The 57,671-nt window shown below is 56.1% G+C and carries 47 protein-coding genes and 5 tRNA genes (2 of these 52 cut by a window edge); 32 read left to right on the top strand and 20 right to left on the bottom strand.

Annotated features, from left to right (window positions below; genetic code table 11):
- From JO972_RS03580 to JO972_RS03570, 3 genes are all read right to left on the bottom strand, one after another.
- Nucleotides 1-636 carry the 5' portion of a vWA domain-containing protein gene (locus JO972_RS03580; RefSeq protein ID WP_309488629.1) on the bottom strand. It extends 423 nt beyond the left edge of the window, so 636 of the gene's 1,059 nt are visible here — the first part of the coding sequence; the start codon lies at nt 634-636; its stop codon lies beyond the left edge, outside the window.
- 111 nt (nt 637-747) lie between these two features.
- A complete protein-coding gene (locus tag JO972_RS03575; RefSeq protein ID WP_309488628.1) occupies nt 748-1,449 on the bottom strand; it encodes a hypothetical protein in 702 nt (233 codons plus the stop codon).
- A gap of 72 nt (nt 1,450-1,521) precedes the next feature.
- Entirely contained in the window at nt 1,522-2,589 is a 1,068-nt protein-coding gene (locus JO972_RS03570) for an AraC family transcriptional regulator (protein ID WP_309488627.1), read from the bottom strand.
- A gap of 278 nt (nt 2,590-2,867) precedes the next feature.
- On the opposite strand from JO972_RS03570, the gene JO972_RS03565 reads away from it, so the two are divergent.
- The 8 genes from JO972_RS03565 to JO972_RS03530 all read left to right on the top strand — a co-directional run bounded on the left by JO972_RS03565 (nt 2,868) and on the right by JO972_RS03530 (nt 12,895).
- On the top strand, nt 2,868-3,935 hold the full coding sequence (locus JO972_RS03565) for an Ldh family oxidoreductase (protein WP_309488626.1): 1,068 nt from the start codon (nt 2,868-2,870) through the stop codon (nt 3,933-3,935).
- Nucleotides 3,936-3,954: 19 nt separating this feature from the next.
- Nucleotides 3,955-5,373 (top strand): glucuronate isomerase, encoded by a 1,419-nt coding sequence (gene uxaC / locus JO972_RS03560; RefSeq protein WP_309488625.1) that lies wholly within the window; start codon nt 3,955-3,957, stop codon nt 5,371-5,373.
- Between the two features lie 12 nt (nt 5,374-5,385).
- Nucleotides 5,386-6,165, top strand: coding sequence for an SDR family oxidoreductase (locus JO972_RS03555; protein ID WP_309488624.1), 780 nt, complete (start codon nt 5,386-5,388; stop codon nt 6,163-6,165).
- Between the two features lie 36 nt (nt 6,166-6,201).
- A complete protein-coding gene (locus tag JO972_RS03550; protein WP_309488623.1) occupies nt 6,202-7,815 on the top strand; it encodes a divalent metal cation transporter in 1,614 nt (537 codons plus the stop codon).
- Between the two features lie 21 nt (nt 7,816-7,836).
- A complete protein-coding gene (locus JO972_RS03545) occupies nt 7,837-8,880 on the top strand; it encodes a Gfo/Idh/MocA family protein (protein WP_309488622.1) in 1,044 nt (347 codons plus the stop codon).
- Between the two features lie 58 nt (nt 8,881-8,938).
- On the top strand, nt 8,939-9,805 hold the full coding sequence (locus JO972_RS03540; RefSeq protein WP_309488621.1) for a sugar phosphate isomerase/epimerase family protein: 867 nt from the start codon (nt 8,939-8,941) through the stop codon (nt 9,803-9,805).
- Nucleotides 9,806-9,881: 76 nt separating this feature from the next.
- Nucleotides 9,882-10,580, top strand: a complete 699-nt coding sequence (locus tag JO972_RS03535) for a 3-keto-disaccharide hydrolase (RefSeq protein WP_309488620.1) — start codon at nt 9,882-9,884, stop codon at nt 10,578-10,580.
- A 26-nt stretch (nt 10,581-10,606) separates the two neighbouring features.
- Entirely contained in the window at nt 10,607-12,895 is a 2,289-nt protein-coding gene (locus tag JO972_RS03530) for a DUF7133 domain-containing protein (RefSeq protein ID WP_309488619.1), read from the top strand.
- A 97-nt stretch (nt 12,896-12,992) separates the two neighbouring features.
- Here JO972_RS03530 and JO972_RS03525 read toward each other — a convergent pair whose 3' ends face one another.
- Nucleotides 12,993-14,801, bottom strand: a complete 1,809-nt coding sequence (locus JO972_RS03525) for a serine/threonine protein kinase (protein ID WP_309488618.1) — start codon at nt 14,799-14,801, stop codon at nt 12,993-12,995.
- A gap of 248 nt (nt 14,802-15,049) precedes the next feature.
- Here JO972_RS03525 and JO972_RS03520 point away from each other — a divergent pair, with 248 nt between their 5' ends.
- A complete protein-coding gene (locus JO972_RS03520) occupies nt 15,050-15,793 on the top strand; it encodes a MauE/DoxX family redox-associated membrane protein (RefSeq protein WP_309488617.1) in 744 nt (247 codons plus the stop codon).
- A gap of 34 nt (nt 15,794-15,827) precedes the next feature.
- Here the strand turns inward: JO972_RS03520 and JO972_RS03515 are convergent, their stop codons facing one another.
- The 3 genes from JO972_RS03515 to JO972_RS03505 all read right to left on the bottom strand — a co-directional run bounded on the left by JO972_RS03515 (nt 15,828) and on the right by JO972_RS03505 (nt 18,534).
- The gene (locus JO972_RS03515) at nt 15,828-16,856 is read right to left on the bottom strand and encodes an aldose epimerase family protein (RefSeq protein ID WP_309488616.1); all 1,029 of its coding nucleotides are present in this window, start codon (nt 16,854-16,856) and stop codon (nt 15,828-15,830) included.
- Nucleotides 16,857-16,958: 102 nt separating this feature from the next.
- Nucleotides 16,959-17,033 (bottom strand) — tRNA-Val (locus JO972_RS03510).
- Nucleotides 17,034-17,133: 100 nt separating this feature from the next.
- A complete protein-coding gene (locus JO972_RS03505; RefSeq protein WP_309488615.1) occupies nt 17,134-18,534 on the bottom strand; it encodes an MBL fold metallo-hydrolase RNA specificity domain-containing protein in 1,401 nt (466 codons plus the stop codon).
- 118 nt (nt 18,535-18,652) lie between these two features.
- On the opposite strand from JO972_RS03505, the gene JO972_RS03500 reads away from it, so the two are divergent.
- A complete protein-coding gene (locus tag JO972_RS03500; RefSeq protein WP_309488614.1) occupies nt 18,653-19,288 on the top strand; it encodes a L,D-transpeptidase family protein in 636 nt (211 codons plus the stop codon).
- A 10-nt stretch (nt 19,289-19,298) separates the two neighbouring features.
- Here the strand turns inward: JO972_RS03500 and ftsA are convergent, their stop codons facing one another.
- The 5 genes from ftsA to murG are packed head-to-tail and all read right to left on the bottom strand — an operon-like array spanning nt 19,299 to nt 25,897.
- A complete protein-coding gene (ftsA, locus tag JO972_RS03495; RefSeq protein WP_309488613.1) occupies nt 19,299-20,513 on the bottom strand; it encodes a cell division protein FtsA in 1,215 nt (404 codons plus the stop codon).
- A 27-nt stretch (nt 20,514-20,540) separates the two neighbouring features.
- Nucleotides 20,541-21,527 (bottom strand): cell division protein FtsQ/DivIB, encoded by a 987-nt coding sequence (locus JO972_RS03490; RefSeq protein ID WP_309488612.1) that lies wholly within the window; start codon nt 21,525-21,527, stop codon nt 20,541-20,543.
- 6 nt (nt 21,528-21,533) lie between these two features.
- The gene (locus JO972_RS03485) at nt 21,534-22,451 is read right to left on the bottom strand and encodes a D-alanine--D-alanine ligase (protein WP_309488611.1); all 918 of its coding nucleotides are present in this window, start codon (nt 22,449-22,451) and stop codon (nt 21,534-21,536) included.
- A 12-nt stretch (nt 22,452-22,463) separates the two neighbouring features.
- On the bottom strand, nt 22,464-24,767 hold the full coding sequence (gene murC / locus JO972_RS03480) for a UDP-N-acetylmuramate--L-alanine ligase (protein WP_309488610.1): 2,304 nt from the start codon (nt 24,765-24,767) through the stop codon (nt 22,464-22,466).
- A 47-nt stretch (nt 24,768-24,814) separates the two neighbouring features.
- Nucleotides 24,815-25,897 carry an undecaprenyldiphospho-muramoylpentapeptide beta-N-acetylglucosaminyltransferase gene (murG, locus tag JO972_RS03475; protein WP_309488609.1) on the bottom strand — a complete coding sequence of 361 codons (1,083 nt, stop codon included), beginning with the start codon at nt 25,895-25,897 and terminating at the stop codon, nt 24,815-24,817.
- Nucleotides 25,898-26,083: 186 nt separating this feature from the next.
- Here murG and JO972_RS03470 point away from each other — a divergent pair, with 186 nt between their 5' ends.
- The 5 genes from JO972_RS03470 (at nt 26,084) to JO972_RS03450 (ending at nt 34,469) form a co-directional block, all read left to right on the top strand.
- Nucleotides 26,084-28,747, top strand: a complete 2,664-nt coding sequence (locus JO972_RS03470; protein ID WP_309488608.1) for a DEAD/DEAH box helicase — start codon at nt 26,084-26,086, stop codon at nt 28,745-28,747.
- Between the two features lie 44 nt (nt 28,748-28,791).
- A complete protein-coding gene (locus tag JO972_RS03465) occupies nt 28,792-29,343 on the top strand; it encodes a TFIIB-type zinc ribbon-containing protein (protein ID WP_309488607.1) in 552 nt (183 codons plus the stop codon).
- A 234-nt stretch (nt 29,344-29,577) separates the two neighbouring features.
- Complete coding sequence (locus JO972_RS03460; protein WP_309488606.1) at nt 29,578-31,638, top strand: DUF1549 domain-containing protein; 2,061 nt, start codon at nt 29,578-29,580, stop codon at nt 31,636-31,638.
- A gap of 28 nt (nt 31,639-31,666) precedes the next feature.
- Nucleotides 31,667-32,995: a DUF1501 domain-containing protein gene (locus JO972_RS03455; RefSeq protein ID WP_309488605.1), complete on the top strand. Its 1,329-nt coding sequence runs from the start codon at nt 31,667-31,669 to the stop codon at nt 32,993-32,995.
- 85 nt (nt 32,996-33,080) lie between these two features.
- Nucleotides 33,081-34,469 (top strand): sulfatase family protein, encoded by a 1,389-nt coding sequence (locus JO972_RS03450; RefSeq protein ID WP_309488604.1) that lies wholly within the window; start codon nt 33,081-33,083, stop codon nt 34,467-34,469.
- Nucleotides 34,470-34,546: 77 nt separating this feature from the next.
- Here JO972_RS03450 and JO972_RS03445 read toward each other — a convergent pair whose 3' ends face one another.
- Nucleotides 34,547-35,026 (bottom strand): DUF4870 domain-containing protein, encoded by a 480-nt coding sequence (locus JO972_RS03445; protein ID WP_309488603.1) that lies wholly within the window; start codon nt 35,024-35,026, stop codon nt 34,547-34,549.
- Nucleotides 35,027-35,043: 17 nt separating this feature from the next.
- Nucleotides 35,044-36,558, bottom strand: coding sequence for a S10 family peptidase (locus JO972_RS03440; RefSeq protein WP_309488602.1), 1,515 nt, complete (start codon nt 36,556-36,558; stop codon nt 35,044-35,046).
- Nucleotides 36,559-36,717: 159 nt separating this feature from the next.
- Here JO972_RS03440 and JO972_RS03435 point away from each other — a divergent pair, with 159 nt between their 5' ends.
- The gene (locus JO972_RS03435; protein WP_309488601.1) at nt 36,718-37,635 is read left to right on the top strand and encodes a histone deacetylase family protein; all 918 of its coding nucleotides are present in this window, start codon (nt 36,718-36,720) and stop codon (nt 37,633-37,635) included.
- On the opposite strand, the gene JO972_RS03430 is transcribed toward JO972_RS03435, so the two are convergent.
- Nucleotides 37,632-38,726 carry a hypothetical protein gene (locus tag JO972_RS03430; RefSeq protein ID WP_309488600.1) on the bottom strand — a complete coding sequence of 365 codons (1,095 nt, stop codon included), beginning with the start codon at nt 38,724-38,726 and terminating at the stop codon, nt 37,632-37,634. The genes JO972_RS03435 and JO972_RS03430 overlap by 4 nt on opposite strands.
- Nucleotides 38,727-39,052: 326 nt before the next feature.
- Here JO972_RS03430 and JO972_RS03425 point away from each other — a divergent pair, with 326 nt between their 5' ends.
- The 5 genes from JO972_RS03425 to JO972_RS03405 all read left to right on the top strand — a co-directional run bounded on the left by JO972_RS03425 (nt 39,053) and on the right by JO972_RS03405 (nt 41,729).
- Nucleotides 39,053-39,733 carry an SDR family oxidoreductase gene (locus tag JO972_RS03425; protein ID WP_309488599.1) on the top strand — a complete coding sequence of 227 codons (681 nt, stop codon included), beginning with the start codon at nt 39,053-39,055 and terminating at the stop codon, nt 39,731-39,733.
- A complete protein-coding gene (locus JO972_RS03420) occupies nt 39,730-40,284 on the top strand; it encodes a DUF1439 domain-containing protein (RefSeq protein ID WP_309488598.1) in 555 nt (184 codons plus the stop codon). The genes JO972_RS03425 and JO972_RS03420 overlap by 4 nt, the downstream gene beginning before the upstream one ends.
- Before the next feature lie 1,096 nt (nt 40,285-41,380).
- A tRNA-OTHER gene (locus JO972_RS03415) sits at nt 41,381-41,454 on the top strand.
- 7 nt (nt 41,455-41,461) lie between these two features.
- Nucleotides 41,462-41,535, top strand: a tRNA-Gly gene (locus JO972_RS03410).
- Nucleotides 41,536-41,655: 120 nt separating this feature from the next.
- Nucleotides 41,656-41,729: transfer RNA gene (locus tag JO972_RS03405), tRNA-Lys, on the top strand.
- A gap of 20 nt (nt 41,730-41,749) precedes the next feature.
- Here the strand turns inward: JO972_RS03405 and JO972_RS03400 are convergent.
- Nucleotides 41,750-44,356, bottom strand: coding sequence for an ABC transporter permease (locus JO972_RS03400; RefSeq protein ID WP_309488597.1), 2,607 nt, complete (start codon nt 44,354-44,356; stop codon nt 41,750-41,752).
- A gap of 19 nt (nt 44,357-44,375) precedes the next feature.
- On the bottom strand, nt 44,376-45,065 hold the full coding sequence (locus tag JO972_RS03395; RefSeq protein ID WP_309488596.1) for an ABC transporter ATP-binding protein: 690 nt from the start codon (nt 45,063-45,065) through the stop codon (nt 44,376-44,378).
- A gap of 59 nt (nt 45,066-45,124) precedes the next feature.
- On the opposite strand from JO972_RS03395, the gene JO972_RS03390 reads away from it, so the two are divergent.
- The 3 genes from JO972_RS03390 (at nt 45,125) to JO972_RS03380 (ending at nt 48,020) form a co-directional block, all read left to right on the top strand.
- Nucleotides 45,125-45,784: an arylesterase gene (locus JO972_RS03390; RefSeq protein ID WP_309488595.1), complete on the top strand. Its 660-nt coding sequence runs from the start codon at nt 45,125-45,127 to the stop codon at nt 45,782-45,784.
- A 188-nt stretch (nt 45,785-45,972) separates the two neighbouring features.
- Nucleotides 45,973-46,044, top strand: a tRNA-Gln gene (locus tag JO972_RS03385).
- Between the two features lie 263 nt (nt 46,045-46,307).
- Nucleotides 46,308-48,020, top strand: a complete 1,713-nt coding sequence (locus JO972_RS03380) for a hypothetical protein (protein ID WP_309488594.1) — start codon at nt 46,308-46,310, stop codon at nt 48,018-48,020.
- A 104-nt stretch (nt 48,021-48,124) separates the two neighbouring features.
- Here the strand turns inward: JO972_RS03380 and JO972_RS03375 are convergent, their stop codons facing one another.
- Nucleotides 48,125-49,243, bottom strand: coding sequence for a hypothetical protein (locus tag JO972_RS03375; RefSeq protein ID WP_309488593.1), 1,119 nt, complete (start codon nt 49,241-49,243; stop codon nt 48,125-48,127).
- A 454-nt stretch (nt 49,244-49,697) separates the two neighbouring features.
- Here JO972_RS03375 and JO972_RS03370 point away from each other — a divergent pair, with 454 nt between their 5' ends.
- The 4 genes from JO972_RS03370 (at nt 49,698) to JO972_RS03355 (ending at nt 54,155) form a co-directional block, all read left to right on the top strand.
- Nucleotides 49,698-50,288, top strand: a complete 591-nt coding sequence (locus JO972_RS03370) for an HNH endonuclease (RefSeq protein WP_309488592.1) — start codon at nt 49,698-49,700, stop codon at nt 50,286-50,288.
- An 82-nt stretch (nt 50,289-50,370) separates the two neighbouring features.
- Entirely contained in the window at nt 50,371-51,930 is a 1,560-nt protein-coding gene (locus tag JO972_RS03365) for an RtcB family protein (protein ID WP_309488591.1), read from the top strand.
- Nucleotides 51,931-52,262: 332 nt separating this feature from the next.
- Entirely contained in the window at nt 52,263-52,937 is a 675-nt protein-coding gene (locus JO972_RS03360; protein WP_309488590.1) for an NYN domain-containing protein, read from the top strand.
- Between the two features lie 6 nt (nt 52,938-52,943).
- On the top strand, nt 52,944-54,155 hold the full coding sequence (locus tag JO972_RS03355) for an SIR2 family protein (protein ID WP_309488589.1): 1,212 nt from the start codon (nt 52,944-52,946) through the stop codon (nt 54,153-54,155).
- A gap of 55 nt (nt 54,156-54,210) precedes the next feature.
- On the opposite strand, the gene JO972_RS03350 is transcribed toward JO972_RS03355, so the two are convergent.
- The gene (locus tag JO972_RS03350; protein ID WP_309488588.1) at nt 54,211-54,732 is read right to left on the bottom strand and encodes a hypothetical protein; all 522 of its coding nucleotides are present in this window, start codon (nt 54,730-54,732) and stop codon (nt 54,211-54,213) included.
- 232 nt (nt 54,733-54,964) lie between these two features.
- Here JO972_RS03350 and rplU point away from each other — a divergent pair, with 232 nt between their 5' ends.
- The 3 genes from rplU to JO972_RS03335 all read left to right on the top strand — a co-directional run bounded on the left by rplU (nt 54,965) and on the right by JO972_RS03335 (nt 56,322).
- The gene (gene rplU / locus JO972_RS03345) at nt 54,965-55,276 is read left to right on the top strand and encodes a 50S ribosomal protein L21 (protein ID WP_309488587.1); all 312 of its coding nucleotides are present in this window, start codon (nt 54,965-54,967) and stop codon (nt 55,274-55,276) included.
- Nucleotides 55,277-55,304: 28 nt separating this feature from the next.
- Nucleotides 55,305-55,559, top strand: coding sequence for a 50S ribosomal protein L27 (gene rpmA, locus JO972_RS03340; RefSeq protein ID WP_309488586.1), 255 nt, complete (start codon nt 55,305-55,307; stop codon nt 55,557-55,559).
- Between the two features lie 172 nt (nt 55,560-55,731).
- Entirely contained in the window at nt 55,732-56,322 is a 591-nt protein-coding gene (locus tag JO972_RS03335; protein WP_309488585.1) for a GNAT family N-acetyltransferase, read from the top strand.
- Between the two features lie 162 nt (nt 56,323-56,484).
- On the opposite strand, the gene JO972_RS03330 is transcribed toward JO972_RS03335, so the two are convergent.
- Nucleotides 56,485-57,387 (bottom strand): DUF6268 family outer membrane beta-barrel protein, encoded by a 903-nt coding sequence (locus JO972_RS03330; protein ID WP_309488584.1) that lies wholly within the window; start codon nt 57,385-57,387, stop codon nt 56,485-56,487.
- A gap of 112 nt (nt 57,388-57,499) precedes the next feature.
- On the opposite strand from JO972_RS03330, the gene JO972_RS03325 reads away from it, so the two are divergent.
- Nucleotides 57,500-57,671: the 5' portion of a hypothetical protein gene (locus JO972_RS03325; RefSeq protein WP_309488583.1), read on the top strand. The gene runs 593 nt beyond the window's last position; the window shows 172 of its 765 coding nt (coding positions 1-172); the start codon lies at nt 57,500-57,502; its stop codon lies beyond the right edge, outside the window.

Raw genomic sequence — 57,671 nt, 5'->3', positions numbered from 1 at the left:
CTCGGCTGATTTCCGATCGCCAGCCATGGTCACCTGATCGCCCGCCAACCACGCTGGCCCGGCAAAAAAGATCAGCTGATACTGGGTGCCGTCCGGGAGTTGATTCACAGACTTCATCAGCTCCTTTTTCAGCAAACGAATGCGTTTTCCATTCATCGAACGCGAGTAATCGATCACATATACCACCCGCTCGGCCTTCACATCCTGGCCAAAAAACGTGGTTCCGGGTCCTCCCTCACCCCACTCTTCACCATTTCCCCAGCCGTCCCCCAGACCGTCGCCATTACCCAAGTCCAGCGAGATTTCCGCGTGTGTGTCAGGGACGGGCATGGAGAGCTGGGAAACCACGTTCGCCGCCATCACCTTCGCCATGGAAAACGATGGGGATGATGGTTTCGGCTGCACTTTCCGCTGCATTTGCTTTTCAGGCGTCTTCGTCACCTCCGCCTCCTCGCCGCGGCGGGTGACAATTTCAGGAGTGACTTCCTCGATGCTCGGCAGCAGGAAAAACATCAGCAACAGCCCGACCAAGACCACCGTGAGAATGGAAATCAACAGACTGCTCAAGGTGGAGGTGCGCAGCTGGGACTGCAGCCGCAGTTGAGCTTCGGGGGACAAGTTTGCGTGTATAGCCATACCCATGGAACGGGCAGGGGGAAATTTTTCTTAGAAGCGCTATGCGAAAAAAAGCCACCGGAAGGGAGTTCCGGTGGCTCTGGGTGATGTTTTGCGCCGCTTGGCGATCGCTTAGTTATGCAGCGCCCGTGTCAGGTCGCGCTGGAGCTCGACCACTTCCTTCATCAGTCGCTCCCGCTCGTTGCTGGAGAGCTTTTGCCCCGCCTTGAGGCGTTCTTCCAAGGCTTCCAGCTTGGCCACTTTCCGACGTAAGCTCGATGCCTCAAGAGTGCTGAGCCGACCCGACTTCACTCCGAACTCAATGCGTTCTTCGAAGCGATGCTGGGCGCGGTTGACGATCGGTGTGCGCTCCTTGCCCTTCTCCACCTCCGTCACGGCGGCGTTGATGGCATCGTTGAGCTGGTTCAGCTGGGTGCGGATGCTTTGCTTCTCGCTAGCGTCCAGACCATCGCTGTTGGCGGCCTTTGCCGCGGCCACGATCTCGGCATGACGGCTTTTGAACTTGGTGCCATCCGCCTCTTCCAGTCCTCCGAGCGTGAGTAGGCGGACAATGCGGCGATAGCTATGGTTGCTGTAGGCGCGCAGGTCTTCGGGTCGTTGATCCAGCGCTTCCGGGTCTTTTCTCCAGACGTGGGCGTCTTGCTTGAAAAGGATTTCTTCTTCCTTGCTGGCAATGCGCTCGGCGATGTTGGCGCTGCGGTCTCGGTGGATCAGTTTCCCCTTCCCGGCAACTCCTCGAGGAGCGGCGTGGGCGGGTAAACTAGCGACGCAAAAAGCGGCGAGGAGGGATAGGGTTATTTGTGTTTGTTTCATGGCAATGTTGTGAGGTTGCTCAATGAAACAAACGTTTCGGTCGCGAGTTGCATAAAAACAACTCCCTGACCATCAATGATCTTGGCGGAATGCGCCCGGCGGCTTGCCGGTCATGCGCTTGATGAAGTTGGACAGGCCAGCCGGATCAGAGAACCCAGTCTGCTGAGCGAGATGCTCCAGGTTCAGGGGCTGACTTTTCAACAAATGCAGGATCGCGGCCAAGCGCTGCTGCCGGATCACTCCCGCGGGAGTCTCACTGGAGTATTTTTCAAAGGCCCGCTCTACCCCGCGGCGCGAAACCCCACAGCTCAATGCCACCTCCGCCACCGAAATGCCGCTGACCGCCTTGCTGGCAATGAAGTCCATCGCTTTCTGATAGGTCAGCAAGTAGCGGTCGATCTCGTGACTCGACTCCCTCACCACGATGGACGACTGGCTGATATGCACGCTTTCGACCTCTTCATGACCTAACAAACTACGCAACTGCATCGCTGCGGCCTTACCGACATCGCCAGCTTGCAGGTCGATGCTGCTCAGCGGCGGCACGGCGGACTCACAGAGGAGTCGATCGTTGTCCACCCCAATCACCGCCACCTGGTCCGGCACACTCAGCTCGGCGAGCTGACAGGCGTGCAAGACATCCACCCCGGCTTCATCATTGCAGGCCAAAATCCCGCAGGGCTTCGGCAGCTCGAGAAGCCAGTCGCGGATCTTGGTCACCCCGTCCCAAACTTGGCGCTCGCTGGCATCCAGCGAAAGGATGCTGTTGGTCGCACCACGGAAATCGGCGTAGGCCTGGAATGATTTCAACCGCGCCTCCGACCACGCCACGCCCTGCCAGTGCACAAACCCCCAGTAGTCGAGATTGAGGTGCTCGAATTCCGCCCCCGCCTTGCCGCCGATCGCTTCATCATCGACGTGCAGGCCATTGGAAACATCCTCATCGCTGGAGTCCGATCCTCGAATGGCCACCAAGGGAACTTCCAGCTCCACGAGGAAATCTTGGAGCTCTTTATTGAGCCCGCGAGCGATCACGCCTGCAATGGTCCGCCCCTCGAGGCAGGCCGCTAACTGTCGTTTTTCGTGAATCATCGGCATCACCCAGACTTCCCAGTCGCAGCCATCCGAGCGCATCGACATGATCCCTCGGAGGACCTCTCGAGAAAAGTATCCCTGACGGTTACCTAGAAATAGGACAATTGGTTTTCTTGATTTCATATGGTGAGATGGGCTAGTTCAGCAGCTTAACTGTGTCGCGTTTTATAAATTCTTATTACGCAGGTCAATATTGTATTGCGTGCTGTCAGTCTCTACGTTTCCCGCGTGGGAAATCCGGGGCCCAAGGAAGGCTTCGGCCGTGCCCAGACAGCCACCGGACCACCCTAACATTTCCAGACCACTACCATCCTTCATACATCATGAACATCATTTCTGTCGAAGAACATAACGCCCTGGTGCAAGCCGCCTACGAGGCCCGTGGGTTTAAATCCGATGAGGCGCTCGATGCCGCCGAGATGTGCGCCGCAGCCACCTGGCACGGCAACCGCACCCACAACGCCCTCAAGGCCCTGCACCTCGACGATCTCTTCGGTTCGAAAAACGGAGGCTGTGTGCCAGGAGCGGATATCGACGTGGTGGAGAACCGCTTTTCCGCCGCCGAGGTTTGGAACTCGAACAAGAAGCTCGGCCAATCGGTCGCCAAACGTGCCTTCGATCGCGCGATCGAACTCGCCGAGCAACACGGCATCGGCATGGTCAGCGTGGACAACTGCTTCCACTACCTCTGGGGCGGCGGCTACGTCATCGAGGCCGCCAAGCGCGGCTACATCGCCTACACCAACTGCACCTCCACCCTCGCCGAGGTGGTTCCCTTCGGCGGCAAAACCCCGACACTCGGCACCAACCCCCACAGCTGGGGATTCCCCACCACCGAGGCACTGGGCTACCCGATTTGTATCGACTGGGCCACGTCCACCTGCGCCATGGGCCGGGTGCAGCAGCTCAAGCGCGAGGGTAAGGAATTGCCGCCAATGGCTGCCGTGGATGCCGATGGCAACCCGACCACCGACCCGAACCAAGTCGCCGCCCTGCTCCCCTTCGGCGCACACAAGGGCTACGGCCTCTCCCTGATCAACGAAATCACCGGTGCCTTCATCGGAGGCTCGCTGCCCGCGCACCGTGGCCGCACTTCTCCAAGTGCCGATGAGAAAAACAGCACCTCGTTCTTCTTCCAGATCATCCACCCGGACGCCATGTCCGGTGGTGCCTTTGCCGCGGGTCGCGATCAGGCAGGCAACGTCAAGGCAGTGATAGAAAACATCCTCGGACCAGGTAATGAAAACTGCCTGCTGCCCGGTCAGTTAGAAGCACAAGCCGCCCAAGAGTCTGAAAAAGCAGGCGGTCTCCTCTTCAGCGATGCCGAGCTGGCGGAGCTCAACGAGATCGCCGAGGCACTTGGCCGCCCCGCCCTGACCGTCATTTCCTAACTCCCGCCCAGCCACGATCATGTATTTGAACAAGGACGTCTTTCTCGATACCGAAACCGCGCGCCACCTCTACCATGAGGTCGCCGCCGATCTTCCGGTGATCGATTTCCACACCCACTTGAACCAGCAAGAGATCCTCGACGATCATCGCTTCGCTGACCTCTGGGAGCTTTGGCTGAAACATGATCACTACAAATGGCGCCTGATGCGCGGCTGTGGTGTGGAGGAAAAGTTTATCACCGGAGACGCCAGCCCCTGGGAGAAATTCGAAGCCTTTGCGAAGATCATGCCGATGGCCGTGGGCAATCCGGTGCACCACTGGGCGCACTTGGAACTGCAGCGAGTCTTCAGCATCCACACTGTGCTCTCCGCCGATACCGCCGAGACGATTTGGAACAATGCCAACCAACAACTCGCCGATGATCCATCGCTGAGCGTGCGTGGCTTGTTAGAAAAATTCAAGGTCAAGCTCGTCTGCACCACCGATGATCCGGCAGCCGATCTCTCGGTGCACGGAAAACTGGGCAGTGAAGACACGGTGGTCACCCTCCCCACCTTCCGGCCCGACCTCGCCATGGCGGTCGATCGCCCCGAAGTCTTCACCGAGTGGATTCAGAAGCTGCAAGCATGCGTCGGCCAGCCGATCTCCGATTTCCAAAGCCTGATCGATGCACTGAAAAAGCGCCACGCCGACTTCCACGCCGTCGGTTGTCGACTCTCCGATCACGGCCTGCCCTTCTGCCCGAACGGCTACGATGACAACACCGACCGCGATGAGTTGGACAACATCTTCACCCAGGCCACCTGCGGCAGAACTGCGGCAAACAAGGACGAGCAGGAGCTTTTCGCCTCCGCCATCATGAGTCACGTCGCCGCCTGGAACGCGGAGAAAGACTGGACCATGCAGCTGCACCTCGGTCCACTGCGCAATGTGAACCCGACCATGTTCGAGCGCACCGGACCGGACTCCGGCTTCGATACCATGGGTGCCTGGCCACAGACCGAAGCCCTCGTCGATTTCCTCGGTGCTCTGCAAAAGCAGGCCGCCCTGCCACGCACCATCGTCTACAATCTCAACCCAAACGAAAGTGCCGCCATCTGCTGCGCGGCCCAGAATTTCCAGGACGCCAGCTGCCCGGGCAAAGTGCAATACGGCCCAGCCTGGTGGCACCTCGACCACAAACGCGGCATCATCGAGCAGCTCGATCTGCTGATGTCGCTCGGCGCGATCGGCACCTCCGTCGGCATGCTCACCGACTCCCGCTCGTTCACCTCATACGTCCGTCACGAATACTTCCGCCGGCTTCTCTGTCAGCTCATCGGCCAAGCCGTGGAAGCTGGAGAAATACCAGACGACAGCGCCCAGCTGAATGCCCTCATCACCCATATTTGCTACGAGAATGCCAGCCGGTATTTCAACTGGCCCACCGCACTCTAACCAACCAACATCATGAATTATCTCGATTCTCTCTTCGACCTCAAAGGCAAAGTCGCCGTCATCATCGGCGGCACCGGCGAACTCTGCGGACACATGGCCAACGGCCTCGCCCAAGCCGGCGTGGAGGTGGTTCTCGCCGGCCGTGACGCCAGCAAGGCGGACGCCAAACTCGACGCCATCTCAGAAGCAGGAGGCAAAGGTTATTTCGTCGCCACCGATCTCAGCAAGAAGGACTCGCTGGAGTCGCTGCTTGAACAAGTGGTGGTCAAATCCGGTCGCATCGACATCCTGATCAATGGTGCCGGAGTCAACTCGCCGACCCCATTTTTGGAAATCACCGACGAGGAGCTCGAAAACATCATGAGCATCAACTTCGGCGCCACCGTGCAAGCCTGCCAGGTGTTCGGCAGATACTTCCTCGAGCAAGGCGCGCCCGCTTCCATCATCAATCTCGGCTCCATTTCCGGACTGAATCCGCTCTCGCGTGTGTTCACCTACTCGGCCTCAAAAGCCGCCGTGCACAACCTCAGCAAAAACCTCGCCAGAGAGTGGGCCGACAAGGATATCCGCGTGAACACGCTGGTGCCAGGCTTCTTCCCCGCCGAACAAAACCGCAAGGTGCTCGATGAATCCCGCGTTTTGGAAATCCTGCGCAACACGCCGATGTCGCGCTTTGGAAATCCGGACGAGCTCATTGGCGCTGTGCTGCTGTTAGCTTCCTGCAAGGCCGGCAGCTTCATCACCGGCACAGAAATGATCGTCGATGGCGGATTCGACGCCATGAGCATCTAACAACACCCCTTTCCAGACAACCAACCCATCAGCAATATGTCAGACCCTCTCACTCGCGCCCAGAACGGCGGATTCCTCACCAAACTCGGCATTTACGCCAAACTCAGCGGCCCGGGCTGGATCCAGGCGGCGGTCACCCTCGGCGGAGGTTCACTCGTCGGTGCGCTCTACCTCGGCGTAATCGGCGGCTATGAGTTCCTCTGGCTGCAACCACTGGCCATGCTGTGCGGTATCGTCATGCTGGCGGCCATTTCCTACGTCACCCTCTCCACCGATGAGCGACCCTTCCGCACCGTGGAGAAAAAAATCTCCCCCGCACTCGCCTGGGGCTGGCTGATTGCCACCGTGATTGCCGACACCGTTTTCTGCGCCGCCCAGTTTGCGCTGGGAACCGGGGCGATCACCGGCAACTTGGGCTTCGATGTGAACCCCTATGTCATCACCGTTTCCTTCTTCATCATCTCGCTGTCACTGATTGCAATCTCCCAAAAGGAAGGCAAGGCGTCACGCATCATCGATAATGTGCTGAAGGGTCTGGTCGCCATCATCGTGCTCGCGTTCATGGGAGTGGTTGTCACGCTTGCGGCTAAGGGAGCCATCAACTGGGGCCACCTCTTCGGCGGTCTCATTCCTGACTTCACTGCCCTTTTCCGACCCACCGATCAGATCAACACCGCCATCCAAGCCACTGGAGAACAATCGGCTTATTGGACCGAATACGTCACCACCCAGCAGCGTTCTAAAATCATCGCCGCCTTCGGCACCGCCGTAGGGATCAACATGACCTTCCTGCTGCCTTACTCTCTGAAGAAAAAAGGCTGGGGCAAAGAGCACCGCGAGCTCTCACGCTTCGATCTCGGTCTGGGTCTGTTCATCCCCTTTATCCTCGGAGCCTCGGCGCTGGTGATCTCATCAGCTGCCAGTTTCCACGCGAAACATGCCGACGTCATCGACGCTCAGGGCAAACCGCTCGCCGGAATGGAGGGCATCTACAACGAGGTGTTAGACAAACGCATTGCCAGCACCAACAAGGAATTCGCCAATCTCAACGACGAGGACAAAGCCGCAGCGCGCCTCACCGTTCCCCTTCCGGAAAAACAACTCGCCGCGATGCTCTCCAACCGCAAGGCCTCCAACCTCGCCAAGTCGCTGGAGCCATTCCTCGGCAAAGGTGCCCAGATCATTTTCGGCATCGGCGTTCTCGCCATGGCAATTTCCACCATGCTGGTGCACATGATGATGAACGGCTACGCCATCTCGGAAGCTGTGAACAAGGTTGGCAGCGCCAAGGTCTTCTTGATCGGTGCCGCCATGCCTGCCATCGCCGGCCTGTTTTCCCCCCACCTTTGGTCGGGCGAATCGAAGGCCGCCATGGCCGTGCCAGCCTCCGTCATCGCCACCACCCTTTTACCCATCGCCTACCTCGCCTTTATCCTCCTGATGAACTCGAAGTCAGCCCTCGGAAATGAAATCCCCAAGAAGCGCGCATTGATCAACATCCTGATGATCATCTCGGCAGGGGTTGCCAGCTTTGCCTCGATCTGGGCACTGAGCGGCAAAGGTCTGCCCGGTCAACTCGGCATGGGAGCCCTCGCCATCCTGGCCATCGTCGGTATCATCGGCTTCGTCAAAAACAACAAAATCGCCTAACCTCAACAACCTACTTATCTTATGAAATTCGGAATTATTGGAGCCGGTATGATCGGCCGTTTTCACGCCAAGGCCATCACCGACATGGACGGCGGATCGCTTCACTCGGTCTTTGATCTCAACCAGGAGCGCGCCGAGACATTGGCCAGCGACTTTGGGGCGAAGGCTTACTCGGACATGGATGCTTTCCTCGCGGACAGTGACTTGGAAATTGTCACCGTCGGCACTCCCAGCGGCGCCCACCTCGATCCCACACTTGCTGCCCTCAATGCAGGAAAACACGCGATCGTTGAGAAGCCCTTAGAAGTCACTCTCGAGCGCATCGATCAACTCATCGCCGCGGCGAAAGAAAACGGCAAGACGCTCGCCGCTGTGCTGAACCGCCGTTTCCACCCGGGCATGAAGGCATTTAAAAAAGCCGCAGATGAAGGACGCTTCGGCACCCTCGCTTCGGCATCCGCCTACATCAAATGGTATCGCGATCAGGCTTACTACGATTCCGCAGGCTGGCGCGGCACATGGGCGCTCGACGGCGGTGGTGCGCTGATGAACCAATCGATCCATACGGTCGACGCCCTGATCCACCTCGCCGGACCCGTGAAAAGTGTGCAGGCGAATACCGTCTGCCTCGCCCACGAACGCATCGAGGTCGAAGACCATTGCGTAGCGGTGTTGGAATTTGAAAATGGCGCCCGCGGCGTGATTGAGGCATCCACCTGCTGCTGGTCGAAAGACGGCCACCCGGCCCGTGTGCAGCTGTCAGGAACGGAAGGTTCGGTATTTCTTGCCGATGAATCCTTCGAGAGCTGGGACTTCATGGAGGAAAAACCGGAAGACGCTGAGATCAAGGAAACGCTGATGAAAGGCCAGGAAGCAGGACTCGGCGCCAACGATCCCACCGCGATCAATACCTACCAGCACCAGCGCAACTTCGAGGAGGTGGTGCAAGCCATTGCCGAAGGCCGCGAACCGACCACTTCGTCCGCCGAAGCCAGAAAACCGGTCGCCGTCATCACCGCGATCTACGAGTCCGCGCAAAACGACGGCAAAAAGATCCTCCTCTAAGCTGCGCCCCGACGCAGTGCCCCATCTCGAAATTCCTATTCCCGATTTCCCAACCAGCATGAAACTCACCGGATTCGCCGACGAAGCGGCGCTCGACCTCGCCACCCAGATCAAAGCTACTAAGGAGCTCGGCTGGGATTACATCTCCGCCCGCGGCATCGATGGCAAGAACATCCACGACCTGAGCGACAAGGCATTCGACACCGCCTGCGGCCAGCTCGAGGACGCCGGGATCAAGATCGCCGAGTTCGGATCGTTGATCGGTAGTTGGTCGAAAAAAATCGACAGCGACTTCACCCTCACCATGGATGAAGTCGAGCGCTGCATTCCCCGGATGCAACGGCTCGGCACCGAGATCGTCCGCGTCATGTCCTACGCCCAAGAACCATGGGGCGAGGACCAGCGGGAGCACGAACGCTTCCGTCGCCTGCGCGCCGTCACCGCCCGCTTCAGCGAGGCCGGCATCACCGTGGCGCATGAGAACTGCATGAACTACGGCGGCTTTTCCAGCGGCCACACCCTGCGCCTCATCGAGGAAGTCCCCGGCCTGCGCCTGATCTTCGACACCGGCAATCCGGTCTTCCAACGCGACCGCTCCCAGGAGGAACCTCAGCCGTGGCAGGACGCATGGCAATTTTACCAAGACGTGCGCGAGCACATCATCCACATCCACATCAAAGACTGTCGGAATCCGAAAAGTGACGACGTCGAGCCGGAGTATGTTTTCCCGGGCGATGGTCAGGCCTATGTGCCGGCGATCATCGATGACCTCAAGGCGAACGATTACGACGGCTTCATCGCCATCGAGCCCCATGTGGCAACGGTTTTCCACGCCAAGTCGGATGAGGTGGATTGGCAACAGTGCTACGACAGCTACGTCAAATACGGCAAGGCAATGGAAGGAATCATCGCTGGCTCGGATTAGAAAAATGTCGCATCCTGAATAAAACTGATACGCATTTTTTGATAGTGAGATGGGTATTAGGAACGTATAAGTAGGCATGCACCTAGCTCGATTAACCACCTTCATTGCGGCCGCTGCCGTATTCACCTCCGCAACTCTCCATGCCGAACCTGCAGCCGCAGAGGCCAAGGATAGCAAGACCATCGCCCTGTTCGATGGCAAAACCCTCGATGGTTGGAAAATCGTTGGCGGCAACGGCCAGTTCAAGGTTGAGGACGGCTGCATCGTGGGTCACGGCGAGAACGTGAAGGGCAACACCTTCCTGCGCACCGAGAAGACCTACGGCGACTTCGAACTCACCTTTGAGTTCAAGTTTGACGATCGCAGTGGCAACTCCGGCCTAATGTTCCGCGCCCTGCAAAAACCATCCAAAGATGGCAATGGTCGCGTCTACGGCTACCAGTGCGAAGGCGACAATGGCCACGCCCGCTCATGGACGGCAGGCCTGTTCGATGAGAAACGCCGCGGCTGGCTTTTCCCCGATAAGAAAAACAAAGAACAGTGCGCCAAGTTCACAGCTCAAGGTCAAAAACTCTTCAAATGGGACGACTGGAACACCATCGTGATCCGCTGCGAAGGCAACCACATCCAGACCTGGCTCAATGGCGAACAACGCGTCGATTTCACAGACACCGATAAGAAAGACGACACCCGCGAGGGCTTCTTCGGCCTCCAGGTGCACAGTGGAAAATCCTGCCATGTTCGCTGGCGCAACTTGCAGCTGAAGCAACTCTAAGCCAGATTCCCCCCATCCAGCCGATTATGAAGCTCTCATCGCACACACGCATCCTCCTCACCGCATCGCTGAGTCTGGTCTGCCTTCCTGGTTTCGCCCAGCAAGGGAACCGCAAAGGGCATGATATGACCGATCCGATACCGATCGATTCCATCCCGCCTTCGCCCTACCTCGATCTCGACGATGCGCTGAAATCCTTTAAAATGGCACCTGGTTTTGTCATCGAACCGGTAGCCGCTGGCGAAGATGTCGACATGTCGGTGGCACTGTCGTTTGATGCCAACGGCCGTGCCTGGTCGTGTGAAATGCGAAGCTACATGCCGGATCTCGATGGCAATGGTGAACAAAAACCCAACGGTCGCATCCGCGTTCTGGAAGATACCAATGGCGATGGCAAAATCGACCGAACCACCACCTTCCTCGATGGTCTGGTGCTGCCGCGTGCCGTGGCCGTCACCAGCGACGGTTGCCTCTACACCAGCAAGGACGTTCTGTATTTCATCAAACGCGATGGTCTGAAGCCCGTGGGCGAACCGGTCGTGGTCGATGCCGAATACGCCATTGGCGGCAACCCGGAGCACAAGGCGAACGGCCTGCTGCTGGGTCATGACAACTGGTATTACAACGCCAAATCTAACAAACGCTACCGCCGCGTCAAAGGCCAATGGCAGATTGAGAAAACCAACAACCGCGGCCAATGGGGCGTGGCCAAGGACAATGCCGGTAACCTTTACCACAATAGCAACAGCGTCCTGCTCGTCGGCGATGTGTTCCCTCCGATGTTCATGCGCGGAAACTCCCACTACACGCCGAAGGCTAGGATTTCCGAGCGTGTGGGAACGAACAAAACCAACCCCATCCACATGACCCCAGGTGTCAACCGCGCCTACATGAAGGATATTTTGGATAAGGATGGCAAGCTGGCCAATGCCACCGCTGCAGCCGGCATGACCATCTACCGGGGCGACAACTTCCCAGCCTCCGCCGTGGGCATGGGCTTCACCACCGAACCAGCTGGTGACTTAATCAAGGCAATCCAGATCGAACGCGACCAGTGGAACAAACCCAAAGGATCCCACCCTTATGGCGACAAGGAATTCCTCGCCAGCGACGATGAGTGGTTCCTGCCCTGCAACATCTACACCGCCCCGGACGGCACGCTGTGGATCGTCGATATGTATTTCGGCCTGTTGCAGCACAAAACCTACATGACCAGCTACCTGCGCCGCCAGTATGTGCACCGCAAGCTCGACCAGCCAAAGCCGTCGACCGGTCGCATCTACCGCGTGCGTTACGAGAAAAATAAAGTCTCCGAGGTGCCGAAACTCGAGGGCCTAACGCCTGCTCAATGGATCCCATACCTCAGCCACGCCAATGGCACCATCCGCGACACCGCCCAGCGCCTGCTCGTGGAGTCCGGCGATCTTAGCATCGTCGATGCGCTGGTAAAGGTGGTGGCCGATCGCACCAATCCCCTCGCTCAGATCCACGCCATGTGGACCTTGGAAGGGCTCGACAGCATCACCGCCCCAGCCCTCATCCCGGCTCTGAAAAGCGATCACACGGATGTCGTCAACAACGCTCTCAACCTCGTCGCCACCCTGCGACTCAAGGACGAAACGCTGCAAAAGGCGATCGTCTCCCTGCCCGAGAACACCCGCACACTGCATGCCCAAATCAAGGCACTGGCCGCCACAGGATCCAGCGATGAGGCACTGAAATTGACCGAAAGCCATCTCAAGGCCCCCTGGGTCCGTGAAACATTGATCAGCGGACTCGGCGCCGAGGTGGTGAGCTTCCGCAAGGAGCACAGCAAACTCTCCGATGGCAAACTCGACAAGCTCGTCAGCGCCGCGACCAAAGCTACCCAGCAGGCAGATGTGGTGAAAAAAGCCCCCGGATCGCATCTCAAGGGGAAAGCCCTGGAATCGTTCAACCGCGGTAAAAACGTCTACATTAACAAGGCCGCCTGTTTCGCCTGCCACGGCCAAGAAGGCGAAGGCATGGACAACATGGGGCCTCCCCTGGACAAGTCAGAGTGGGTCACCGGAGACATCACACGCTTCACCAAAATCTTGCTGCACGGCATGACCGGGCCGATCACCGTGGCTGGCAAAAAATACAGTCCCCCACTGGCCATGCCCGGCCTGAAGGACAACCACGCCATCTCCGATCAAGACCTTGCGGACGTCATCACCTTCACACGGAACAGCTGGAGCAACAAAGCCTCGGCTGGCGACGTCAATGAAGTCCGCAAAGTCAGAGCATCCACCCAGGATCAAGCCACCCCCTATCAGGCAAAAGACCTCCAGTAGCGAGCACTGTCACGGCGACGAGGTCGCCCATCTTTTCCAAAGGACGCTGATGCATTTCAGCGTCCTTTTTTCGTCATCGCAGTCGACAATCCTGCCGCTACTCCTTCGACTCAATCGACACCCCACATAAGCCAATGGAAAAGGCACCACTTACAGACGAGGAGGTTGAAAGTAGGCGAATGGTGTAGAAGTCGCCCGGCTTAGGATGATTGATCTCGATAGGTAGGCAGAGCACCCCGGCATCGGTCGCAGGTATCAATTTCACCTCTGCGGATTCACTCTCAGGGGTATCGATTTCCACACGGACATCACAGTAACGTTGAAGGAAATAGAGATTCGCAGTGAACGATTCTGTGGCCTCAGCAGGGATCCGCAGAAGCAACTCGTAGCCAGCGCCCGGCTTACTGCCCGTGTGATTCCCAGTCGCAGCTCTCGGAAGTAACTTTTTCCCTCCGGATTTAAAATTCACCGATGGTTGGGTGTAACGGTATTCGCTCTTTACGTCACTCAGTTGAAAACTCTGAATATACGAGCCATCGATCTTCGATGTGTAGTTTTCAGGGGAAGGTAGAGTGGTAGTCACGAGCCAATCCAAGGAGTTTGCCGTATCGAGATTAACCACCACCGGATCTTCCCGTTCCGCGTTAGTATTGACCATCATCGCTTGGGAAATCTGCACCGAAGGAAGAGCTTCGCTTTCAGCGGCATCAGAACTTGCCTGTTGCTCGCTTTGCCGTTGGTTCAACATGATGAACAGCCCCCCGACCACTAATACCGCCAAGATGCCAGACAAGGTGAGCTTGAGAGTTTTCTTCTTGGCTTCCGCCACGATATCTTGATGCAGAGCTCCAGCGCTCTGGGCTGACGTGCCCAAGCCAAGCCCCAAGCCCTGGGCTTTTGCAGCGCTGTTAGCCGCCGCTGCGTGCACTGCTGAGTTGGCAGGTTGACGCTGAGGAGTTGGATTGCCAAATGTGCTCACCGGCGTTGCGGGAGTGGCTGCCACAGGGCCAGTGCTGGCACGTAACTGTGGCATCTCCGCCAATTCCACAGCATGGGTTTCACCCGGCACGTTAGGGGCTACCTCATCCAGGGTGATGGTATGCAGTGACACCATCGCCTCTGCCGTGTCCATAGGTCTTGCTAGCGGATCATGAGACACCAGCCGCATCACCCATTCAGCGAAACTAGGGTCCACATTTTCTACATAATCTGACAGGGGAGGCATGCCCTTACTTTGGTAGGCTGCCACGCACTCGTCTGCGTCCATCCCCGAAAAAGGATGCCCGCCTACCAAGGCCGTGTAGCACAGCTGCCCCAGCATGAACAAATCCGCTCGGGCATCCGGCTCGACATCTCGATCATGTAATTCCGGAGCAAGCAAAACAGGATCAGCCACGCTGACTTGCTCACCTTTCACCATGGATACCAACTGATTCAAACCAAGATCTACCAGCAGATAGCGATGACCTCCCGCAGCCCGATGCACTCGGCTGACCGATGCGGTATGAAGGGCTCCATGATAGACACCCGACTGATGAGCCGCATGCAAGGCTTCTAACATATCTGCCGCCATCCGATGAACCCCCACCTGACCGAGCGCCCCCTTTTCCAAACGTTCAGCCAATGAGTCACCCTCAATGTACTGAGTCACCACAAAGGCGCCATCGTCTTCCGTGGAAATATCATAAATAGTCAGCAAGTTCGGGTGCTGCATGTTGCAAAGTTTCCCTGCAAATTTGCTAAAATCTTTGCGCCAAGAATCACTCCTGCTCTCCACGACTTTACGGTCCGCCTGTTCAATGTGCCTGAACATCACCCGGCGCTGAAGCATGGTATCATCTGCGAGGTATACCGCCCCGAGGAGATCTTCACCCAGCTGGCTAACTATTTCATAACGATCGATCATTGTAATTTATTTGTTAGTTTAGGGTCGTGGATATTCAAGCAATCCTTCTAAAGCATCTCTATCAGCATGATGAGCAGTGCGACAAGATCGAGTAAAGCCTCAAATCCGCTCATCTGAACTCTCATCTACGCCAAAAAGAAACGTCTTTAAAGGTGCCCCAAATTGCTCAAGCCCACCTCCATAGCACCTCTCTCCTATTCAAGCTCACTTGATTGATCTCTCGACTGCCTTATGTTGATCAACCCGTTATGAGTCAAAAAGCAAAAATAGTCCGCATCGTTTCGACTGATCACTTCTGCCCGTGGGGGCTCAAGGCACTCGATCTGTTACGGCGGCGTGGTTACGACATCGACGACCAGCACCTCGAGAGCTCCGAGGAAAACAAACGATACAAAGAGGAAAACGGCTACGACGAGACACCGCAAATCTGGATTGAGGACAAACACATCGGCACCTACGACGATTTGCGCGAGCACTTTGATCTCGGCCCGGATCCGAAACAAGGTGATACCTACCAGCCGGTGATTGCCGTGTTTGCCGTCGCCTTGGTTATGGCCTTCACCTCCTGTTGGGCACAGCAGGGAGCGTTGGACCTCATCCGCATCACCGAGCTGTTCATCGCGATCAGCATGTGTGTGCTGGGTATTCTCAAGCTGCAGGATCTGAAATCCTTTGCCACCGGATTTGTCCAGTATGACCTCGTCGCCCAGCGCTACGTCCCCTACTCCAATGTCTACCCGGTCATCGAAGCCGGTGCAGGTGCGATGATGATTGCCGGGCTATTCACCTGGGTCGTGGCGCCCCTCGCCCTGATCGTCAGCAGTATTGGTGCGGTCTCCGTTTTCAAAGCGGTCTACATCGAGAAACGAGACCTCAAGTGCGCCTGCGTCGGCGGTGGCAGCAGCGTGCCGCTGGGCTTCATCTCACTGACTGAAAACTTGCTGATGATGGCGATGTCGATCTGGATGATGACCAAGCAAATTTGGTTCTAACACCCAAGCGACCAGTCAGCCGCTGGTGCATGGATCACGCCTCGAGGTCACAGCCGAATCTCCACACGATGCGATGCAGGTATCGTTGACCGGGACGGAGCTCGGCACTCGGAAAATCCGGACGGTTCGGCGCATCGGGGAAATTTTCCGACTCCAATGCCACGCCGGCATGGGGCGCGGTGACCCCACCCGCCTTGCCGGGCACTTCGTCGGATAGAAAGCCACCCGTGTAAAGATGCACCGCCGGCTGATCGGTCTGCATTTCCAGCCACCGACCACTCACCGGGTGTTCCAGTCGCAGGGCCGACCGCAGCCCTTCGCCCTCGATCACCATGGCATGGTCGATGCCACGCATCTCGGCAATCTGAGGATCCGGGTGATCGAGCCGATCTCCCAAGCTGGCGCCCCGCCGAAAATCAAAGGGTGTGTTATCGACCGGAAGCCGCTCTCCCAGCGCGAGGTAGTTGGAATCAATCGGTAAAAATTCAGCCGCCCTCATCTGCAGCACATGATCCCTGATGTTGGAGCTCGGCACGCCGCTGAGGTTCCAATACACGTGATTGGTGAGGTTCACCACCGTGGCGGCATCCGTGGTGGCGAAATACGTTAGGCTCAGCTGGCCGTCGGTCGACAATTGGTAGTGGGCACTGACCTGCAGAGCTCCCGGGTAGCCCCCGTCTCCGTCCGGGCTACTGAGTTCAAAACGCACCCCGCACTGCCGACCCTCGGCGTCCCTGTCGACCTCGGCCACTGACCAGTCGCGCTGATGAAAGGCGGCATCGCCACCGTGCAAGGAGTTCGGACCATCGTTGCATGCCACTTGATAGTCTCGGCCGTCCAAGCGGAAGCGGCCTTTGGCAATGCGATTGGCGAAACGACCACAACTCGCGCCGAATGCTGCGCTGTTCCGGTAAAAATCGTCTAAGCTCTCACAGCCCACGGTGATCTCGGCCGGCTGGCCGTGACGGTCCAGTGTCTCGATCCCAAAAATCGCCGCACCGCGCGCCACTAAACGGACTTTGACGGTAGCCGATTCCAATTCGATGATCTCTGCAGCAGGCATGTATTAAACAGAGCGCAAAGAGATTGCATCACAAGCATGTTAGAAACGGTAAACTTCTCTCACAATGCCCAAGACGAGCTTCCGAAGGGTGTGGAGAAAAAATGGTGCGCGATGCAGGATTTGAACCTGCGACATCATGCGTGTGAAGCATGCGCTCTACCCCTGAGCTAATCGCGCTTAGTTAAAATAACCATTCTGCCGGAGGCAGGGCGGATTTGTTACCGCAGCGCCTCGCTGGATGCAAGCTGTTTTTTTCTCTTCGTCCCGTCGGAGTCGATCAAAACGTCTGCTCCATCCCCAGCTCAGCCACCTGGATATCGCCTTGGTGGATTTCCGCCAAAGATTCCGCCAGCGCCGCTGAGCGTGTGGGCTCGCCGTGCACTAGCCAGACCTTCTTTTTCGGTCCGGTGATCCCCTTGAAGTAATCGAGCAGCTCCGAATGATCGGCATGACCGGAAAAGGAATCCATGATCTCGACTTGAGCCCGGAGCTTGTAGGGCTCGCCAAAAATGTTCACCTCCGGTTGCTTGTGGCGGATTTTCCAGCCCAGTGTGTTCTCGGCGCAGTAGCCCACGAAGAGAATCGTGTTATTCGGGTTGCCGATGCCATTGCGCAGGTGGTGGAGGATGCGACCCGCCTCGCACATGCCCGAGGCCGAGATGATGATCGCTTGCTTTTTACTGTCGTTCAGCTCCTTCGATTTGCTCACAGCACGGATCAGAGTGAGTCCCTCGAAGCCGAAGGGATTGCGCTTGTTATACAGAAACTGATGCACCTCCTCGTTGAAACATTCCGGGTGTAGGCGGAAGATTTCCGTCGCATTCACCGCCAGCGGGCTATCGACGTAGACCGGGACTTCAGGAATCCGGCCGTCCTCGAACAGCTGATGCAGCACATACAGCACCTGCTGGGTGCGCTCCACGGCAAAGCAGGGAATGATGATCTTGCCGCCCCGTTCGATAGCTTTCTTCAGCACATCGGCAATGCGGTCGTCCGCCTTGGTTCCCAGCTCGTGCTCACGCCCGCCGTAGGTGCTTTCCATCAAGACATAGTCGATGTTTTCCGCCGACACCGGGTCGGAGAGGATGTCGTTGCCGCCGCGCCCCACATCGCCGGAGAACAGGAAGCGCTTGGTTTGACCGTCATCCTCGTCTTCAACTTCCAGCACCACCTGGGCGCTACCGAGGATGTGACCGGCATCGATGAAGCGCAGGGTGACTCCGTTGGCCACATGCATGGGCCGATTGTAGCCGACGTTGACAAACTGCTTCATGCATTGGTTCACATCCTCCTTGGTGTAGATCACATCCACCGGCTGCTCACCGCGTTTTTTGCGCTTTTTGTTGAGCCATTTGGCATCGCTTTCCTGAATGTGCGCGCAGTCGGCGAGCATGATCTGGCAAAGATCGCGGGTGGCAAAGGTGGCAAAGATGTTGCCGGTGAAGCCATGCTTGGTCAGGTTCGGCAGGTTCCCCGAGTGATCGATGTGCGCGTGGGAAAGGATCACCGCATCGATCGTTTTCGGATCGAAATGCGGGAAGCAGCAGTTCACCTCGTAGGCATCCTTGCGGTGCCCCTGATAGAGGCCGCAATCGAGAAGGATTTTTTTGCCATTGATTTCAAGGAGATGCTGAGAACCAGTGGTCGTGCCTGCCGCGCCGCAAAATTTAATCTTCATCTAACTATGTAACGGCAGATTTCCCACACTGGCAAGCTGGCAGATGCTGATTTCGGTCATTTTTGGAAAAATGCACATGGAAAGATGCAAAGGGTGAAGGCAGTGCTATGCTGCCGCAATGAAAGTATCGATTCTACTGAGTTTCGCCCTGGCGCTTCTAATCAGCAGCTGCGCCACGCCTCCGCCAGCCCCTCCGACGCAGGCCGCAAAGCCCGTCTTTAAAAACCCGCACCCTCCCGGCACCTATGCCCATTTCAAGGCCGAGCCAAGCTACCCGAAAACTTCGAACAGCTACCGCAACCACGAAGTACTGGCCCGAACCAATGCCGAGAACTCTCGCATCGTGATCTCCCTGCCGCTGCAGCGCGCCTTCCTGATGAATGGCGATGAAGTGGCGATCGATTACGCGGTATCCACTGGCACCTCGACCCACCCAACGCCTCCGGGCAATTACAAGATCTTGGAAAAGATCGTCGATAAACGCTCGAACCTTTACGGCAAAATCTACGATGCCGATGGAAATGTCCACAAAAGCGATGCCAGCTCGCGCAAGGACACGGTGCCGGAGGGTGGTAAATTTGTCGGCGCAGCCATGCCCTACTGGATGCGTCTGACCTGGAGTGGCATTGGCATGCACGTCGGCCGAGTGCCACGTTACCCCGCGTCACACGCCTGCATCCGTGGACAGTCGCACATCGTGCCGATCATCTACTCCAAGGTGAAAATTGGCACGCCTGTGACTATCCAAGGATAGGCCCCGTTGCCTATCGACTGAACGGCCAGATCGATTTCAAAGCGCGGGTCACCGGACCTCCACTGTTCGATTCGCGCTCGGCATCGAGAATTTGCGCATAGCGGATCAGGCCGACAGCGGTGGAATACTGAGGATCGCGGAAGTTGGCGTGCACGCCACTGATGTTGGATTGCTCGGACTGGTAGATCGGCAGGTCGAACACTTTGTTCGCCAGCTCACTAAAGCCACGCATGCTGCTGGTGCCTCCGGTGAGAAACACGCCGGTGCCAATTTCCTTGATCGCATTTTCCGGTAAGCGATCGAGGATGAGATACAGCGTTTCTTCCAAACGGCCGTTGATGATGTCGTTCAGCAGCGAGCGCTTCATTTCACCTTCCTCGAGGCCGTGGTCATCGATGATTTTCACCATCCCTATGCCTCTCGCCGGGTCACCTGAGGCGTCCCCTTCGGTTCGTTTCAGCTCCTCGGCGCGGGAAAATGGAATGTGTGTGACCAGGTGGATGTCGTTGGTGATGTGATCGCCCCCGACGGGAATACAGCCGGACGCAGCAATCGCTCCTTTGAGATAGAGCACGTAATCGGTGGTGCCGCCGCCGATATCAATGACCAGTGCGCCGGCATCCTTATGTTCACGATCGAGCGCGACCTGTGCGGCGGCGATGGGTGCAAAAACGACGTCGTCCACCTCCAGCGGAATCTCACGAACACATTTGATGCTGTTCTGAATCCTTGTGCGAATGCCGTGCACGATGTGAAAATCAACATCGAGGGATCGACCTAACAGACCCACCGGGCTGACGCTGTGCTCCTGGCCGTCGAGGTGGTAGTGGCGGATGAAATTGTGCAGATACACGTGGTCGCCGGGAATCGCCAGGTCTCGGGCGATCTCGGTAGCCTCATCGAGGTGGTTTTCATGCACTTCCTCCTCGTCATCAGGAAGACGGAAGGTGCCACGGTTATTGACTCCTGCGATATGGGATCCGGTCACGGCTAACAGCACGCTGCTAATATCGACATCACAGATGTCCTCGGCCTTGAGCAGGGCGTGTTTCAGCCCGGCTTTCGCCTGTGGATAATCGGTGATTTCACCTTTCCGAACTCCCGCACTACGGGTCTCACCGACCCCCAGAATTTTCACCGAGCCATCCGGCTTCACCTCACCTACAACCATGCAGGTTTTGGTGGTGCCGATTTCGACGCCTACGTGAATTTTGGATTTGGACATGATGCTAGTAAAAAATGGGAACATGGTTTAATCGCGGTCGAGGATCGACTCGATCTCCTGCACGTCTGGACTGACTGTCACCGGTTTGCGGCGTGGTTTGATCAAGACTGGGTCCCCGGCGAATTTAACGGGGATATTTTTCTGAGGAATTAGGTTCACGTGCTGGATGCTGCGTTGCGTTTTCAGCGAGTGCTCGCAAATGGTGATGAAATCGGCGATTTGCCGCGAGTGATCATACATGCCAAAAATGGCGCGGGTGCCATCGTTGCAGACCGCTTCCATGGAGTAATCGTTCACCAGCACCACCCGTTCAGCCTGCCACTGGGCGCGGACTTTGGCGCTGTCGAACTCCTGGATCAATCGCAACGCACGCATCACCTCGGGGTGATTCATCTTACGACCGTGGACAAAAGCATTTTCCGCCGCATGCGCAACCACAATCACGGGGAGATCTCTCGACGATTCCCAGAGATATCCTTCGCAGGGAAAGGTGATTCCGTCCTTGTCGGCCAGTACGCCGCCATTTTGCCGACCCGGCAGACCCAGCTCCTCGCACTCGATCCACACCGCCGGCACCCGCTCGGTGATATCCACTTTCAAGGTGCCGGGGAGGCGGTAGGCGACTTCGCAGTCGATCACCTCCGGCAGCTCCCGCAGGCGCTCGCTGATCTCGGCGGTATCGATGGCAAAGATGCTCGATTCCGGATCGATGGAGGTGATGGACATCAAGCGTTGGACATTGAAGTGCCCGTTGGTCTGCAGGTCGATTTCCTGCAGCTTGTATTTTTCATTGCCGAGGAACAGGTGCTGCACCCCGCGCCAGCCGCCCCAGACGACCAGACCAAGCATTGCCAGGATCATGATCACCTTGGCCGACGCACCCAAACCACGCATCACCTGAATCATCACGATCCGCGGCGAGCTGACCTTGATGTGCAGTTGTTGCAGATCACCATTACGCCGCGCTACACGGGGCGAGCGGGTGGTCTTTTTGCGTGGTTTGAACAGGGACATGGTGGTTTAGCTCCTTTCTGCGAGCGAGAGTTCGGCAATTTTCTGACACAGGGGACCAAATTCATATCCGGCGACCTTGGCCGCTTTCGGCAGCAGGCTACTGGCGGTCATGCCGGGTATGGTGTTGGCTTCTAACACGAACGGGTTTCCATCGTCATCGAGCAAGACATCGACCCGGGAGTAAATTTCACAGCCGAGGGCGCGGTGCGCGGCAAGGGCGGCGTCCTGAACTTTCTTGGTGGTCGCCTCGTCGAGATCGGCAGGGCAGTAGTAATCGGTGCCGCCATCGTCATTGAGCCACGGATATTTGTTGTTCATGTCGTAGAACCCACTGCGCGGCGCGATGTGCACGATCGGTAAAACCTCATCATCGAGCACCCCGACGGTGAGCTCCTTGCCTTGGACAAACTGCTCGACCAGCACTTCGTCACCATACTTGGCGGCATCTTCCATCGCCGCCATGGCTTCGTCTTCGGTCTGCACGATGTGCACGCCCACGCTCGACCCTTCACGCGGTGGTTTCACCACATAGGGCAGCGCCATGTCCGGCAACTTGGCACCGGAAGAGCAATCGACAATCTCGGATGCGGGAGTCGGCACGCCATGATCGACAAAGGCGACCTTGCTGGCCACTTTATCGAATGCCAGACGGCTGCTTTCCACACCTGCGCCGGTGTAGGGCATGCCCATGTCTTCCAACAATTGCTGCATCTCACCATCTTCACCGAAGGTGCCGTGGATGACATTGAAACAAAGCCGGGTGCCCTCCGGAACATCGAGGGCGTGGTCGGTGACGTCCACACCCACAGCATTGAGTCCTTCCCCCTGAAGCGCCTCCAGCACCGCATTTCCAGATGCCAGCGAAACCTTCCGTTCAGAGCCCGGGCCACCCATGAGGACGGCGATGAGTAATTGTTTGTCCATGATTGTTTTCAGTTAGAATGTGTAGTCGTCTTCACCGATGATTTGCACCTCGGTTTCCATTGTGATCCCGCGTTGTGATTTGGCTTTCGCCCGGATGTCATCGATCAGTCCCAGCACATCGGCGGATTTCGCTTTGCCGGTGTTGACGATGAAGTTGCCGTGGGCACGAGAGACCATGGCCTTGCCGAACGAGACCTCCTTCATCCCAAGCTCGTCGACTAACATGCCAGCCGGAACTTGCTCCGGATTTTTGAAAATGCAACCCGCACTGGCAGCGATCGGTTGGGAGCTGCGGCGTTTGTTTTTGGATTCTTCCATGCGCGCGGCGATGGCGTCGGCATCGGCCTGTTCGCCTTCGAAGGTGGCGGCTAAAGCGTAGTTCTGGCGTAGCTCCGGCACGCTGCGGTAGTGCGCGGTGATCTCGGCTCGTGGACGCTCGCGGATTTCCCCGTCCTCATCGAGGAAGGTCACGCTGAGCACCTGATCGAAGGTTTCCGTTCCCATGGCGCCGGCATTCATCCGCAATCCGCCACCGACGTTACCGGGGATGCCTTCCATCCACTCGAAGCCTGTTAGCCCGTGAGTGGCGGCGACACTGGCGACCTTTTTAAATCGGGCCCCAGCACCGGCGGTGATGACATTGCCGGACACCGTCACTTCGGAAAAGACACCACCTGTGGGGTGGATCACCGCACCGCGGATGCCGCCGTCGCGGACCAGCAGGTTCGATCCACGACCAATCACCCGCTGGGGCAGACCACGTTCGCGGCAGTAGGAAACCAGATCGGCAAAGGCAGCGTGGCTTTGCGGTTCGAGCCAAAACTGGGCTGGGCCGCCACAGAGGATGGTGGTGTGCCGACGCATCGGTTCATACAGCTTGGCGCTGACTTGACCGTCTTCCACCTGCCGCAGCATTTCTTCTAACACCGTCATGTCGCGCGCAATTTTTGCGCCGGCTTCGTGCACGTTTCCGGCACCAAGCGTCAGTAGCAGATCACCGTCATCAAGCGCATTGCCAACGACATGGTGGGCGGTGCGCACAGGTCCAACGACTTCCGCGCGGGTGTCGCCATTCGCCTTGATCGCATCCACGATCGTCTGCGCGGTGACGCCCTCGATCGGCAGCTCACTGGCCGGGTAGATATCGGTGACGAACACGCGGTCGGCCGCTTGCAGCGCCTTGCCAAAGTCATCCGCCAGCTTCTGGGTGCGACTGTATCGGTGCGGCTGGAAAACAACGACGAGTCGCTCCGGGTTCAGCGAGCGCGCCGTCTGCAGCGTGGCGGCCACCTCGGTAGGGTGATGGCCGTAGTCATCGATGATGCGTAGCTTCTTGGTCAGGTATTTGGTCTCGAACCTGCGGCGCGCACCGGCGAAGGTGGCGAGGGCGCGGGCGACCAGTTGAAAATCGACGCCCGCGGCATCGGACACCACAATGGCGGCCAGGGCATTCAGCACATTGTGCCGACCGGGAATCCCCAGCTCGACCCGACCTAACAACTCACCGCGCTTGGTGACGTCGAAGGTGACCGTGCCTCCGGTTTCGTGAATATCGGACGCTTGGAAATCGGCATGTTCCCAGCCGTAGGACACGGCGCCATCGCGCTCGGCGCACAGCTCGGTGGCGACCGGGCAGCCGGAGAAGTAAATTTTCTTCCCGCGCGTTTGATCGAGCAGGGTGCTGAACACCTCCTTGATGTGGTCGATGCCGGAATAGAAATCGAGGTGCTCTTCCTCGACGTTCAGCACCACGCTGTGCTCCGGCTGATAGAGTGCCAGGGTGCCGTCGCTTTCATCGCCTTCGGCCACCATCAGTTCGCCATTTTCCTCCCAGTGGGCATTGCTTCCCAGCACGGGGATCTCGGCGCCGACGTAGTGGCAGGGTTTGATCCCACCCCGGCGCAAGACGTGCGCGCACATCGCGGAGGTGGTGGTTTTTCCATGCGTTCCGGAGATCACCACGCCATTGCGCGTGTGCAGAATCGCAGCCAAACACTCGGCACGACGGATGCAGGGGATGTTCACCGCCCGCGCTTCGGTCCGCGCGACATTGTCCTCGCGGATGGCGGAGGAATACACCACCACGTCCGCACCGTGGACTTCATCGGCGTGGTGTGGACTGGAAAAGACCAGGCCCAAGCCTTGCATCCGATGGGTCTCGCCACTGGTAACACGATCCGAGCCGCTCACCTTGTGCCCCATACCTAACAACAACGAAGCCAAGCCACTCATGCCCGAGCCAGCCACGCCAATCAGGTGCACGTGGATCGGGTTCTCACGGTCAGTGAGGCGTTGGCTGAGTTCTTCGATATTCATGGAGATGCGTGAGAGAGTGGGGGAAAATAGGTGATCGGAAAATTGTGTTAGGAGGTCGTGATGACCTTGCAGATTCGGCTGGCCGCATCTTTCACGGCGAGCTGGTCTGCGCGGTTTTTCATTTCCTCGCAGACGGCAGGCTCCTCGGTGATGCGGATGATATCGGCCACCAGCGATCCGGCGTCCATCTCAGATTCTTGACGCAGCACGGCAGCACCGGCGCTTTCGAACACCTCGGCGTTGACCGTCTGGTGGTCATCGGCGGCGTAGGGGTAAGGCACGAGGACCGAGGGCAAAGCGACGTAGGCCAGCTCTGTCATGCTGGACGCACCGGAGCGGCACACCGCCATGTCCGCCGCGGCGTAGGCAGAGGCCATGTCATCGCAGAACAACAGCACGTGGTAACCTTTCAGATCCTTGGTAAGCTCCATCACGCGATCGTGGTCCGCGGCGCCGGTGATGTGGAGAAATTGCACACCGGGCATGGCCTTGGCCGCCTCCACCACCAGGGTGTTGAGGTGCTTGGCGCCCTGGCTACCACCCATCACCATCACGGTCTTGGCATCCTGAGCCAGTCCGTATTTCGCGCGAGCGTCCGCTTGGCTGGGTAGCTGTTCCAGCTCCTTGCGCACGGGAGTGCCGGTGACCTCGGTGTCGGAGTTGGGGAAATATTTCTTGGTCACGTCGAACCCTAACAGAACCTTCCGACACCAGCGTGCGGTCAGTCGGTTCGCCTTGCCGGGCACCGCATTCGAATCGTGCACGTAGGTCGCGAGCCCCATCTTCTTGCCTGCCATGACGGGCGGTAGTGAGGTGAAGCCCCCCATACCCAGCACCACATCCGCCTGCTCCTCCTTGAGGATGGCGCGGCACTGCTTGACGGTGCTCCAAAGACGGAACAGGAAGGGAATCATCTTCGGCGAGAGGGTGGCTGGCTTGGCGATGGCCGGAACCGTCTTGAAACGCAGATCGCCGTATTTGCTCGACGCCTGGGCATCGACTTTTTTCTCGGAAATCAACAACAGCACCTCGTGCCCCTGACGCTCAAGTTCCTCGGCCACTGCAATTCCCGGGAACAAATGCCCCCCAGTGCCTCCGCAGGCGATGATGACCTTCTTTTTTTCAGACATGTTCAGTAGTAATTGGGGGGGAATGAGGGGAAATTCGGGGGACCTCTGCGTCCGCCGACAGTATGAGGAAAAGGGTATTATTCAGCAATCCTTAAATACCTCTCCGAAGCCTGTTTTTCCCATAAAATCACCGATTTTACAGAAAACATCCGTGCCAACGCCACATTCCTCCGTTATGAGGGGGCTGTGACCCATCCTCCAGGCATTGATGACCTCCGTGAATTCCTCGCCTCAGGCGATTGGAAAAGCCTCTTCTCCGACAGCGTTCTCGCCGCCGGATTCAAAGCCGCCAGAGCGAAACGTGTCACCGGAACACGCGCTGAATTGCTGGATACCGGAGACATCGAAGTGGTCGGCACGGTGATCGATCCGGAGGGACATCAGGACGAGAGCACCCTGGCATTTTGGCTGGAGGAAGGGCGCTTACAGGTCGATACCGACTGCACCTGCCCGGTCCGCAGCGGCTGCGTCCACTCCGCCGCCGTGCTGGAACATCTCAGTCGGCCGAACCGACTTGAAAAGGCCTTCGGCAAGCTCCCTGAAAACACCCCTGCGCCGACCCAACAGCTCGATGCTGAAAAGTCCCCCGCCCCCGCAGAATCTCCATCCATCACCTTCCGCCTGCACATCAAACGCCGGCCGAACAACGATGACTTCCCCTGGCTCCCCGAGACCTACGCCACCGCCATCGCCGACTACGGCACGAAATCCTACCCGCTCGACCCCGCCGGCAACATCGCCCGACCACGCGATCGCGCCGCCGAGAGCAACGCGCTGAACACGCTCTACGCCCTCGACCTCATCCCCGGCGCCGAAACACCGCCAGTTTCGCTGAAAAAACTCCCCACCGTGGACGAAATCAGCACCCTCTGGGCTCCCGACTCGAAGCAATGGCAGCCGTCACTTTACTGGCAGCGCTTCCGCCACGAAGGCATCGCCGCACTGGAAAAACGAGGTTGGAAAGTCACCCTCGCCCACGACGTCGGACACAAGCCGCTCGCCTTCAACGCCTCCACCTGGAAGGCCGAAATCGTCGAGGAAGGTCGCGGCTGGTTCCACCTCTCGGCCGGATTCGAGGTCGATGGCGAACAAATCGAGCTGCAACCCGTGCTCGCCACCCTGGTGGAATACAATTTCCTCGAGATCACCCGGGATTTACCCGATGGCCAGCAGTTCCTGATCTTCCTGCCCGACGGCCGCGGGCTGACTTTACCGGTCGGTCGTTTCCGCCGCATCCTCACCCACCTCGGCGAGCTGATGGATTTCAAATTCGATGGCAAAAAGATGCGTCTGCACAAAGTGGAAGCCGCCGCCGTGGCCGAGACCTTAGAGCAGGATCTCGAAAGCGAAACGCCGGAGGAAATCAAAACCCTGGCGCTCGCCTCCAAGACACCAAACAAGGCCTCCACTCCGGTGCCCAACACCCTCAAAGCTGAACTCCGCAGCTACCAAGAGGAAGGTTACCAATGGATGCAATTCCTCGCCAACAACGAACTCCACGGCATCCTCGCCGATGATATGGGTCTGGGGAAAACCATGCAGACCCTGACCCACATCCTCGCGGAAAAGGAGAAGGGAAACACACTGCCCAACCTCGTGGTCGCCCCCACCAGTGTGGTGGAAAACTGGCAACGCGAAGCCGCCAAATTCGCCCCCTCACTCAAGGTCGTGATCCTGCAGGGGGCCGATCGCTATCAGCGCTACAGCCAGCTGCCGAACTGCGATATCGCCCTCACCTCTTACGCCCTGCTGCACCGTGACCTCGAGCCCCTTTCCAGTCAGCCCTTCCACCTCTTAGTGCTCGATGAAGCCCAGCACATCAAGAACCCTGGAGCGCAGGTCACCACCGCCGTCAAGCAGCTCGATTCACGCCACCGCGTCTGCCTTTCCGGCACCCCGGTGGAGAACCACCTTGGAGAACTGTGGAGCCTTTTCGAATTCCTCATGCCAGGCCTGTTAGGAACCAGCGAAACCTTCCGCGAGACCTTCCGGAACCCCATCGAGAAAGACGGCAACCAGCAACGCGCCGATGCCCTCGCCCACAAGGTAGGGCCACTGATCCTGCGCCGCACCAAGGACCAGGTCGCCACCGAACTGCCACCGAAAACCGAGATCCCCCACCTCATCGAACTCGGCGAACACGAAAAAGACCTCTACGAAACCGTGCGCGCCACCATGGACAAACACGTTCGCCAGGCGCTCGCCATCCGTGGCCAGCAAGCCCAGATGGTTTTCCTCGATGCCCTACTCAAACTCCGCCAAATCTGCTGCCACCCAAACCTCGTCGACACAGGCTCACTGAAGACTGAAAACCTCAAACCGAATACTTCCTCAAAATTCAACTACCTCACAGACCTCCTCGCCACCTTGAAAGAAGAAGGCCGCCGGGTGCTGATCTTTTCCCAGTTCACCTCGATGTTGGACATCATCGAGCAGCATCTTGTGGAGCAAGACACCAGCTATCTAAAACTCACCGGAGCCACCAAAAACCGCCAGGACTTGGTCGAAGATTTCCAAGCCGGCAAAGCCGAGGTCTTCCTCATCTCCCTAAAAGCGGGCGGCACCGGCCTCACCCTAACCAACGCCGACACCGTCATCCACTACGACCCCTGGTGGAACCCCGCCGCCGAAAACCAAGCGACCGACCGCGCCTACCGCATCGGCCAGGACAAGCCGGTCTTCGTTCACAAACTCATCTGCCAGGGCACCGTCGAGCAGCGCATCCAGCAGATGCAGGAAAAAAAGGCCGGCATCTCGGACTCCATCCTCACCGCCTCGCTCAACACCCTCAAACTCAACGACGACATTCTCACCAACCTGCTGGCCCCCATCCACCCGACCGAGGGGTGATTTCCAGCTTGCTCCCGTAGGCACGGAAGTCATAGTCGGGGAATATGAAAAGTCCCGTAGGATCGCACCAAGAACTCGTCCAAACTGAACTCGATGAAGGCCTGATTGCCTTTCGCTGCCCGGAATCCGGCGGGCACTGGATTCCTGTTGAAAACTACTGGCAGTGGCTACCGCTATCGACCCAGGAGGGAAAAAGCGACACGCCCGCAGCCCAGACCGACGCCCCTCTCAGCGAGTTCAATGACGCGGTGAAACTCTGCCCGGCCACCGGCACCATCATGACGCGTTACCGCGTGGGTCACGGGCTGGATTTCCGCATCGATCGCTCGATCACCGGAGGCATCTGGCTCGATGGCGGCGAGTGGGAAGCTCTGCAAGCCGGAAATTTGCACAACGAACTCCACCTCGTCTTCACCGCCCCCTGGCAGCAGGCGGTAAGAAATGCGGAACACGCCGCCCAGTATGATGCCATGCTGCGCGAGAAGCTCGGCGATGATCTCTACCAGCGCCTTTCGGACATCCGCGATGAACTGGTCGACCACCCGGCCAAGGCCGAGGCGGTGGCCTATTTGCAGCACACCAGCACCGATCATTGATCCGCCATGCCAGCACCCCGCAGCAGGATCTCGAGAGACTCGGTGAGGAACAACGAGACCGGGTGCTGGCCATACGATGCAATAAATCGACCCGGCCGACCGTATTCACTGGTTGAACGGGGTGGAATCGGCTGTCGCCGGCTCGGCTTCGATCGGATTTCTGCATTTCAATCAAAACCCTCGCAACCAACACACCCCTAGTCGGTTAAATCGCCTACACCAACTCCAGTCACCATGAAAAACCCCCTCCTCCCCACCAGAGCCATCGCCACGGTGCTCACCACCGTGGCCTGTCTCAGCCTCGCCCCACTGGCAGACGCCAAAGCATTTTCTCAGGAAACGGTGCGCAGCACGAGCAATGAGATCGATCAGCTTGTCGCCGCCTATTTGCAGAAGAGCAAGGTAAAGGCGAACCCGGTCATCGATGACGCCACCTTCATGCGCCGGGCATACATTTCCATCGGTGGCCGCATTCCCACCTCGGAAGAAGCTCGGGAATTTTTGACCGACACCGCCAAGGACAAACGCAAGAGCCTGGTCGACGCCCTGGTCCACTCGCAAGGCTACCAGAGCCAGATGTTCAACTTCTGGGCAGACCTGTTGCGGCTGCAGACCAATGATGAAAAATACGGACTCGGTTGGCACCAATGGATTCGTAGCGCGGTGGAGAACAACATGCCCTACGATCAGTTTGTCAACGAGATGCTCGCAGCCGAAGGCATGGCCGCGCGGAATCCGGCGGTGGGCTATTACCTGCGCGACCGAAACATGTTGTTAGATAATGTCAGCAACACCGCCCAAGTCTTCCTCGGCACTCAGATCGGCTGCGCCCAGTGCCACGATCACCCCTTTGACGATCTCACTCAGAAGCAGTATTTCGAGCTCGCCGCCTTCATGGGAGGCACCACTTACAAGAGCGACGCCGCCGAGCACTTGCTGCGCCGACTGACCACTTACACCCTGAAGGAAAATGGCATGGAGCTCGGCGATTTCCGCCAGGGTGGCGATCAAAAATCGCGCAAGAAAGCGATGAAAAACCGAGGTGTCGCCAAGAAATACGCCCGCGACTACGCCAGCCTGTTCAAGGATTTCAGAAGAAACGCCACCGGCACCAATGCCAGCCAGCAACTACGCCTGCCGAAGGACTACCAGTACAACGATGGCAAACCGGGGGAGATCCTCACGCCCAAAACCTACTTCGGCGATGCCATCACCAACGTCGCTAAGGACCAGCGCAGGAAGGCATTTGCCGGTTGGGTCACCAGCCCCAGCAATCCACGCTTTACCAAAGTCATCGTCAATCGCCTCTGGGCCGAGGTCTTTGGTCGGGGCATCGTCGAGCCGTTGGACGATTGGTCGGAGACCACACGTGTCTCCCACCCGGAATTGTTAGACTACCTCTGCGAGGTGATGAAAGCCACCGACTACGATGTCCAGCAGTTCATGCGCGTGCTCTATCACACCCGCTTGTTCGAAAGCGCGGTGGCCAGCGAGCAGGTTAAAATGGGCGGCAGCTACGATTTCCGCGGCCCTATTCTGCGCCGCATGTCCGCCGAGGAAATCCACGACTCCATGCTGGTGCTCGAGTTTGGAAACAAGGACAGCTCACAGAACTCCTCGATTCAATCCCAGTGGCAACAATACACCCAGAGCACCGAGAAGCTGTTCAAGATGTCGCTGCCTGAACTGGTCGCTCTCGATGAGGCTTCCGATGCCCAGGAGAAAATCCTCTACGCCGCGCGCGCCGAGAACCGCAAGCTCAAGCTCGCCATCAGCAAGGCGAAAGGCGCAGGCGAGATGGACAAGGTCGCCAAGCTCGAACGTCAGCTGCGTGAAGGCTACCGCAACATGAAGCGGAAAATGGACAGCTCCGGCGGCAATGACATGATGGCGATGATGGCCATGCGTAACCTCAGAATGCGCAAGGCTCCCATGCTGCGCGCCTCCGAGCAGCCCGCCCCATTCAGACCCGGCACCTTCATGCGCCAGTTCGGTGCCTCCGATCGCGAAACGTCGAACGCCTCGAACCAACACGCCTCCATCCCCCAGGCGCTCACCCTACTCAATGGCAAGGAAATCATGACCCTCACCGATGGCAAAGGCAAGCTGGCCAGGGAGATGCGGGCGTCAGCCACCGCCTCCCAGAAGTTGGAAACGCTCTTCCTTACCATCTACGGCAGCATGCCCACACCGGCAGAGCGCGAGCGCTTCGAGCCGCTGATGGGCAGCCCCCGTCAGGTGCAAACCCTGGCCAAGGCCATGCTGAACTCCAAACGCTTTCTCTTCGTCCAGTAACCTCCCCCAACCCCAAACCTTCAGAACCATGGATACCCATAAACTCGACGAGCTCTCACGCCGCGGCTTTCTCGCCACCACTGCCAAGTCCTGCTTCGGCCTCACCGTCGGTGGTGCTGCCGCCAGCTTTTTCAACCAACGAGCCTACGCCGATCAGGTGGCACTTGATCCTTCGGTGATCGCCGCAGGTGGCGGAAAGGCGAAGAATGTGATCTATCTGTTTATGTCCGGCGGCATGACCCACATCGATACCTTCGATCCCAAACCGAACGCCGGCTCCGATATCAAAGGTGATGTCAGAGCGATCAATACCAATGTCGATGGCATCCAACTCGGCCACTGCCTGCCGAAGCTCGCCAAGCAGATGGACAAGGTCGCCCTGATCCGCTCGATGAACACCACCCAGGGAGCTCACGAGCAGGGACGCTACTTCATGCGCACCGGTTACACGCAACGCTCCAGCATCGTGCACCCCACACCGGGAGCGTGGACCAACCGACTGATGGACGGAGGCAGCGGAGACATCCCCTCCTACATCACGGTGAACTGCGGCAGCAGCCACCCGGGTGCCGGATTCCTGCCTGCAAAATACGCCCCTCTGCCTATCGGAGATGCCTCCACCGGCCTGTCCAACAGCAAACGCAACAAACGGGTCACCGAGGCAGAGTTCCACAATCAGCTCAACCTCCGCCAGGAGCTCGACCGCGAGTTCGACCAGAAATACGCCCAAGGTCAGAAGCAGGTCCGCGCCTATAACGAGGCCTACTCCGCAGCGGTGAAATTGATGAAAAGCAAGGACCTGGAAGCCTTCGATCTGAGCCAGGAAGGCAAGGACGTGCACATGCTTTACGGCACCGAGCGCTTTGCCAAAGGTGTGCTGTTAGCTCGCCGTCTGGTCGAGCGCGGGGTCCGCTTTGTGGAAGTCGAGTTCGGAGGATTCGATTGGCACGCCGATAACTTTGGTCTGATGGAAGAGCAGATCCCAGTGCTCGATCAAGCTCTCGCCGCCCTACTCAAGGATCTCGAGCTGAAAGGCCTGTTAGAAAGCACCCTCGTCGTGCTCGGCACCGAGTTTGGTCGATCCCCCACCATCAACAGCAACGCCGGCCGAAACCATTACCCCAAAGCGTTTTCCACCCTCATGGCCGGAGGAGGCATCCAGGGTGGGCAGGTCTTCGGCGCCACCGATGCCACCGGCTCCGCGGTCACCGAGGACAAAGTCAATGCCCAGGACTTCAACGCCACCATCGCCCACGCCCTCGGCGTGAAACACGATCAAGTGGTGATGTCCGACAGCAAACGCCCCTTTCGCATGGGCGGCCGCGAAGGCAAACCGATCACCAAGCTGTTTGGCTAAGCTCACTTCGCGCAGGAATCATATCTCGTCCATCAAACTTCCCGTATGCCATGGGATGGAGCACCTTTTCAGCTCGCCCCACACGATGATGTCTTTCGTCCAATACCTTCTACTTTCTGCCTGCCTACTTACGTTCGCGCCAACCTACGCAGAGCAATCCCGCCAACCTAACATCGTCATCCTACTGGCTGATGACATCAGCTCGAGTTCGCTTGGTTGCTACGGTGGCGAGAATCCTCACACCTCTCCTCATATCGACCTACTGGCGAGGCAGAGTGTGGTCTTCGATAATATGTTTGTCACCCAGGCGGTGTGTGGTCCGGCCCGCGCGGAGCTCTACACAGGCTTGCAACCGCACCGGAACGGCAGCATGACCAACCATAAAAAATCGAAACCAGGCACACTGAGCATGGTGCATTACTTGAGAAAGTTAGGCTACCGTGTAGGATTGACAGGAAAAACACACTTCGGCCCAAGGTCCGTTTACCCCTTCGAGATGGTAAAAGGGCTCCCAAGGAATTGTAATGCCAAAGAAATCGCTGGAGAAGACTGGGGCGGAACAGAAAAATTCATGACCCGCAATGGGAAGCAACCATTCTGTCTCGTGATATGTTCCGTGCACGCGCATGCGCCGTGGGATTCCGGTGATACCTCACACTGGAAATTGGAAGACATCAAACTTCCGCCCCACTTTCCCGATACCAAAGAGTCGCGACACTATTTCCGTGAGTATTTGGCTGAGGTGCGCCTTTTCGATGATCAGGTGGGCAAAACTCGATCTCTGCTCAAAAAACATGATCTGGATGAAAACACCATCCTCATCGTGCTGGATGAAAATGGTGCAGGAATGCCAGGAGGGAAATGGACCAATCACGACTGGGGAGTGCGCTCCGCTTGCTTGATCAAATATCCGAAGCTGGCAGCATTTCGCACCGATACCCTTGCGCAATACTGTGACATCGTTCCCACATTAATCGAAGCTGCAGGAGGTGCGGTGCCCAAGAATATAGACGGACGCAGCCTACTACCTGTGCTCAAACAGGAAACAGACAGCCTCCGCGACAAGGCCTTTTTTAACTATACCAGCGGTTCAGAAGGCCCCAAATTTGATGCGAGAGCTGTGACGGATGGAAAATACAAATTTATGTGGAACCTCACCCCCGGCAACAAGTTCGCGGTCAGAACGATCAACGGCTTTGACTACGGTTATATCGATAAAAAAATGCCGGATCGTCACGTTCGCCAACTCTATCAATCATGGTTGCGGAAAGCGAAAAACGATGCGCCGGCTCAACAGCAGATCGACCGCTTCCGCGCCCCTCCGGAGTATCAACTATACAACCTCAGCAAGGACAGTTGGGAGCAACGCAACTTAGCGAATCATCCTGAACACAAATATCGTATCGAGAGCTTCAAGAAGTCGATCCGTGCATGGATGAAACAGCAGGGTGACCCCGGAGTGCTGCAGAAGTAACTTAGCGGCGTCTGGCTTAAACATCCACTTCCCAGGCTCCGCCAATGGAGAATGGCATTAAACGCGGGCGCACCTCGTTACTGACGATCCGGAATGAACCGAATCGTCATCGGATAGCGGTGCCACTCACCGCGGTTTGCGGCAATGCAGGCGATGATCTCACAGACCAACTGCCCCACGCCCACGAGGAAAATCAGGGGGAACAACAGCAGCATGCCCAGCCCCATGGTGAAAATACTGAGGGCCAAACCCACGAGCATTCCCCCCATGGTGACAGTGAAGATCGTGATCATGAAGTTCAACGCCTCCCGACCATGAAAGTCGACAAATCGCGATTGATCTTTTTTCACCAACCAAATGATCAGCACACCAATAAACCCGGTGAGCAAGCCCAAGAGGTGGACCAACATCCCCATGCTGCGATCGTCCGCCGTCACCCCGTTGGCATCCGCTTGCGCCGCTGTTGGCAGCATCGGCGGTTGAGCGGGGGTGACGTAAGGATCGGCACCTGAGCCGCTGGGCATTTCCGGAGGTTGGGGGGAGGTTTCGCGGTCCATGGCTCGGTGCAGTTGGCTTATTCGTTCTCGATGAACTTCACCAGATCCTTGCGCATTTTCTCAAGGTCAGGCTGGTTGAGGTAGAACATGTGACCGGCTTCATACCACTCCACACTGATGTTTTTCCGCAATGAGGGGGCAATATTCAGGTGATCAAAAGAGTGCAAAATCCCACCGGCAGGGGTCGCCAGATCCGAGTGGCCACACTGGATCAGCACGCGCAGATGAGGATTGTCACGCATCGCCACGGCAAGACGACTGGAGAGGTTCACCACGCTGTTTTTCTGACCCCAATCCCAAGGGCGGACACGAGCCAGGATCTCATACGGGCGCTCGTCCATCCAGCCGAGACCGTTACCGAGGTAGTCTAACATCGCTGTGGAGAAACCACCGATGGCGACTGAAAAGGAGGGATCGTAGCTGGCGACGTCGTCGGCCTTGTCAGCAATCGGCCAGGCGGTGCGGGCATCGAAGCGGCCTAGCACCTTGCCTTCCTTACGCAGCAAGTCCTTGCGGAAGCGCGATGGATAAATCCGCAGGTCATAACGCAGGATCAGCTCCTCGGACAGTGAAGTGAGTTCGGAGAGTTTGGCGGCAATTTTCTGCCGCTCGTCAGCCGCAAGGGCGTGACCTTTCAGCAGGGCGGTGGCGTATGCACCCTTGGCAAAGGCTTCGGCCTCTTTCACCAGGGCATCGCGGTCACCTTGGATTTTGCCGTGGTAATGAGCCACCGCGGTGTAGGATGGCAGATAGGCGATGTAGGCAAGGTCGTCCCCGTTGCTCGGGTTCAGCGTGCGGAAGTCGACCAGGCTGGACAGCATCACCACACCATTCAGGCTCATGCCATAGCGGCTCTGCAGTTCGTGCGAAAGCCCCGCAGCGCGCACGCCACCGTAACTTTCCCCTAACAAATACTTCGGCGACCCCCAGCGTTTGTTTTCCGTCACCCAGCGGCGGATGAAGTCTCCCACCGAGCGAATATCGCCATCGACACCATGGAACTGTTCTTTTTTCTCCTCAGCCCGCGAGTAGCCGGTGGAAACGGGGTCGATGAAGACCAGGTCGGCAACGTCGAGGATCGAGTGGGGGTTTTCTCCCACGGTGATCGGTGGCGCGAGCGCCGTTGTGCCGTCCGGCGATGTTGGCAAAATACGCGGCCCGAGCGCGCCGATGTGCAGCCAGACAGCGGACGAACCCGGCCCACCATTGAAAGCGAAGAGCACGGGGCGCTTCGAGAGGTCTTTGACATCGTTGCGGGTATAGGCCACGTGGAAAACGGCAGCCCGCGCCTTGCCGTCGTCGGTTTTCAATACCAGGCGGGAAGAGGTCACGGTGTAGTCGATCTTCTTGCCCGCGATGGTGACGCTGGCCTGCTTGCTCACGACCTTTTTTTCTTCCTTCTTCTCCCCCTTGGCGGGCTTTTTGGCGGCTTTGCCGTCTTGGGCGGAGGCGACACCGGCGAGAGTGACACTGAGCGACATCACGGCCACTGCCGCAGGCCGGTAAACACGGCTGAAAATGGATGATTTCATAAATCTCGATTGAGTTTGCATAAATGATTAGCGTTAGACTGACCCCTATTTATCTCGCCGATCCCATTGTTCAAACTTGAATCTTCCAAGTTTGCGCTTTCCCCTGCCGATTCCTCACTTAGAATTAGCCATAAGCCCCTTTTTTCAGGACCCCACTCTATGCGCTGTTTCTATTCATCCGACCTCGATCTCGATCTCCCGACCAACCACCCTTTTCCCAAGGACAAGTTTTCGGCGAGCCGTGAGATGCTGCTGCAGCACGGCGTGCTGAAGCCGGAGGAGATCATCGATGTGAAACAGACCGATCTCCACGTCCTCAAGCGGGTGCACGACGGCAGCTACCTCTCGAAGATTTACCACGGTGCGCTCGACCGCAAAGAGCAGATCGCGCTCGGCCTGCCAGTCAGCGCCAAGCTTTTCGCCCGCTGTGCCACCGAAGCCGAGGCCACCCGCCAGACCTGCCACGCCGCACTCGCGGAAGGTGTCGCCGTTTGCCTCGCTGGCGGCACGCACCACGCCTTCAAAGGTCGCGGCGAAGCCTTCTGTGTCTTCAACGATGTCGCCATCGCCATCCGCGACCTGCAGGAAAAACAACCGGGCATCAAAATCATGGTGGTCGATACCGACGCCGCCCAGGGAAATGGCACCAACAGCCTGCTGAAAGACGATCCCCGTGTCTTCACCTACTCAATCCACGTCGGCCACACTCCCGGCACACTCAATAAGGTGGATGGCAATATGGATGTTGAAACGGTCCGCTTTGTAGAAGGTGACATGTATCTCAAACAGCTCTTCAACACCCTCGCCAGCGCCCTCGATGTGTTCAACCCGGACCTGGTGATCTGGGTCGCCGGAGCCGACAACCACTCGAACGACCTGTTGGGAAACATGATGCTCACCGTCGCCGACATGCAGCGGCGGGACGACGTCATCATCCGCGCCTTCATCAAGAACCGCATCCCGCTCGCCATCCTCTACGGTGGCGGCTACAATCGCCAGCCGGACCTCACCGCCAAACTTCACCGCAACACCGTGGCCTCCGCCAAGAAGATAGCGAAGGAATTTGGCAAGGGCTAACTCGCCAAGGGCACCACCACATCCTCCTCAGGCTGCAATCCCTCCAGCACCGGATCGTCTGGGAACGATAGCACCCGCGTCTTTTCGTCAAAAAGGAACGCCTTACCGGTGATCAGCTCTAACGGAGGTTCATCGCCTGCTGCGATGGCTAGGGCCGCATTGTAATAACGGTAGATTGATCGCGCCCTAGTCCAGCCTTTGGTATAGACCTCGAAGCCTATCGAGTAGACATCGATCAAATCTCTCGACTCACGAGACAGGTCGCTATCAAATTCATATTCCCACACGCCATGGCTTACCTGCCACATGCCAAGAGGATTCAACCAATCCGTCCGGTTCATTCTAAATTTCATCAACCCAGCCAATGCATCATAAAAGGCGTCTTTGTCAGGCAGTCCATCTTCCATCATCTTCTCAGGGTCATAATTAACCCACGGAATGACCAAGCCCCGCACTCCTACAAAAAACTCACCTCTCATAACCTGTGAAAATCGCTCGTTACTCACTGGCTGAAGTTTCTCTCTCCACACCCTAAGATCACTCGGATCAAGATCCAATGCAGGAATCACATCTCGGACCGCCGTCTGATACACCGTCAGCTGCCCCAGCACCGCGATGGTTTCATTGATCAGCGACGGGACTTCAATACCTGCATGATGCCGAGCGATCCCTAAAGCCGCCCGCAGACTCTCCAGCGCTCTTTCTGAATCCCCTTTTCCTGCAGCCACCCGCGCATCAGCGCATAGTAAATCCATACATTTCTTGGCAAAGCTCGCCGGCACGAATGAATACCGGTCCACACTGATCCCCGCTGCAGATTGATGTTCCAGCAGACCAATGCGACGGACTTCATTTAAAATGCTCGCCTTTTCAGTTAGAAAATGATCCACCGCCTCTCCGTCCCAGTCAGTCATCTCATAGATGATCTCGTAGATCTTGTTCGGCATTTCGAAATCCACATCGTCATCGGTAGCCAAGGCTCCACCACGACGTTCCATGAAATTCAGCCACAGCAGGAATCCATTTTTACTGTCCGGAACTTCCTTCCAGACAGGACGCAGCGACGGATGTCGGTTGAGAATTTTCTCCATCTCACGATCATAAGCTACGGTTAGCCTGCGTGCCTCGGCGTGGTCCGCAGGGTCATCGGATCGTCTCAGCTGATAGACGCTGGGGCCGGCAGCCGGCTGCTTCACCTCTCCCCTCCAACCGTCTCGGATCACACACACAGCCCCTGTCGCAATGCCCAGCACACAAAGACTCAACCCAATCACCGCCATGACCACCCACTCTTTCCCCGATGCCTGCTGATTCGAACTCACAGCCCAGTATTGAAAAATTCATACGATGAAGTCAACCCACAGCAACGAGTGATTTCACATGGTCATGCGGCGACATTCTTGATTGAATCATCGTCATGAAATCAAAAACTATCTGGCTGACCGGTTGTAGCTCGGGCCTCGGACGGGCACTGGTCGATGCATTCACGACAGCGGGTCACCCCATGGCCGCCTGTGCCCGACGGACTAAGAAGATCGAAGAACTCAAGCAGCAATTTCCAGAACCTCATTACTTTTCTACCGTCGATGTCGCGGACGACTCGCAGGTGCAGGCCTTTTGCCAGCAAGCATTCGAACGCACGGGAGCGCCCGACCTCGTGATCAATAACGCCGCGATGATCAACCCCTCCGCCCCACTCTGGGAAATCCCCGCCGAAGACTTCGATCGACTAACAGCCATCAACATCAACGGCACCGCCAACATCATCCGCCACGTGGTGCCGATGATGGAAAAAGCCGGTGGCGTGATCGTCAACGTCTCCTCCGGGTGGGGTCGATCAACGGCGCCGGAGGTCGCCCCTTATTGTGCGAGCAAATGGGCGATCGAAGGACTCACCCAGGCACTGGCTCAGGAACTCCCGCCTGGGCTCGCCACCGTCTCCCTGAACCCCGGCATCATCGATACCGCGATGCTACAAAGCTGCTTCGGCGAACATGCCGCCAGCTACGAGGGTCCTGAAGCATGGGCCAAAACCGCCGCACCTTTCCTGCTCAAGCTTTCAGCCGATCAAAACGGCGAGGCGCTCACCGCACCATGAAACGCGTTCTTATCATCGCCGGCATGTTTACCCTGATCGCCGTGATCGGCGGCTATGCCTATTTCAAAGGAAAGCGCTACCAAATCGCCATCACCCAGCAGCAGATCGACCGCACCCTCGCCAAACAGTTCCCGGTCAAAAAATCCGCCCTCTTCATTTTCCAGCTCACCTACTCAAACCCGCAGGTGACGCTGTTGCCTGAGAATCATCGCATTCAGGTGGGATTGGACGCCAGCCTGAACGTCAAGATCAACGACGAAGCGAAGAACTTGGGTGGAGGGGTCACCGTCACAAGCAGCTTGCGTTACGATCAGAACACTCAGGCCTTCTACCTAACAGACACTACTTTCGATCGTTTCGAGATCGATGGCGTGCCGGAAAAGTATCGCAAGACCGTGCTCAAACTCGCTGCGGAATACGCCGCCGAACAGCTGGAGCAATACCCCGTCTACACGCTCAAAGCCACCGACGCGAAGAAGACCGCGGCGAAATTGCTGCTGAAAAATGTGGAAATCGATCAGCAAACGGTCGTGGTCACGTTAGGCCTATAGCATGTTAGAAACCCGCAAAGCCAAGGGACAGTCCCACAAATCCACACGCACAGAAACTAACAGAACAACATATCATTATATCTTAATGTGAAAAAAAAGTGATCATGATATGTATTTATTTCTTGCCGTTTCTATAAACTCCGATTAGAAGCACGGCACTCCGCTGATCGGAGTCCCACAAACATTCCCTAGATAACTTTCACATTCAACTCACCGACCGATGATCTATTCCGCATTCACGCCAACTACCGTCTCCCGCATTAAGGGCGATTGGATAGTGATGTCGTGTGCTGGAACATCCGGGTCTGAGACCGGGAATCAGGAGTCATGCCTCAGCCAGCCTCACGCGCAGCATTGTATCAGTCGCAATGAGACAATCACCAAACAGGAAGGAGGTCCACGGTCTGCATAGATCATTGAAATACGTTCAATCGTAACAATATCAAGGGATAACACCCACGCAGACCCGCTCTCCTGACACAGGAAGCGGGATTTTTTATGCCCAGACGCTTCCAAAACCCAATCAACCAATCAACCAATCAACTAATGACCACAACTAATGACCAATTAACTAATCAACCAACCACATAGCCCACAAACAAAACGGCCGCCATCAGCTGGAACTGATGACGACCTGGGAAGGCAAAGCCTGACCGAGCTATTTGAAGAACTCCGCAAACGATCACCTCACTAAGATTGAATGCTATCTTCAAACACCAACTCGGTCAAGACTGGCACCACTGTGCCTAGACTCATTACATCTCTTTAAGTTTATATAACCCTTCCCCTGTGAGCGCATTCAACAGGCTTTACCAGGGAGGTGTGCCAGAAACACCGAAACGTCCGCCGGGAAAACCCGCGGCTGTGACTTCATCAAGAAGTGGCAAGGGTGTTCGTTTTAAATAGAAGGTGGAGTCACCGTGAATCAATCACGACGGCTTCACCTTATTCAATCAACAGCACGTCGTCTGAGGCCCAGCCTTGGGCGACGTGCTGCTTTGAATTGAACATTTAGGGTTCAGCCGCTTCATGTGTGTGTTGACCGGTGGATCCCCCGCCAAAGGCTGAACCTTAAATGTTCCATTCCAGCAACAATGTGAGATGGATGTCGGTTTCCAGACGGATCTCATAAGTCCGTCCACGCGGGTTCAACTCCCGCTCTCACCACCAATTTCACGCGCTATTAGTTCAATGGCAGAACGCCAGTCTTCCAAACTGGATACCCGGGTTCGACTCCCGGATACCGCACCATCTTATTTTATCGATGGAGTTTCAACCGGACAGGCGTGCCGGGCGTGTTTGCTAAACACTGCGTTCCTGATCATACGGGAATGGGGATCGTGTCCTCGGAGCTCCGCCAATTTTTAACATTGGCTTGTAACTCAAACGGTTAGAGTAAGCGCCTTTTAAGCGCTAAGTTGTGGGTTCGAGTCCCACCGAGCCAACTTACCATCTATAAAACATTTCACTGCGACCTGAGGATCTGCAATGGTGGCCGACTCGCGATGCCGCGGCTGAGTAACATCCCCAGTGCCACCGTAATCGAGATCACCACCGCAATGCTGGTGAATAGCAGCCCCCAAGGAACCTGATACGATTCACCATCGAACACCAGGTTTCCTAACAACACGCTAGCAACCAGCGCGAGTGATGAGCCCGCCAGGGTCGCCATCGCAGCGAGGAGGGTGTATTCCACCGCGAGGATCTGGGAAATTTGTTTCCGACTCGCTCCCAGTGTTCTCAGCAGGACACTCTCGCGGATGCGAATTCTTCGTCCTGCCAGAATCGATGCCACCAGCACGATGCCGCCCGTGACCACGGTGAACAGCGCCATGATTTGCACGGTTTTACTCGCGGCAGAAAGAACCGACTGCACCGTTTTCAGAATCAGACTGAGATCGATGGTGTTGACAAATGGCAGCCGTTTAAACATCGCCTGCTGGAGTTGGGCCGTGGATTCGTCACTGGGGGAATGCGCAGCCATAACGTTGAAGGAAACGTAGTCATCGATGCTTCCGGGAGGGAAGACGATGAAGAAATTGAGATCCATGCTCCGCCAATCGACCTCACGCAGGCTGGCTACCCGAAGCTTTTTCGTCTCGCCAAATCCTTCCAGACTCACCGTGACTTCATCGCCGATTCCCAGCCCCAAGTCCGCGGCGATGCCGTCTTCAAAACTCACAGGGATCACGCCACCGTCTGCGGATGGCTGGTAATCCGCCACCCACTCGCCAGCGCTCAGCTTTTCAGTCTCGGTGAGTTCTGAGCGGTAGGTCGACCGAAACTCCCTGCGCACAATCCAGCGAGGTATCCGTTTTCCATCCTTCACATCGGGCCCGACCAGTTCGGAAACTGGCTGACCTTTGATCTCGGTGAGGCGCATCTGAACGATGGGTGCATTTCCTAACATCTTCACTCCGGTGTCGGTGATCAACTTTCCCACCTCGGCATTTTGCTCCGGCGGAACGTCGACCAAAAACAGGTTCGGTTTGCTTTCCAACCTCACGGGATCGAGCCACTGCAGCAGGATGCTCTGCATCAGCATCAGGGTGAAAATCAAAAAGGTTCCGAGACCGATTGAGACCATGAAGAGTCCGGTCTGGTTATTGGGTCGATAGAGGCTGGCAATACCTTGGCGCACCACAAACGGCCATGAAGGGCGTGCGATCAGACTGGTCAGCCAGCGCAGTAATTTCCCCGCGAGGAGCAGGAACAAAAACGCCAAGCCAAGAAAGGCGATGTATCCCAGCGCGGTCTTCCAACCATTGGCGGCGTCGTGTGAATCCATCCATGTCAGGCCAAACGCCAGGGCGACCAAAGCAACGATGACGAGCCAGCGGAAAGGATCGCGACCCGATTGTTTCATCGCCGCTTCCTCCCGCCGCAGTGCCGCCAGCGGGCTCACTTGTCGCACCGCCAGCAGTGGCAGCAGGGCAAAACAAATACAGATTAACAAACCCACACCCGCCGCCTTGGCAATCACCCAGCCAACCGGTGCCACCTCCACGGCGAAGGGCAACAGCCCCGCCGGCAGGCTCGCGACCACCCAGCGCAGCAGGTAGACAAATCCACTCCCGAGCACAATCCCAGCCACGGTGCCGACCACACCCATGGCAATGCACTGGGCCAAGTAGACAGCGAAGGCCCGCGCTGCCGAGCAGCCGAGGCAACGCAAAGTCGCCACACTCTGGAGTCGCTCCGAGATATGAATATGAATCGCCCCGGCAACGCCAATGCCACCGAGGAACAACGCGCTGAAGCCGATCAGATTGAAAAACAGATAGAGTCGGTTAATCGCTTCCTCAACATTTTCACTCCGCTTCTGCGAGGTCACCTGGCGCACACGTTGCTCGCCGAGCACCTCTCTGTTGGCTTTGGCCAGCGCCTGCGTGTCCACGGTTTTGGGCAGTTTGAAATAGGAACGATAGAACACCATGCTTCTCGCTCCTAACAATCCTGAGTCTTTGATGACATCGATCGATGTCACCACCGTCGGTGACATCGCGGCAAAACCCGACCCAGACGGCGGCGACTGCCGCAGCACGCCTATGATCGGCAGCTCCTTCTCACCTAACTTGGCCAGATCTCCCACCCGACCATTCATCCGCTTTAAAAACGACGCTTCCACAATCAAGCCCGGCGACTGCTGGACTTTCTGCCAGGCGTCTTCCGGCTCGGTTTTCACCTGACCGTAGAAAGGAAAAATCGGCTCCAGACCACGCACAGTGACCAACTTCGGCGCCGCGTCTTCACCCACCGCCAACATGGTGGTGAAACTAATCTCCTTCGCCTCCACGCCGCCGTCATCGGTGATTTCATCGATCACCGACTGGGTTTCTTCAGAAAATGGTTCGCGTGACGATAGCATCAGATCGGCTCCCAGCAGCGACTTCGCTTGTGAACTCACCGAGTCGGTTAGATTCTCCCGCAGAGAACCAATGGTCACCAAGGCCGCGACACCGAAGACGATGGATGCGGAAAAAAGTAACAATTTCCAGCGCACAGGGCGGCTATCGCGCCAGGCCATTTTCCATGCCCAGCCAGAGAAGAGGTGTTTGAGTAAATTCAACATCGATTCTGCGTTCTAGGAATTACTCCACCAGCTTGCCGCCCTTGAGTCGGAACACCAGCGATGCCTTTTTTGCCAACTCCAGATCGTGCGTCACCATCACCAGCGCCGTGCCGGACTCGCGGTTGAGATCGAAAAGCATCGACTCCACCGTAACGCTGGCTTCCTCGTCGAGATTCCCCGTGGGTTCATCGGCAAAGAGGATTTTCGGCCGATGGATAAATGCCCTGGCAATGGCCACCCGCTGCTGTTCACCGCCGGATAGCTGTGTGGGATAGTGATCCTTGCGCTCACCGAGGCCGACGCGTTCGAGCAGGCTCGCAGCACGGTCTGTTAGACTACCATTACTGGTGCCGCTGAGTTCACCGGGAACCAATACATTTTCCAAGGCCGTCAGCGTGGGCATGAGTTGGAAGTTCTGAAAAATGAACCCGACCGATTCACTGCGCAGTCGCGCCCGCTGGTCCTCATTGAAGTTGGAAATATTTTTACCATCCAGCTCCACCGAACCGCTGGTCGACTGATCGAGGCCGGCACAGAGGCCTAACAGCGTGGTTTTCCCACTGCCCGATGGCCCTACAATCGCCGCCGTAGCGCCCTGTGGCACATCGATGCTAACATGATCGAGAACCGTCAGTGAGTGATCGCCGCTCTGATAAGTTTTGGTGAGGTCTTTGGTGGATAAAATCGAAGTCGAGTGAGGAGTGGCCATGAATTTCTAGCTAATTAGTGGGAAAAGTATAGATTGCTCTGACGTTTACCAGATAGACCATGATACACCTTTTCCCAAGATCGTCTTTTATTTTCGCGCTGATGATGACATTGAGCTGCATTTTTGCCCTCACAAGTCGCAGCCAAGCCGATGAGCAGGCGCAGCGGGTGGTATTTCTTGGCGACAGCATCACGGCTGGTTACGGCCTGAAAAAATCGGAAGCATATCCGGCAATCATCGAGAAGCTCGCCAAGGCCGACGGTCACAACATCAAGGTGATCAACGCCGGCCTGAGTGGCGATACCACCAGCGGGGGGATGCGCAGGATCGCAGTGCTCGCGAGGCAACCGATCGATCTGCTCGTGATCGCGCTTGGCGGCAACGACGGCCTGCGTGGAATTCCGGCAACCGTCAGTGGCAACAATCTCAGAACCATCGTGGACATTGTTAGAAAAAAACAGCCTGAGGTGAAAATTCTACTCACCGGCATGCAAATGCCCGAGAATATGGGAGAGGCCTACACGGAATCGTTTCGCAAGGTCTTTGGCGAGGTAGCTGCTGAAAAGAAAGTGGCCACCTTGCCGTTTTTACTCGAAGGCGTGGCAGCTGACAAAGAGCTCAATCTCCCCGATGGCATTCATCCCAATGCCAAGGGCCAGGCCATTGTTGCCAGCCATGTTTACAAGGCGATGCTGCCGCTCTTGAAGAAGAGCCAGTAGCTCGCTGACCTTTCCTATTTTCCACTGCTCACCTTGTCTGAGCAGACCCAATTTACGTCCCTATCGTCTATGTAGTTAGGATCTCAGCCTTTCACGCTGAAGAACCGGGTGCGAGCCCCGGTGGGGATACCATTCTGTGCGACATATCGCACACATCGCCGACATACAGGCACCGCTACCTGATTGCTCCTGGGTCGTCTAACTGGTCAAGACAACGGACTTTGACTCCGTCAATGGTGGTTCGACTCCACCCCCGGGCGCGACTTCTACACATAAATTGAAGCCTCTATTTACTTGGCATGTTGGAGTGAGTAACTAGTTTCTAATATGTACTCAAAACCCCACCTGATCTATTCCTGCTTCTTGATGAAGAGCGTCCGTATCACACGGCGAACCGAGAAAGGAATCCATCACAACGGATTAGGGAGTCATAGTGAATGTCACTTACATCTTGGCAACCAACACCAGAAGATCCCCAACGACCTACCTATGTCAAAAATTGATTAAAGATCATCCTATCCCCATGACAACTTCGAACCATTTAGATCACATTGACCAAGCACGAAACCAGATATCTCAATTTTTAAAAGAACCCCTTGAGCGGGTGCTTGTGATCCGTGGCAGCTATGGATCGGGGAAATCTTATTTTCTACGAGACGATTACTTGACAAATAACCATATGCCAAAAGCCTGCCCTAAATGGATAGCATACACTTCTGTCTTCGGAGTCAACTCGCTCAAAGAACTTCAATTAACCATCGCGGGAAGCCTTGAGGGGCGATCCGATAACAAAATAGCCAGCGGCAAGCACCAGCAAGCAGCCAAACTAGATGTTGGTCTCAACATGCTCCAGAAACTGATAAAGCCATTCATTGGAGGAGTCAACATAGAGTTATCCGCCACATCTTTAATATGGGCGATTGCTAGGCGGGCGGGGATGCTCTTAGTTATCGACGACATAGATAGAAATTCCGGTTCTCTAAAACTCAACGATCTAGTTGGTTTCGTCTCCAGCATGACGGAACACTCAAGAGGCCGAACCAAGGCCATTTTGATTCTGCACGATGACGAGCTATCTAGGATAGACAAAGACATATGGGCTAAACTCAGGGAGAAAGTTGTTGACCGTGAAATAACATTCGCTCCTGATATACAATCAACAGCATTCCACTACGTTAAAACTGAAAACCTCAAAGCTATAATCTCTGAGATACATGTGGCCTTAGGATCTCATAACATACGGACAATGCTGAAGACTGAGGCGCTGGTCAACCGAGCCAAAGATTTTTTCAAAGAAAGAAACATATCCCTCTTTGAATCCGAACAAGTCGAACTCGTTAAAACGGCTTCTATATATTACCACAGCGGAGTTGATTTTAGCGCCTCAGCTCTAGGGGATGCAGCAAGTATGCATTGGTATCCACGTGAAAAAGAGCTTCCCGACACAACTAGAGAGTTGCTGGGACTCATCGAGAAACTAGATTACTTTCCAGCCAGTGAGTTTACTGGGATTTGCCTTGAGTTCTTCAAAACCGGCGATGCTGACTGTAATGAAGTTGAAGCCTTTAGAAATCATAAGCTTGCAAGGGAGAAGCAGGAAAGAAGGGACCAAATAATGCGGGATTTTTGGCGTATTTATAATGGCGATTTTAGCGACAAGGAAAAAGAAATCAAAGAAAGAACGGATGAACTGTTTGAGAACCATCTTGATCTTCTGTCTCCCCACATCGTCAGCGAAGTAACCGACCTTATGTGTTATTTAGGATATCCAACAGAGGGTTATTTTAGAGCATGGGTAGATCATCACAAAGGAGATACCGAGGCTATCGCTCGGCTTGCGCGCATCTCAGATATTTTCCCTAAAGAACTTGAACCCGTCAATCGCGTCAAGTCTTCGCCTTCAGTCGACCTGAAAACGGAATTTCTAACTGCTTTAATAGAATTTAACAAAGATGACCGAAAATTCTTCAGTCATGAACTCAGAGCCAAATTAACAGAGTGGACTATCAACGACTACAAAGAGTTTTTCCTCAAAGTAAGGCATCCAGATTTACTCGTAAGTATTCGAACGCTATTCAGAATAAATTGGAGTGGCACTGAGTATGAAGATGTTCAAAAAATCGTTACAGATATCCGAGCAGCCGTAAACGAAATCGCAGCAACTTCAAAGCTTAACCACCGGCGTGTGGAACAGATTCTTTCTCTAAAACTCGAGGACGACAACCAAACAGGTTAATCCCTACTTTCTATAATTTTGTATATTATACGCACAACGATCCCTATGTTATATGCAACGAAGCGACTCCGTCAATGGTGGTTCGACTCCACCCCCGGGCGCCATCATCGCTTCGTGGATTTTTTCCTCCCTCTGAGCAAACGCCAAGCAGGCCGGCAGGTGATCCATGCAAGAAAGGCATAGCCTAACAACATCAGCCAGACACAGGCTGGGATCGGGCCTCGTTCGTTGACCGCTTGGGTAGGATCAACCGCTTGTCGGCTCAATTGAAACAAGATCGCTGCCTCACCGAGCATGGGCGCGTGGTCTCCGTTGGAAAACAAGCGGGGAAATAGCAGCGTGCCATCAGGCAGAGGCCAACTCGCGGCGATCATTTCATAGGAAAGAGTCGATGCGTGGTCAAAGCGACCATTCGTCCGCGCCGCACCTGCACCAAACGCTGTGGCCGCCGTGCCGAATCCGCCAAAGACCGGCCCGGCATCGACATCAAAATAATACTCGTCCCCGACCTCATGTGGGAACTCTCTGAACCCGGCGGCAAACCAATTTTGCTGCCAGTAGTGATCGGCGTAGGATTGATACCAGCCAGGGTTCTGCTCCGGCCAGATCGCCGGGGCGAAGGTGGCGAAATACGAATTTCCACAGCCACGCGAGTCATCGAATCGGCGACCTGTTTCCGCATCGGCGGCGTAGGGAGGAAGGCCATAAGGCTCTGCCATTTTTCCAGTGAACGCACGTAGTGACCGGTGAATCATCGCTGAGTGGTCGGTTCCTAACAACTTATCAACCCGTTGGATCGCACCGATCGCAGCCACCACGTCCGCAGGGTAACACTGGCCGGGGTAATCATCGGTTAGCCCCGTGTCCGAGGCATCGATTTCCTGCGCCAAGCTAGTGGCCTGTTCGCGCAGCAGAGCGAAATATTTCCGTTCTCCCGTTAGGTTGTGATGCGATACAATTGCCGAAATCACCAGCATCCGGTAGAAGGTATTTTCACGCTCCATGTAGCTCTCGCCCCAATGGTCTTTCACCCACGTGGCATGACCAGGATCGAGAATCAGCACGAGGCTAGCATCGATGGCTTCCCGTGCATAAACCTTCGGTGCCTGCTTGGATAAACTGGGATCCTTTTCCCACTCCAGCTGCAAGGCCTCGGTCGCCCAGAGATAGAAAGCCGACCCGAACAGCGGCCACTCCGTCTCGGCGATTTGACTGGTGTTCAAGGTTTCCGCTTTCCCCGATCGAACCCGCTCACGAGCGTATTTTGCATAATCGTCACTTAGAAGCGTGTGACGTTTGTAGGCAAACTGCGAAACTCCTTCTCCATGAATACCTTTGTCTGTGGCGATGTACCACCCAACGGTCAGCCCGGGGATCAGGAAAAACCACAGCCCCGCGGCCAGCAGCAGCGTCCCCAGACACTTGCTGATTATTTTACTAACAGGCCATCGCCTCGTGCCGTCATTCATCGTGCTGGTTGGATTCGGTCAGCGACTTTTTCCATCGTGGAAACCGGCCGCTCGCTCATGTCTCAGACCCTTTTGGCGCGGCCACGTTCACCGATTCCATTTTTTAAAACGAACACCCGCGTTCTCAAATTCTAAATCCTAACAATTACAGACACCTCCCGACACCCGACACCCGACACCTGATTACTAACAACCTACTACTGAAAAAATGTCCTACCTCCACAAAAACACCGTTCTCGTTCTGAACCGGAACTGGCAGGCAATTTCCGTCACCACCCCCGCCCATGCGTATGGTCAGATGGCGACGGATGCGGCCACGGGTCTCGACATCCAGCATCTCGATTGGATGGTGCCCGTTGACTGGAACACCTGGCTTTCCCTGCCAGTGCGGGAGACGGATCTCAGCATTGGCACGGCTCGCGGACCGCTGCGTGTGCCCACCGTCATCGTGCTTTCGCGCTACGCGGATGTGCCGATGCACAGGCCGAACTTCAGCGCCAGAACCCTCTGGCTCAGGGACGGCGGCAGGTGCCAATACACTGGTCGGCTGCTGCGCAAGGACGAAGGCAATATCGACCACGTCATCCCGCAATCGCGTGGCGGCGAAACCTCCTGGGAAAACTGCGTGCTGTCCTGCCGGAAAATCAACACCCGCAAGGCCGACCGCACACCGGCCGAAGCCGGACTGCGACTACTGCGTCGCCCCGAAACACCACGTGCCGTGCCAGTCACCCTGACACTGCACAACCAACACAACATCGAAGACTGGAAAGTCTTCCTCCCTAACAACGACAACTAACCACAACGCGAAATGCAGGTGCACCGAAAAACCAATGACACATCCGCCCCCTTTCGCTATTCAACGAACAACCCATCAAATTATGAAAACTATCACCGAACAAGACCTCATCGATGCAGGCTGGGACCCCGGCCCTCACATCGCTGAGATGCTTGTCAAGATCGACGAGTATGAAACCCGTGGCATCCACGATGCCAAGTACATGCTCAAGCTCCTCAAGCGCGACTTCACACCGCCGCCAGCCAAGATGCTGATGCGTGAAAAAGCCGCTCCATTTTCAGAAGCCATCCGTCCTGAAACGAAAGACGAGAAAAAGAACGTCGCCTCGGTGCGGCAGAAAATGGACGAGCTGCTGAAGACACCCGTGATCAAGCGCGGCGCCATCATGCCGGACGCCTGCCCTGCCTCCATGGACAAGGCAGTGATCCCCGTGGGTGGTGCCATCGCCGTGGAAAATGCCATCATCCCCAGTGCCCACTCGGCCGATGTGTGCTGCTCCATGTACGCCACCTTCTACCTGGCACGCAGCGACGTGGATAGCGAACTTGACGCCCTCACCACCGCCACCCGCTTCGGCCCCGGCGGTCGGCACTTTGATGACCTCGTGCACCACCCGGTGTTAGACGAAGACGTCTGGGACAATAAGTTCCTCTCCGGTCTCTACGACTGGGCGAAAATCCACATCGCGGATCAAGGCGACGGCAACCACTTCGCCTACATCGGCGAGCTGGAAGTCACCCACAGCCTGATCGGAAAATTACTGCAGTCCGGTCACACCGGACTGGCGGCTCAGTTCGAACGTGCCCTCACGGATTCTGAAAATCATCAAGCCCTCACGCTCCGAGTTCTCGTGACCCACCACGGGTCGCGTGGGCTCGGAGCCAAGCTCTACCAACGGGGACAAATCGCCGCAGTAAAACACAGCGCTCGCGCGGGTAATCACATCCCCAAGGCCGCCGCGTGGTTAGATGCCACATCGGAAATCGGCCAGGAATACTGGGAGGCGCTGCAGTATGTCGGACGTTGGACCCGCGCCAACCATCAGGCGATCCATGCCCGCTTCATCGAACGCATCGGCGGCGAAGTCACCGCCCAGTTTGGCAATGAACACAACTTTGTCTGGAAACGTGGCGACACCTACTACCACGGCAAAGGTGCCACCCCTGCATGGAAGGATGAAAATGGCAACCCGCTGTTAGGTTTGATTCCGCTCAACATGGCGGAGCCGATCCTGATGGTGCTAGGCTCTGACAATGACGAGTATCTCTCCTTCGCTCCCCACGGTGCCGGACGCAACGTCTCACGCACCGCGCTGAAGCGACAGTTCGCCGATGAAGCCGATCGCCAGAACGCCATCCGCCACTCCACCAAGGACATCGACGTCCGCTGGTACTGTGGCAAGGCCGACCTAAGCGAAACACCTATCGCTTACAAAAACGCCGACCAAGTCACCGCTCAGATCGAAGAGTTCAAACTCGCCGAAATTATCGGCAAGATCCAACCGCTCGGCTGCATCATGGCCGGCGCCAAACAACGCGGCCCATGGAAAGAAGAAGACCTCACCCCCAAACAAAAACGCCAAATCCAGCACCGCGCCGAACGCCGAAGAGTCAGGCAGGAGCTGTATCAGGAAGAAGGTTGACGAAGGCTAGCTCTCATCGTTTCCCCATCACAAACAAAGTGTTCATTAGATCATCTATTTTTCTTGAAATAGGTGATCTTGAGTCTAACATCTCGCTATGAAAGATATCCCAGCGTCGAACAAAATCTATAGCTTCTGCCTAGAGTCTGGTTCTTGCCGCCGAATCGTGTTACAAAATACAAACTTGACGGATCCATACAGTGGAGACTATCTTCCGCGCACATCACTCCTGATAGCTTCGGCTACAGGATGCAGGGCAGCCTCCTTCTGGGACGCTGCCCTTGCCTTTGTAAGAGGGCTGCCGTTTACAGCCACGGTGGAAGGAGACTGTTATGCCTAAGCGGCGACGGCTCAAGACCATTCTCTACATTGATGGTTTCAATCTCTACTACGGAGCAATCAAGGATACGCCCTATAAATGGCTCAATCCTATCGCACTTGCTTCTCAAATGTTTCGGAATAACGAAATCGTTGCCACGAAATACTGCTCAGCCCCTGTCTCTGCCTTGCCGAATGATCCTGATGCACCTACTCGCCAGATGACCTACTGGCGTGCTCTACGGACATTGCCCAATATGACAATTATCGAAGGTCATTTTCGTGTCCGTAAAAAACGAGCCAAGGTCGTAACTCCGCCGCCGAACACCATTGAAATATACAGCACGGAGGAAAAAGGTTCCGATGTCAATTTAGGGGCGCATTTATTGCTAAACGCTTTTCAGGATAAATTTACCACAGCCATCGTGATAACGGGTGATTCTGATCTAATCACACCCATACGCATGGTCAATGAGGAGCTAGGAAAGGCCGTCTGTGTCGTTAACCCTCAATTGATTTCCGGCCCCCACCGTCGCAAACAGCGCCGTGGTAGTGCTGGCTTACAGTCCGCCGCCCAAGTCTATCGCAACGGCATCAGAGATGCTCAGCTACAATCTTCGCAGTTTCCATCTCACCTCAGTGATTCCGTGGGGACCTTCAATAAACCCCGTGTCTGGTCTACCCAATAAAAAGCTATGTGTGATAACGTTTTCATCTTTGGCGCAGGAACAAGTTTCGATGCGGGGATCCCTTTAATGGGCAACTTCATGGACGTTATGTGGAAGATGGCCCAAACTGGGAGATATGAAGAAAAGAAACTCACTGATGATCAAAAGAAAATTCTAATTGAAGCCATCAAGGCCCGCGAGGAATTAGACGGTTATCACGGTCGTGTCTCTGTAGATGTCTGGAACATTGAAGACTTGCTCTCAGTTCTTTCTATGAATGCTCTAGCTGGTGGAAAGGGTGAGAAAAAAAGACTTGGTTGGATGATCAAAGCCATCGCTGTGGTTATAGAGGTCACTGGGCAATCGGAGCAATCGGGAGAACTCACCGTCATGCAGTATGAAAAAGGCCCGAAGATATATCAAAACTTTTGGAACGCTCTTATCAACTGGAGTCGCGACACAAATCAGCCACCACCCTGCATTATCACGTTCAATTATGACCTCATACTAGAACGAGCTCTCCTACAATCGATTATCGGCACCAGCCATACAGCTAAAAGTTTTCCATGGAAGCACCTTAAGCTAGATTACGGCTCCTCAGCACTTGGCCCTATCGACTTTAATTCCAAACCGCTGACGTGGGAGAGGCTTTCACCAAGCCGAGGAATCGAGAGGAATTCCGGTATTGGTCTGGAAAACTCAGTTGAATCCCCTCTTGAGGATACTTTTAAAATACAACTATACAAACTTCATGGTTCTATAAACTTTCCTCATGGATCTAAAGCTCGAATTGCTGGTGATGAACAAAACATAAAACTAGTTACGGCTCTTGAAAACCCATCGATTGTTCCGCCCGTCTTTAATAAAGCCACCAACCCCAAAAGTGTTGAAATTTGGAAAAACGCTCTCAACGCTCTTCGACATTGTAAGAACTTGATCATCTGTGGATATAGCCTTCCGGCATCTGATGTATACATGCAATACTTCTTCAAGTCCGCTCTTGGCCCCAATCAAGATTTAAACAACATTTTTGTCTTCGACCCTGTATTATTCGATACTTCTAAGAAAGAGGCTGCGGACGCACTGAAGAATAGATATGCATCTAATTTCTCACCTGCACTCAGGAATCGCATTTCATTCAACCCGCCAATTGACGAAAAGTGGGGTAAGAACAGAGGAACCTTTAATCATCTTGTGGACCTTCTCAACAAAGCTCCTCATACGATTCTTTTCTCTTAAGGCTTCATACCAGCATTACCTCAAACAGCACTTTTAAAGCTGCAGATAATTAACCTCAAGGACTCCACCTAACATTCGCCCCGATGGCTGTGAGGGCGCCGCGGCGGTGGCCTTTCATGAGGGAGTATTTCATCGCGGAGCTTTTGCCTTCCAGCGGTAGGCGGAGGAGGAGGAGTTCGCTGCCGTCGTTATCGTAGAGTTTGAGTCGGGCGTAGCCATTGGCGCGATCGTAGTAGAAGACGATCATGCCATCGAAGACGCGGTTCTTTTCCAGAATCGGGCCGATCTTTTTCGCGTCCTTGGTATTAAGCAGTCGGTCAAACGAGATCCCGTATGCCCGGGGATCGACCACTTTCAGATCCAGAGTGTTTTCGCTCCAGGGAAAGAGACCTCCCACAAGATTCCCAGTGTAGAGTGCCTTCATATCCATTACCAAGAGCTCGGCGAGGCGTTTGCCCTCGGGGGTGGTGTGCGGCGGCGAGGCGTCCACGAATGCAAGTTCCACTCCGCGTGAGCCGGCCAGGCTGGTCATGGGGAGGAGGGCGAGAAGGAAGAGGGTGGCTAGTTTTTTCATCATATGGGATCGATAACGGCTGAGGTGGCTGAGTATGCAAGATTGCCCTGCAATTTCCAGAGAAAGTGACGCCCGATACTCAGGCTCAGTTAAATAATATTAAAAAAACTGAGATCCTGATCAAAATTTGCTTGCCCGTCTGGCAGGATTGTGATGAATTCCCGCTCCCCGAACGGCGCACAAGGTGTGTTCCGTCGGTTTTCAAGCATTCAAGCAACCCAAGGAGAACATTCCCATGGCATACGCAGTTTTCAAAACAGGTGGTAAACAATACCGCGTTCAAGAAGGTGATACACTCGACGTTGAGAAGATCGACGCCGAAGTCGGATCCGAAGCAAAATTCGAGGAAGTCCTCCTTACCAACAACGGCAGCGACGTCACCGTCGGTGCTCCATTCGTAGACGGCGCCGTCGTCACCGCCAAGGTGGTTGACCAGTTCCGCGGTAAAAAGGGAGTTGCTTTCAAATTCAAGCGTCGCCAAGGCTACCACAAGACCAAGGGCTTCCGCCGTCACCTCACCAAGCTGGAAATCACCAGCATTGGCTAATTTTTAAAACACTTACTACTTTTATACCATGGCTCATAAGAAAGGACAGGGTTCCGTCAAGAACGGTCGCGATTCACGCAGCAAGCGCCTCGGCGTTAAGAAATTCGGTGGTGAAGTTGTCGTAGCCGGCAACATCATCATCCGCCAGCGTGGCACCAAGTGGCACCCCGGTAACAACGTTTACATCAGCAAGGATCACACCATCCACGCTAAAGCCGACGGCAACGTTTACTTCGACAAGAACGGTCGCCGCGTCAACGTGAAGCTTGCAGAAGCTAGCTAACACAGCGATTCATCAATTTCCAAAAGCCCTGCCGGTTCGCCCGGCGGGGCTTTTTTTTGTGAAATTACGTCCCCTCCCCCTGAGGCACTGCCTGGAAACGAATGTTTCATGTTTCCTGACACTCATCCGCGCTTACCATTGACGGCGAGATCTTTGGCCCTAGTTTAATGATGTGTCTACGTTTCCCAATCTACTCCAGCTGCAACTGCGCGATGGCACGGATGTGGTCGCACGCCCTCTCACTCCAGAGGACCGTGAGGGTCTTGCGGAAGGGTATCGTCTCCTGTCGCCCGAGGCACGCTATCAACGCTTCTGGGTGCACTCCGGTGAGGTCATCAGCGATAGCACGCTCGATCGTCTGCTGAACAACGACGGCAGAAACCACGCCATCTGGGCCGTGCTCGACCGCAGTCGCGAGTATCCCGGTTTGGGCGCAGCCAGCTACTGGAGATCGAAGACCGATCCCACGGACGCCGAGTTCTCGGTCACTGTGCTCGACTCCGAGCATGGTCGGGGCATTGGCACCCTGCTGCTCGCCATTCTTTGGATACAGGCTTACCAGCAAGGGATCGAAACTCTTACCGGCTATGTGATCCCGGAGAACCAGCAAGCGATCGATTGGATGTGTGACACCGGCGCCGATGGCCACTGGGACGGCTACCAAGCGATCTTCCGCTGGCGCCTCGGTGATGTTTCGCACTTACCCATGACGCCCGCCGCCGGAGACCTGGCGCAGTGGCTGGCCGAGCTGACGCCGGAGTAAGGCTTGGCCTGCTATTCTTAATCGCGAATGGACGCGAATATTTCTTAATTGGATACGCCGGTATGCTGACGCATTTCACGCGATGACGGACTCACTTGCTCGAGGCATCAAAAAACATCCTCATTAGCGTAAATTCGCGCCCATTCGCGGTTCAAAAAACTCCTACCAAGCCGCCACCCTCAGGCCCACGTTGAAGAACCAGCTGGCTTCGGCATCTTCGTCAAAAATGTCGCCTCCTGAGTCGGTTTCGATTTCCAAGCTGTTCGCCAAGGTCGTGCCCGCCCAGACGCTGAGCCAAACTTTCTCCCCAAGCCGACGTTCAACCCCGACTGCTGCCCGGTAGCTCCGCAGCGACACGTCAAAGCTATCGCCGTGGTGTTCGACATTCCACACTCCTCCACCCGGCCAGACACCACAGCGGACCAGCCAGTCAGAGTGAGGTTGCCAAGTCGCCGTGAAGGTCGCCCCCAGTAGCGCCAGATGAACATCGTCCAGAGGTCGCCATTGAAAGCCCACCGCAGGAAAGAGCGAGCGATCGCCCGTGGTGTTATCGATCCCCATACCGGCGATGAGGGCAAAGCGATCGTTGAACTCATAGCGGAAGCCCACTTTGCCATTCACGGAAAAATCATCACCATCGACACCGTCCAAATCGCTGGAAAGTCCGGGTGACAACGAAGCGAGAAACGACCACTGACTGCCTGCCTGATGGTGCATCCAGGTGAAGTTCACTCGGGCATCGTGTAGACTTTGATCGCCCAGAAAAGTATCCGTTTCCAGCCACGAAGCTTCATAGCGCAGCCCGATACTCAGAGCATTGCAATCGTTGATCGGAATGAGTCCACCGAGCGGTATTTCCAAGAGCAGCCGACTGTGTGAAAAACTGTCGTCGATATCGTCAAAATCCATTTCCCCCGCCGCACCATACTGCAGCTTGGCAGACGGCGCATTGGCATCATCATGGCCGAGGACAAAATCATCGATACTCACCCCTGGCGAGTTTTGAGCCTGAGCGATGCTCAGGGACGCGAGGCTGACGAGACAAGGAAGGAGGTATTTAGACATGCCTTATCATTAACACGGCACTCCACTTCAGCCCAAGAAGAATCCCCCTACAAGGCAGCTCCGAGATCAATCTCGACACCCTGGCGAGCCATCTCTAAGTTATCCGTTAGCTATGAAACGATCGCTCAAAACCCTCGCTCTTTGTCCCTTGCTATTCGCAGCGACACCTATCTTTGCACAAGAGAATGCCTTCGACCCGTTAGGCGAAGCGGCTGAAGCGAATCTTCCCAGACAGGTGCGCATCCAAGTGGAATACATCGAGATGCCACTGGAGCAAATGAGCG

Origin of the sequence: Oceaniferula flava (genome assembly GCF_016811075.1) — a bacterium.
In the GTDB taxonomy this organism is placed as follows: Bacteria; Verrucomicrobiota; Verrucomicrobiia; order Verrucomicrobiales; family Akkermansiaceae; genus Oceaniferula; species Oceaniferula flava.
The sequence above is the reverse complement of the archived record's forward strand: the minus strand, read 5'-3'. Positions and strand labels throughout refer to the sequence as shown.

Bases quoted from the DNA above. Each gene is read 5' to 3' on its own strand.
- JO972_RS03565 (WP_309488626.1), top strand. From the start codon at position 2,868: ATGAACATCATTTCTGTCGAAGAACATAACGCCCTGGTGCAAGCCGCC.
- JO972_RS03505 (WP_309488615.1), bottom strand. From the start codon at position 18,534: ATGAAGATTAAATTTTGCGGCGCGGCAGGCACGACCACTGGTTCTCAG.
- ftsA (WP_309488613.1), bottom strand. From the start codon at position 20,513: ATGTCCAAATCCAAAATTCACGTAGGCGTCGAAATCGGCACCACCAAA.
- JO972_RS03460 (WP_309488606.1), top strand. From the start codon at position 29,578: ATGAAAAACCCCCTCCTCCCCACCAGAGCCATCGCCACGGTGCTCACC.
- rplU (WP_309488587.1), top strand. From the start codon at position 54,965: ATGGCATACGCAGTTTTCAAAACAGGTGGTAAACAATACCGCGTTCAA.
- JO972_RS03425 (WP_309488599.1), top strand. From the start codon at position 39,053: ATGAAATCAAAAACTATCTGGCTGACCGGTTGTAGCTCGGGCCTCGGA.
- JO972_RS03350 (WP_309488588.1), bottom strand. From the start codon at position 54,732: ATGATGAAAAAACTAGCCACCCTCTTCCTTCTCGCCCTCCTCCCCATG.
- JO972_RS03535 (WP_309488620.1), top strand. From the start codon at position 9,882: ATGCACCTAGCTCGATTAACCACCTTCATTGCGGCCGCTGCCGTATTC.
- JO972_RS03435 (WP_309488601.1), top strand. From the start codon at position 36,718: ATGCGCTGTTTCTATTCATCCGACCTCGATCTCGATCTCCCGACCAAC.
- JO972_RS03570 (WP_309488627.1), bottom strand. From the start codon at position 2,589: ATGTCGATGCGCTCGGATGGCTGCGACTGGGAAGTCTGGGTGATGCCG.
- murC (WP_309488610.1), bottom strand. From the start codon at position 24,767: ATGAATATCGAAGAACTCAGCCAACGCCTCACTGACCGTGAGAACCCG.
- JO972_RS03555 (WP_309488624.1), top strand. From the start codon at position 5,386: ATGAATTATCTCGATTCTCTCTTCGACCTCAAAGGCAAAGTCGCCGTC.
- JO972_RS03550 (WP_309488623.1), top strand. From the start codon at position 6,202: ATGTCAGACCCTCTCACTCGCGCCCAGAACGGCGGATTCCTCACCAAA.
- JO972_RS03545 (WP_309488622.1), top strand. From the start codon at position 7,837: ATGAAATTCGGAATTATTGGAGCCGGTATGATCGGCCGTTTTCACGCC.
- JO972_RS03390 (WP_309488595.1), top strand. From the start codon at position 45,125: ATGATACACCTTTTCCCAAGATCGTCTTTTATTTTCGCGCTGATGATG.
- JO972_RS03575 (WP_309488628.1), bottom strand. From the start codon at position 1,449: ATGAAACAAACACAAATAACCCTATCCCTCCTCGCCGCTTTTTGCGTC.
- JO972_RS03430 (WP_309488600.1), bottom strand. From the start codon at position 38,726: ATGGAGAAAATTCTCAACCGACATCCGTCGCTGCGTCCTGTCTGGAAG.
- JO972_RS03465 (WP_309488607.1), top strand. From the start codon at position 28,792: ATGAAAAGTCCCGTAGGATCGCACCAAGAACTCGTCCAAACTGAACTC.
- JO972_RS03395 (WP_309488596.1), bottom strand. From the start codon at position 45,065: ATGGCCACTCCTCACTCGACTTCGATTTTATCCACCAAAGACCTCACC.
- JO972_RS03530 (WP_309488619.1), top strand. From the start codon at position 10,607: ATGAAGCTCTCATCGCACACACGCATCCTCCTCACCGCATCGCTGAGT.
- JO972_RS03515 (WP_309488616.1), bottom strand. From the start codon at position 16,856: ATGCCTGCTGCAGAGATCATCGAATTGGAATCGGCTACCGTCAAAGTC.
- JO972_RS03400 (WP_309488597.1), bottom strand. From the start codon at position 44,356: ATGTTGAATTTACTCAAACACCTCTTCTCTGGCTGGGCATGGAAAATG.
- JO972_RS03540 (WP_309488621.1), top strand. From the start codon at position 8,939: ATGAAACTCACCGGATTCGCCGACGAAGCGGCGCTCGACCTCGCCACC.
- JO972_RS03485 (WP_309488611.1), bottom strand. From the start codon at position 22,451: ATGGACAAACAATTACTCATCGCCGTCCTCATGGGTGGCCCGGGCTCT.
- JO972_RS03450 (WP_309488604.1), top strand. From the start codon at position 33,081: ATGATGTCTTTCGTCCAATACCTTCTACTTTCTGCCTGCCTACTTACG.
- JO972_RS03525 (WP_309488618.1), bottom strand. From the start codon at position 14,801: ATGATCGATCGTTATGAAATAGTTAGCCAGCTGGGTGAAGATCTCCTC.
- JO972_RS03360 (WP_309488590.1), top strand. From the start codon at position 52,263: ATGCCTAAGCGGCGACGGCTCAAGACCATTCTCTACATTGATGGTTTC.
- JO972_RS03445 (WP_309488603.1), bottom strand. From the start codon at position 35,026: ATGGACCGCGAAACCTCCCCCCAACCTCCGGAAATGCCCAGCGGCTCA.
- JO972_RS03355 (WP_309488589.1), top strand. From the start codon at position 52,944: ATGTGTGATAACGTTTTCATCTTTGGCGCAGGAACAAGTTTCGATGCG.
- JO972_RS03420 (WP_309488598.1), top strand. From the start codon at position 39,730: ATGAAACGCGTTCTTATCATCGCCGGCATGTTTACCCTGATCGCCGTG.
- uxaC (WP_309488625.1), top strand. From the start codon at position 3,955: ATGTATTTGAACAAGGACGTCTTTCTCGATACCGAAACCGCGCGCCAC.
- JO972_RS03365 (WP_309488591.1), top strand. From the start codon at position 50,371: ATGAAAACTATCACCGAACAAGACCTCATCGATGCAGGCTGGGACCCC.
- JO972_RS03455 (WP_309488605.1), top strand. From the start codon at position 31,667: ATGGATACCCATAAACTCGACGAGCTCTCACGCCGCGGCTTTCTCGCC.
- JO972_RS03520 (WP_309488617.1), top strand. From the start codon at position 15,050: ATGAGTCAAAAAGCAAAAATAGTCCGCATCGTTTCGACTGATCACTTC.
- JO972_RS03490 (WP_309488612.1), bottom strand. From the start codon at position 21,527: ATGTCCCTGTTCAAACCACGCAAAAAGACCACCCGCTCGCCCCGTGTA.
- murG (WP_309488609.1), bottom strand. From the start codon at position 25,897: ATGTCTGAAAAAAAGAAGGTCATCATCGCCTGCGGAGGCACTGGGGGG.
- rpmA (WP_309488586.1), top strand. From the start codon at position 55,305: ATGGCTCATAAGAAAGGACAGGGTTCCGTCAAGAACGGTCGCGATTCA.
- JO972_RS03440 (WP_309488602.1), bottom strand. From the start codon at position 36,558: ATGAAATCATCCATTTTCAGCCGTGTTTACCGGCCTGCGGCAGTGGCC.
- JO972_RS03380 (WP_309488594.1), top strand. From the start codon at position 46,308: ATGACAACTTCGAACCATTTAGATCACATTGACCAAGCACGAAACCAG.
- JO972_RS03330 (WP_309488584.1), bottom strand. From the start codon at position 57,387: ATGTCTAAATACCTCCTTCCTTGTCTCGTCAGCCTCGCGTCCCTGAGC.
- JO972_RS03500 (WP_309488614.1), top strand. From the start codon at position 18,653: ATGAAAGTATCGATTCTACTGAGTTTCGCCCTGGCGCTTCTAATCAGC.
- JO972_RS03370 (WP_309488592.1), top strand. From the start codon at position 49,698: ATGTCCTACCTCCACAAAAACACCGTTCTCGTTCTGAACCGGAACTGG.